Source organism: Halomicronema sp. CCY15110 (assembly GCF_016888165.1).
Lineage (GTDB): Bacteria > Cyanobacteriota > Cyanobacteriia > Phormidesmidales > Phormidesmidaceae > Halomicronema.
Genome location: NZ_JACSWC010000419.1, coordinates 1 through 57,671, shown reverse-complemented (window position 1 = coordinate 57,671; position 57,671 = coordinate 1). Strand labels below are relative to the sequence as shown.

Genomic DNA, 57,671 nt, shown 5'->3' with positions numbered 1-57,671 from the left:
ACCACCGCCATCGGGATTGAGGTGCGCTTGACGGTGGTGCCCACCCCCGCCGCCGAGCAAACCGTCGAACTGCTGTTGGATGAAGTGGGCGGCGACTATCGTCATCGCACCAGCACCGACTGGCGAGTCGATGGTGACACGGTCGTGTTCGCCCTCGCTCCGCTACCGGCGGGGCAGTGGCTCGTGCGGCTGCGGGTGGATGGCGTCCTGAGTCTGTTGCGGCGCGACAGTGCTACCGGACGCTACAACGACCCGATGTTGATCGTGCCATGATGGACGACCAAGCGGCTCTGGCCACGGTGCTCGATCAGCTACAAGCCCGGCTCAAAGCCTTGGCCCAACCGACCGCCCCCGATCCTGATGGCTTGCCCTGGCCGCTGACGGTGCCGCCAGAGTCGATGGTGGCGCGGGTGCAACAGGTGTTTCAGCTCTCTGACTTTGAGTTGGGGGTGCTGTTGCTGCCAACTCTGCTGGAACTCTATCCCGCTCTGGATGAGGTCTTTGCGACGTTAGGGAGCCATCCAGAGCAGCGATCGCCCACCTGGAGTCTGGCCCTCGCCACGCTGCCCAATCCCCACTGGGATGCGATCGCCCCCGACGCGCCCCTCCGCCGCTATCACCTGATTCAGCTTGGGGTCGGGGAAATTTTGAGCCGCCGCCCCATCGCGATCGAAGAACGAGTACTGCACGCGGTGATGGGTATCCCCTCGCTAGAGGCGCGACTGCAAAACCGCTTGCTGCCCCTGTCAGAACCGGGACCGTTACCCCCGACCTATGCCGCGATCTCCCAACGCCTCGCTGCGCAGTGGCGGGCGGCGCCCCCAACCCTGTGGCAGCTCGACGGCACAACCCCGCTCACTCGCCGCAGTGTAGCCGCTGCGCTCTGTCACCACTTGGGATTGCGGGGCTATTGTTTGAATGGCCAGGACCTCCCAACTGACCTGGCGGAGCAAGCATTGCTGCGACACCTCTGGGCGCGAGAAGCCGGGTTGAGTCCGGTAGCGTTGGTGGTGGAATTGTCAGGCCATCCCGCCCCAGAGGTGATCCAGGCGACCCACACCTTTCTCGAACGGGTGGAAGGGCCGGTGCTCTACAGCGGCGACCCCGGTTTGCTCCAGCTCAGCCGTCCGGTTCACCCGCAGCGGTTGCCCGCCCTGAGTTTTGAAGAACGGTTGGATTTATGGCAAACGGCCTTTGGGTCAGAGCCAGCGGTTGAACGAGCGACCTTAGCACCGATCGCGGCCCAGTTCAAACTCGATCGCAGCCACATTTTGGCGACCGCTCACATGCTGCAAACAGAAGTCGAGCGATCGCCCAAACCGGACCTCACCACTCGGCTCTGGCAGGAATGTCGGCAGCGAGCGCGGCCTCACTTGAGCGGCTTGATCCAACCCGTGAAGGTCCAGGCGACGCTGGCCCAACTCGTGTTGCCCGACGTGCCCACCCAGATGTTGCAGGCCATCATTCATCAGGTGCAAAACAAGGCGCAGGTGCATTATGAGTGGGGCTTTGCCGATCGCAGCGAACGGGGCGCAGGCACGTCGGTGATTTTTGCCGGACCGAGCGGCACGGGCAAAACCATGGCGGCGGAAGCGATCGCGGCGGCCCTGTCCCTCGACCTTTACCGCATCGACCTGAGTGCCGTCGTCAGCAAGTACATCGGTGAGACGGAAGAGAATTTGCGAGCGGTCTTTGACGCGGCGGAAATAGGCGGGGCCATTTTGCTGTTCGACGAAGCCGACGCCCTCTTTGGCAAACGAACAGAGGTGCGCGACTCCCACGATCGCCACGCCAACATTGAGGTCAGCTATCTACTCCAGCGCATGGAAGATTACGAAGGCTTAGCCATTCTCACCACCAATTTGCGCAAGTCCATCGACGATGCCTTTTTGCGGCGTATGCAGTTCATCGTCGATTTTCCCTTTCCTGACAAAGCGCTGCGGCAGCGCATCTGGGCAAGTATCTTTCCGGCGGCCATGCCCCGCCAAGCATTAGACTACGAAAAGCTGGCGCAACTCTCCGTCGCGGGGGGCAACATTGCCAGCATTGCCCGCAACGGCGCTTACCTCGCCGCCGCCGATGACGCACCAGTCACCATGGCCCATCTGCTGCAAGCGGCCCGTTTGGAGTACGCCAAACTCGGTCGCACCATTCCCGTGGGGGAAATTCGCGGCTGGGGCTGAGGCGTTACGTTATTCTGCGAGGCGCTGCCATCGCCAGTTCCGCCGACTTATGATAGGCAAACGCGTGAGGCCCGACTGTGAAGGTTGCCACTCCTCAATCCCAAGCTGCTGCTCGACAGACCGCTAGCGATCTGTCAGTGCCGCGAGCGGTGCCAAAAGCGCGACCAACTCCCCACACCGCCCCACTGCGAGAAGTCTCACCCGTTTTTGCGCGATCGCCCTCCCTCCTCCAGGCGCTAACGGGGGTAACTGCCCCCACGGCTCACCCGGCCACCGAGGCGGCGGCGGCTCTCACCGCTGACTCGACGCCTGGCCTGGATGCGTCCCAAGCGACCGAGCCTTCAGAACCGGCTACCGTGCCAGAGGCCCCAGGCGCAACCCGCGAGGAGCCGTCAGAACTCGCCACCGAATGGGCCGCCGCGATCGCTCAACCCGGTCATCCCCTCCCCGATCGCCCCTTTCTAGAACGGCAACTTGGGTGGCCCTTGGGACATATTCGCGTTCACTCTGGTCCAGCGGCGCAATCTCTCTTGCAGCGACTGGGGGCACAAGCCGCTACCCACCAGCACCACATTTTGGTTGGCAATACCAATATTGATGCTGAAACTCTAACCCACGAAGTCATCCACGTTTTGCAGGCAGAGGGCACTGCAGCGACGCCATCGACGCCGATGACCGTGCTGCCCGCCCACCATCCGAGCGAGCAAGAGGCCGATACCCTTTCGGCGCAACTGCTACAGGGCACTCGCCGCCCCGCCCGTCCCCTGCTCCAGCGCTTTCGCGGCAATCACATTGCGTTGCGGCGCACCGGGCACGTGCGAGAGCGATCGCCCCTATCCCTCACAGACCCCGAACGTCAGCCCGATGCTGAAACCGCCCCAACCCGCCGCCGCCCGCGCGAAACACCACTAGGGTTAGAAGAATTGCAGCAATCTCCCCAAGCTGAGGCAGCCGAGGAGGCGATCGCCGAAACGGAGACCGAAACGCCTGAAGAACCCCTTTCTGAAACGCCTGAAACGTCGCCGGAAGCTGAGGTGAGCCCGCCGCCGCCTGAGCCCGCCCCCGTTCCAACCACCACCGCTGAAGCGACCACCATGGAGTCCCCAGAGGAGACGGTCACTGAAGAAACGGCGATCGCCACCGCTGAGACCACCACCGCCCAAACCGAGGAAGCGCAACTCGCGGTGCGCTTGCCCGCCGCCATCGTCAACCGCCGCGCCCAAACCGAGACCTTACTCACCGAGACAGAAGCGCTGTGGGACGACGGCACCACCACCGCCGAGGAACACACCGTTTCCCCCTGCGAAGGCAGCGCCACGCCAGCCCATCACCACCCCTTTGCCCGCGGCCCACCTATAGACGTGCCTGCGACAGATGACCTCCCCGATCTGTCCGATCCAGAACCGATCCCGGTCGATCAGCAAGCGCTCGATCGCTCACGTTCGGCTGTGCAATCGCAGCTTGATCGGGTGTCACCCGACACTCGGGCTTCAGAGCCGGGAGACTTAGACCCAGAACTGGAGCGCGAACGGCGGCGACAATTGCGCGAGGTGAATGACGAGGTCGATGCGGCCTATCGAGCCGATGCACCGCGATCGCTCGCTACCCCCACCGTCGATCGCACGGGCACCGCTGACCCCAATCGCGCCACGACCGACCAGGCCGAGTTCACCAACCGCGCCACCGAACGACTGCAAGCGCAGCAAACCCAGACTCAAGAAGATTTTGGCGAAGGGCGACTCGCGCCAGAAACTGACCCCACCAACGGTCACGACGTTAATCTCGACCAGTTAGAGAAGCCTCAGGTCAGTCCCGCAGAGATGGGCGCTGAGGTCGATTTAAACCGCATCGCGACAGAAGACAATATCGGCGAGCTCGATCTCGACACCCTCGTCGCCGTGCGCAGCGAAGAATTTGAGGCCACCGAGCTGACCCTCACTGCCGAAGGGGAATCGCAGCGGCTGATTGACGAGACGATCGCCGAGAGCGATCGCGCCCTGAGTGAACGCTGCCGCACCGCCCATCAAGCCCAAACCCAACTTCTCTCGTCCGCCGAGTCGGGCGTTGGCGAACGGCGAGTCGCCTGGCAGCGCGATCTCGACCAGCACATCAGCCAGCGCACCGAAGAAGGACAACACCTCGCCCGCGACAAGCTCGCCCACATCGACGAAGTGCAGCGCACCGCCGACACAGAAGCCCGCACCACCGTCGAGAGCGCCCAGACCGAAGCCGACACCCAGTGGCAAGCCACCCGCGATCGCGCCGAGCAAAAAACCGAGCAAAGCGAAGACCGCAGTTGGTGGCAACAGGGAGCGGACTTTGTTGTAGAGCAAATCGGGGAATTGACCGATTGGCTGGTCAATTTTGTTGAAGATTGCAAAGCCGCCATCAACACGCTGCTTGATCGCGCCTCAGAAGTCGCCCACGGCATTGTGAATGCCGCGCATCACGCCATTTCCGGTTCCTTAGATCTACTGCGCGAGGGGCTGGATACGATCGCCGATAATCTCCCCGGTGAACTCGGCGAAATCGCCCAAGGCTATCGCGACGACGCCTTCGAATTTTTGGATGGGGTGCAGGCCGATGTCGATCAGTGGGCCGCCGACCTGCACACCGACATCGACGACACCGTCGAAGGGTTGCGCACCGAACTCAACCAAGCCCTCGACGGCCTCGCCGCGGGCATCCGAGTCGTCGGTGGCATGGTGCAAGACTTGTTTGAAAACGGCGTCATGGCCCTCTTGTCTCGCTACTTTCCCAATTTGGCGAACTTGATTGACCGGGGGCTGGATTGGGCGATCGACTGGGCCGCCGAATCGCTCGAAACCTGGCTCGATACCCTGCTCGAAATCACCGGTATCGAAAACTTGGAGCAAACCCTCGTCGCACTCTACGACGAGCGCTTTTGCCAGGAAGAAACCCCCGAAGAACAAGCCGAAGCCTGCGCCGATTTTGAGCAGAAACTGCAAGATTTGCTGGGCTGGTTTGAGCTGCTCCTGGAAAGTCCCTTTGCCCAGCGCATTCAAGCCTTTTTAGAAGAATCGCGGGATGAAACCGCCGAGCAACAGCTCGATGCCGCCGAAGGGTTCTTCTCCTTCATCCGCGAAGCCTCGACCACCGTGCAGGAATGGTGGACCTCAATTCGCGAGACCGTCGCCGAAATGGTGGATTTCTTTGGGGACATTGCCAACACCATCTGGCGCAACATCGCGATCGCCCTCGGCATTGATCCCAACCTCGATCCCATAGAAGCGCTGATGGCGGGGTTAGAGGCTCTGTGGGACGGCATTCTCTCGATTGTGCAGCCGATTATTGATGCCGTGCGCGAAGCCTGGCGCTGGATTCGCGAAGACAGCTTCCTCGCGCCAATCATCGACTTTTTCGCCCGCCTGCCCGAACTCTGGAATGCCCTGACGAGCTGGTTGAGTGCGGTCACCTCCGCGATCGGCACCTGGCTAGCCGAAGCCGCCGAGGCCCTGGTCAATACCATTTTGTCCGCCGTGCAAGAGGTGTTGGATTGGGCTAGTGGCGTCATGCACCGGGCGATCGATCGCCTTTCCACCTGGTTTGAGAACCTGTTCGCCCAAATCGAAGCCCTGCTGGCCTGGCAGTCATTGTGCGAATCGCTCAATCGCTTGCTGGCGGTGTTGCAGCGGGCCACTCTGCCCTTGCGCATCATCCTGCGGGCATTTAGCGACTGCTTGATTGCCGCCCTGCGCTGGGGAGCCGACGTGGTCGGCAATCTGCTGCACTATGCCCGCATCTTTATGGATATTTGCGTGGGCCTGTTGCAGGCGCTGGTGCTTTTCCCCGTGCTGGGACCGCTGGCTTTTGTGCCCTTCCTCGCGGGGTCCGCGTGGCTGTATCTGGTGCCCGAATGCTACAAAGGGCCAATTCTCAACTTCATTTTGGATTTGATTATCCGCTTCATCCGCTTCCTGCCGGAGCCCGCCGATTTCGTCTATGCCGCCATCTATCAGGGGGCGCTGTCTTTCTTTGAAACCTTGCGAGATGCCCCCGATCCTCAAAAAGTCGGGGCGATCAACCTGATTGCAAGCATCTTTGCGGGCAATGCGGAAGTCGCGGCGGGCTTTGCCGTGGGGCTGGTTGAGGGCGTTTGGGAAAGTACGGGGGGCACCATCATCTTTTTGCTGGAGGTGGTCGTCTGGCTACTGTCGTTGCCTTTCCGACTGGCAAATTGGGCGATCGGGCTGCTCAGTGGCGAGTCTGGCGAATCTTCAGAAGCGGGCGACGCTGAGGAACCCCGGAGTCGAGGGGATGATGCGGCAAGTGACGAATCCTTCGTTGACGAATCGCTTGAGGAGGACACTGACACTGAGGCAGATTCTGAGGCCGAAGCAGATTCTGAGGCTCCGTCAGTAGAAACGGCAGCGACAGAGGACGATACCGAGACCGATTTTGCGGATGCCGAAGGGGAAACGGTTGCTGAGGCTGGCAGTGGGGGAGAAACGGACAGCGATCGCCCCCCCGATGCCCCCGCCGAACTTTCCCAACTTAGCGAGACTTTCCAGCAGTTAATCAGCGAAGGCTTCAACCGTGAGGATTTGCGGCAGTTCATCGACAGTATGCGCCAGACCTTAGCGGGCATGGTCGGTCAACTGGCCGAAGAAGCCGCCACCAACTTGTTGAATGCGTTGAACAGCGACGGCACCGCCTTCCAGATTGGGCGCGTCATGGGCACCGTCGTCGGCATCATCGCGGTGGAAGTGCTGCTCGCGATCTTTACCGGCGGCGGCAGCACCGCCATCACCGCTGCTAAAACGGCAATTCAGGGGTCGCGGATTGCGGGTCGATTGGTCAGTGCCTTCCGTCGCATCCGGCGAGCGATCGAACCGCTGTTGGATATGGTGCAGCGACTGCGCGGTGCGCTCCGCAATCTGATCAACCGCATTCGCCGCTGGTTTGACGACATCCTGGAATGGATTCGCAATATCTTCCGGCGAGCAGGCAGAAGTGGCAGTCGCGGAGCGGGTCGAGGCGTTGGCCGGGGTGCCGGACGCGGTCGGGGGGCAGGTCGGGGACGCGGTGCCGGACGCGGTCGGGGTCGAGGACGCGGTGCCGGTCGAGGGCGAGGTCGGGGTCCCCGGAGCCCTGGTGAACGAGGGATTTTGGAAGGCATGGCGGAAGGATTAGCCAGAGTCGGTTGGGCGAGGGTCTGGCCGATCGCGCGATCGCGGGTCGTGCGTAAACGCGAGCTTGAGCGCGCCCTCGCCAGCGTGCCCAGACCCGCAGGCTATAGCGTTCGTCTGTCGGTAAAACATCGACTGCTCCGCAATGATTGGGCAGTTGAAGCCAAGGTGCGGCGACGCATTCGCCCAGTCGGGGTGGCTACCCACGGTCGCGGTTGGCGCTTGCGCCATCGCTTAATCCCCTGGTACACCACAGCGGGCGATCAAGATAGCAAGCATCGCCGTGTCGTGAGGGATGCCGATCGCCGCATCGAGCGAGAGGCCGCGACGCTATCACGACGCACGGGCGATATGGAAACCGTTGCTCGGCGGTTGCGACCCATCATTCAACGCATTGAGCGTCAACCCTCACCCCGTTTATTGACGGGGCTCACCTTTAACATTAAAGAGCGGCGACCCCGGTTTTTGTTGCAGGGCGATCGCCGGATTTTGCGATATCACTACTCCATCACACCGAATGATTCCGAGGGCGATATTGAGGTCGATCTGCCTGGCCTACGCAATACGCGCATCCAATATGGCAGCCTACGACATGGGTTTGGTAGCCGCATGATTGCGCGGCCCCTCACCTTCAATCCTGTTAGTTTGCGTGGGTCAGCCCCTCGCGTCACCAGCGACAACTGGGAAGAACTCTTACTCCGTCGTCAGGGGGGGCGTTCCTACTACGTGCGAGGGCATTTGCTCAACCACAACATTCATGGCCCCGGCAACACTTGGGATAATCTGACCCCCATTACCCAGGCCGCCAACCAGTCCCACGAGCGCGAGGTCGAAAGCCTGGTCAAAGATGCGGTCGATCGCCCCCATCTGCAAACCATGTTTTACCGAGTCGTCGTCGACTACCGCAGAGGTGGCCCCAATCGTCGCCTACTGCGGGCCATTGACAGCGATACCCAATCAACCTCAGAGACTAAAGAATTGCGGCGACGAGTGGTAGAGGCCGAACAATATCTGCCCAGAAGATTGGTCTGCACCGCATATCAGCTTGATCCAGGTGACCTAAGCCGCCAAAACACTCTGTTCAACAATCGCCAGATCCAAAATACGATCGCTGAGGGTCGCCCTTCCGAGATTCAGGTAGAGGCGCGCCCCATCCAACGGGAGCTACGCTTTCTCAACTTGCACGAACCGACGCCCCGAGCGCGGTCAAGCGATGTCGGGCTCGCCCTAGAGGCCTATGAAGCGTTGCCCTTGGTAGGTCCGGTCTTAGCGCTGCGGCTTTGGGAGCACAGCGAAAGCTTCCGAGATTGGGATACAGTGCGCCAAGTCGAAGGTATAGGGGAAACCATGACCTATCTTTGGCAAACGGCAGCGGGCTTTACTGTGCGACCCAATGAGGGCCGTACCCAGTGGGAGCCAGAGTATGAATAGGCTTTGGTTAGCTAATCGTGATTTGAAAGACTTCTTCGCGTTTGGCATTTTGGCGGATGTTGTTGCGCGAGGAATAGATTTGCTTACCGCTTTGATCAATCACGGTCACATACAAATCGGGGGTGCCTTTCTCCGAGTCGCGGGCAAAATCATGTTGCCGATAGCGAATTTCAAAACTGCCATCTTTCAGAGTCAGGGCCGCACCCAGCTTGTCGTCAAAACGTTCGTCGGCATCAAAAGCGCTCACCATCACGCCACCCAGCGGTCGCTCGTTGTCATTGACGATGCGCAAGACCCGACCGCTGACCACCCAATCACCCAAATCTTGGTCAGGCTGGTCGTCGGGTTGCTCATCTTGACCCTCGAACGGCGAAGGACAAGGGGGCTCGCCCACCACAATCTCGATGTAATCGACTTGCCCCGGCCCCGGCTCGATCGCTTGATCATCTCGATGCAGCAGAGCCCCTTGTTTGTCTAAGACCTGAGCAAAATAGGTCGACGGCTGCTTGGCGACCGTTGCCGTTCGCCGAAAGCGATCGCTAATTCCCGCAACCTCTGGACTGGCCGTGTCGTTACGGGTGATGACACCAACTTCGGTGACGTCACCCACGGGTTGGGCGGTGCCCGTCGCTTTTTTGCGAGAATATTCCAGCCGAAAGTAGCCTTGATCATTCGTGCAGGCATAGCCCGCTTCTTCCACAGGATTACCTTTTTGATCAGCAATCACGAGCGTTACCTCAGCCAGGGGCGATCGCCTTTGAGGCAAACGGCGAAAGACATAGCCGTGCAAAATCCAGGTATTTTCAGCCGCCATGGGGAAGTCTACTTCCGCCCTCTCTGTTTCGACCTTTAAGGTTTGCACGAGGGTCTGATTCGCGGTCATTTTTTGTTTAAGACCTTGCACTCGCGGGTGGTCACTGCCGTACTTCGCTTCCAACCGTTTGAGGTCACGCTGTTGGCCGCTGCTTTTGGCCTGTCGCACGCTGGTCAGGTTGCCCAGTCGATCGGCTCGCAGGGGGTCAGCACCCGCCACGCTTTGGTCTAACGTACGGTTAATCTCCTGTAGGGGAATTTCGCGGTTGGGTTGTTTTTGAGCCATGGGGGTGTCCTCGTGACTGATCTAGTAGGGGCGGCAACAAGTCGAGAGAATCCGCGCTATTCTGGCGCGGGCCAATTGGGGAGGAGGTTTTGCGTCATCGCTTCGCAGAAATAAACATTGTCTCGGACTTGTCCAAAGAAGACATCGACCAAAATAGTATTCTCGCTTTCTCGCCCAAAGAGGCCACTATTAGGTCTGACCAAAAGGCAGTGCGTTGATTGATTGTCAGTGGTGGTGTTCATCAAGCCTAGCGTGACGGCTGAAAACAGTGCATTCACCAACCCTTCCTTAAAGCGATTGTCATTAACCCGCAAGCTGATGCCAAACAAAAAGGCTTGGGTCAAGATAAAATCTGCCAGCAGACTGCTGTCGCACTGATTGTTCTGAAAGCTGATGTCGTCTAAACTCGCAATAAAAATGGACGATAGGGCAAAATCGACTTCGCGCAGTTCCAGCAAGTCGAGCACCACCTGATTGTGGCTAAAAAGCACGTTGCCATTCGCTAAACGTTGACCAATCCCTTGAGTGTCGAGGCCTGGCTGGGGCAGACTAACGACGCCATCGTCGCTGACGGTGAAGCCAGCTTTGGCGTTGAGCTGCTGCGATCGCACCGCCGCAAACGCGATGAACTGGCCGTAAAACTCGTTGGACAACCCCAAATTGAGAATCGCTACGGTCGCCGCGATAAAGGTCGCCGGGGAGGTCCGGATATTCGAAACGATGCCTTGGGTCGTGAGCTGATTGCCCAGCACCGCCACCGGACCCAAAGCAGCGAGGGCAAGGGCTTGACCGAGCGGCGTACTGACCACGTTGTGGGCGATGTTGGCGGCGGCCATGCCGTTTTGTCGGGCGAAGGTGAAATCCAGAAATTCGAGGGCGATCGCCGGAGCCACCGCAAAGATAATGTGGATGCCGCCCCGCGGGCCGATCGCTGCATCATCATCAGGCTCCCCCGTCTTGGCCCCGTTATTCAAAATGTGGTTGCCCGTAATATCAACGCCTTCGCCCTGCAGGATAAAAATGCCGCAGATCGGTTCCAAATGGTTGGGACCGTTATTTTCAATGCGGTTGTGGCGAATCACACAGGCTTCGACATCGGCCAGGGCAATGCCGCCGTAGCCCATCGCCTGCACCATCTTGCGGGGGATCGGGTCGAGCGATCGCTGCAGGCAATAGTCGATCTGGTTATCGACAATGGCTAGCTGCTCAACCGAAACTAACTCATCCGCTGCGGAGAGGTCAAAAAAGCCGATGACACCGATGCCGTTCAGTCCCATGCGAGTGATGCGATTGCGGCGAATCTGGATTTCGGACAGGCTGCCTGCCGACACTTGCCGCGTGCCGCCTTCGTCGGGGTTGCTCTGACCGGGGGGAATGTAGACCGAGCCGGGCTTACAGGGACTACACGGATCGTTGGCGTCGATTACCCAACCGATATACCTTGGGACAAACTCGCCCTGGTCATCAATCTCGGCAATGCTGCCCAGGGTGATGCCGTTGTTGATGCCTCGCTCAATGTGGTTGTCGAGCACCTGCACGCGATCGCAGGTGCCACAAATTTGTAGACCGCCCCGAGCGGCAGTCGCCCCAGCGGTAGCCCCCGCTTTAGCAGGCACTTGCACCTCTAAACGGTTATTTTGAATCAGCACATCATCCCCGACGAGATACATAATCGGCCACTCACTCGGCACGTCGCGCTGCACCAACCGACAATGCTGCACCGTGACCCACTGGGCTTGGTGGATGGTGATCGCACTTTGCCCCACTGCCAAAATCCTCAACGCCTCTAGGTGGATCTGAGCGCTCGGGGCGACAGCCGCACCGGGAACTGCGTCTTCTGAACTTTCGACCAGCAGACCAATCCCGTTCTCGGCGGAGCGGATGGCGAGGGCTTGCACCGTCACGTGCTGCGAGTTGCGAATCGTCAGCACGGGCGGCGGATTGGCGGGATCTGCGAGATCTGCGGGGTCGGGGGCCACCAGGCGGGTGCGATCGCCACAGCCGCTGATGGTGACATTGCGCAGATCTTCGATGACGACCGCTTCGGTATAGGTGCCGGGCAACACGCAAATCTGGCCGCCGCTGGGGGGCAGCGCCGCGATCGCCGCATTGATCGACGTGAAATTGCCGTGGCTATGGGTGCCGTCGCCCACGCGATAGGTGCAGCAGTGACTCAGCCGCGTCAGGGGCAAAAAGGTGGGACGACAGTCATGCAGGCGCGGGGGGAGCGCCTCATCGCCATCAAAGCGCCAGTGAATTAAAGCCAGCGGCGCCAAAAAGCGCTGAATGCCGTGGGGCGATCGCCCCGACTCTAGCTCCCAGGGCACCACTTGATTGGGCGTTTCGGGGCGGGCGGCAATCACCCAATGATCACCGGGTTGGCGATCGCTGCCCTCAATCAAAATGGTGAGGCCGGTTTGGCCCAGCGCGATTTGCCGATCGGCGGGAGGATCACTGTCGGGGGGAATGGCGATCGCCGCTGGCGAAGTCACGTCACTGCCGCGATTCCATACGCGCAGGTAGTAATACAGACCGGGCTGGTCGGGCGCACTGGGGGAAGGCGTTTCGAGGGTGTCGGCGTCGCTGCGGCTCTGCCAGGGGGTGAGGTCATCAGTGAGGGGCGTCGTCAACGTCAGGGTGTGACTGTCGGGGTCGTAGGAGCCATTCACGGTGGAAAGATGCCCCTGCACGTCCGCCAGCTTTTCGTCATTGGTCAATACCGCCGCCCAGGGCAAAATTTCGACGACCTGCCCGGCTAGAGGCCAGTGGGCTTGGTCGGTGGGTTCCGTTAGCAGGGTCACGGTTTCACCATCCGCCGATAGCTGCACCCGATAGAGCGGCGCGGCATTATCAAAGCCCCAAGTCAGTTGATTGCCTGCCCGCAGTTCGACGCGAATGGCCTGATTTTCGGCCCCCAAATAGCCGCCGCTGACAAAGGGGGTGCAGAGATCGGTGGGGTCGCCTGCTGCCACATAGTCCACGGTGAGGGTGGTGTCGGGCACTAGTTGATGATCGGCGGCCAACGTGCCAAAGCCCTGCTCAGCGGCAAAATCGAGCAGGGCTTGCCACGCCTCGGCACAGTCATCAGCGCCCACATTGGGGCGCACCCGCACCCGCTGCATCGTCCGCAGGCGCTGCGCCGTATCGGGACCGCCCAGGGCCACTTCGATTAGCTCACCATCCTCAACCGCACTCACCGGCTGCTGCCAGGTTTCGAGATAAACCAGGTCAAAACGCTCAGCGGTGGGGGCGGCATCCGCATCGGCGGTTAGTTGCAAAAAGTCCGTTTGCAGGCGATAGGTTTGTGCGGTCTCCAGCGCGAGGGCGAGGCCCCCGAGATAAAAGCGTCCGGCACTGATCTCAAAGTCAATCAGGTCCCCGGCAATTTGCGCATTGGTGATGCGAAAGCCCTCGTCGGGGCTGCCGTGGGCACCGATGACATCGACGCGCGTGCGGCGTTGCTCATCCCGGGCGATGCGATCGCCCTCATTCCAATCGTCGTCGAGGGTGATGCGCCCCTGCTGCATGATGACGCCCGCATAGTGCTTTTGCGCATCAAAGGCAGAACGGGAAATATCCGGCGTGGCCATGGCTCCCCCCTTTAGGTCTCGTAGATGAACATCGGTATGAGGCCAAAAGGCAAATATTCTGCCACTTTGGCTTTCAGGCTGTCGAGCTTGATCGGGTTCAACAGCCCGCTGTAGGCTCCCATTTCGGCCCCGTTTTCAGCGCCGCGTCGCACGGCCACCGGAGCGGTCTCGCTGAGCTGCGCAAAGGCCGGATGGCCGAACTGACGGGAGGTGAAATAGTGATTGGCATCGGTAATGACATAGGTGCGGTACGGCTGCGGCAGTCGACTGCCGGGCGGGGCGGCACTAAAGCGAAAACAGCCCGATTGAGTGTCAGTCACGGTGACTAGTCCCGTAATCAGCGAGTCCGTGGCCTGCAACTGCTGCCCGGAGACTGCGCCCAGCACCGTGACGCGCTCTAGGCAAGCACTGCCGTTAGCCAAATCCAGCGCGGGTTGGGTGCCGTCGCGAGATTGCACGATGCTGTCGCGCAGAATGAGCCGTTCTAACAACCCGTCATCGGCCACCTGCACCGGTCCTAAAATGGAGGACTCAATGACGAGGGTTTCGATCTGAGCGGCGATGATCAGGGTGATCGGTCCCAGGGTGGTGCCGTCGGCGGCATCGCCTCCCGGATCGAGAGTGCAGTGCCGCAGGGTGACCCGTTCGTAATCGCCCCGCAGGACGATCGCTTGGGGCGATCGCGCCCCGATCCACAAGCCATTGAGCAGGAGAGTGGAGTCTTCATGGGAGCCGGTGCTCAGAGTCCAATTGCTGGCAATTTCGACGTAGGGGCGCATTTGGTTCGCCGCTTGAAAGGTCATTGCCTGCACGCTGAGTTTGTTGGGCAGGGACGAGTAGGTGCGGTTGTCAGCAATTTGGGTGACGTCAGCGTTCAGCAAATTTGCCGCCGCGATCGCCCCACCACCAGCAATGGCAGAACCCGTGGTGGGCAAGGGCAGAACGGGGCGATCGTAGGTACCCGCGCCAATCTCTCCCACGGCTCCGACGTAGTACGAAACGGTGAGGGGCAACTCCGGGTCGTCATTCGGAAAGAGCCCCCGGCCCCGTTCTGGATCGACAGCCAGCAGGGTTTCGGGAGCGTTCACCGACCAGGCAGCCAGGTTGGCAGCAGTCATTTGTTCGCGCGCCACCGGATTGTCCGCCGTCTTGACCTCAATCGCTGTCGGCCAGAGCGCCATTTTGCCACAGTCGTCAATCAGGGCGATCGCCCGCAGAGTACGAAAGATGACCGGGTCTAGCAAGGTCGCACTGGTGTCGAGGCTCGCGAGGGTTTGTCGCAGCCGCGCCGCACTGGCAAACTGCCCACCTCGCAGCGTCCGCAGGTCACTGGCGGCGGCGGTACTCAACCCCGTGGCGGCAACCAGATCTTGCACGGTGGCCTCGGTGATGCGGTACTCGGCATGGCCCAACAGGCGACAGGCGATCGGTGCGGGCACTTGCCAGGGCTGAGCCGCCGTCCAGGTATCCCAGTCGTACTCGTCATCAACTTGGGGCGGCATAAATAGGGGGATGTCACGCCCCGAGGGGTCGAACAAAAAGCTGCGATCGCTCCTCGAAAACGGGTCCGCATCCTCAACGCGCAGCGCCCGTAAGCGATAAAGGTAATACGCCACTTTGGGAATGTTGTAGCGCCCGCGATCGCCCCGCTGACGGCGCACATCGGCGGTATGGGCAAAGCGATCGAAGGGACCGTCGGCCTGCTCGGTGAGTCGGGGAAGGCGCAAATCAGCCCAGCCCCCCGGCGGTGTCGGCGGGTAAGGCCGTTGCGGATCAAGCCCGTGGTGCTGACGACCCAGGCGACGAAACTGCTCGACCACCTGACCATTCCACCCCGTGATGTCGCGAATCAGTTCCGCTTGAATGCGCAGCGTGCCACTGCGGCGGCGGTAGTAGATGGTTTTCGCCACATCAATCCGCTGGCCACGCCGGTTCAGCGCCGAGATCAGCCGGGTGCCCACCAGTTCGCCAATGTAGGGAATGGCCCAGTCATCACACAGTTCGATAAAGGCGTCGTCCCACAGGCGATCTTGACTGCGCCGCAGCACCGCCGCTTGAGTCGCCAACACTTCCACCAGCCCCCGCAGCACATTCGGATTGTCCGCCAGACCATCTTCGTGGCGATAAATCGCGGGAATCAGCTCCCACAGCTTTTCGGCGTAGTACCGTTCGTAGCCGTCTTGAATCGGGTTAGCCACGCTTCACCTCCGCTGGATTGAGGCGCAACTCACCCGCCTCGAAGTCGAAGTATTGGCCTGCCTGGGGCTGCTTGGCAAACTGGGTGAAAGCCGCGCCCTGCCATTCCAGGCGACGCACAGCGACCGTGCCGGGGACCCCCTCGACGATCGCCAGCAGTTGACTCCGATACAGCGGCTGCCCGATGCCGATGCGCTCTGGTACCAACCGCCCAGTTTCAGGCGCGAGGAGTTGGGTTTCAATCGCTGCTAAGACATCGGCAGGCACGTAGCGATCGCTGATTTCCACATCGATCGCCAGCGTAACGGGAATGCCCACCGCTGCATCGACATCGAACAAGACACCGGGCGCACTCCGCTGGCGCAGGGTTTTGAGCAGGGTGGCTTCCAGACCCGTCGCGCCGATGTACCAAATCCTTGCCAGTCGTCGCTGCCGTCGCCCACTCCACTGCCAATCCACCGCCACTGATCGCACCCCCGGCACCCTGGCGGCAACGGCGGCCATATCGGGCAACGACACGATGCGGCCCAGGGTTAGGGTGGATTTTGGGGCGTACTGGCGCAATTCCGAAGTGGATTCGGCAGCCGCTCCGCCATAGGCCGCCACCGGATTCCGCACCGTCGAAATGCCCGGTACGGGTTTCGCGAGTTGGGTGATGCCCCCCGCTGGCGGACTGGCCGCCCCCGCCCCAAACCGATAGTTCGCGAGCACGTTGTCTTGGCCAGTGGGCAGCCGTAACCCCCGAATGCCGTCGCCAAAAATCACAGCGGTGCCGCCATCCTCCGTTGGGCGCAAAATGTACACCGGGTCATTCGGTTCCGCGCGGAAAAAGGTCGGCACTTCCCTCCATTGCACACCGTTGACATAGACGGTCAGGCTGCTGGCCACGCCCCGGTCATCGGTGGTCGTTGGGGCCGCGACATAGGTGAGGGGCTTTTTCTTCAGCTCGAAAGTTTGGTTGGCGATCGCCGCGTTGCCACTTCCCAAAATCTCCCCCGTCACGGTTTCGCCGCGCACCGCTGTCACCACATTGCCAAACACCTTGATCGGAGCCGTCAGCGGAGGCTGCCAGTCTTCGCCATCATCCGGAATCACCTGACCGCTGCTGGTGTCCAGCCGTCCCTGGACGGTGACGCCCCGCTGATTGGCATCCTCTAGCAAAAATCGCTGGGGCGGAGTCCAGGTGGGGGCGGTGGTGATGGAGGGCAACGTACGGGGGTTGGCGATCGCCAGCGGCTCGGCAGCACTCACGGTGAGCGACAGCGGGGCGGTGACCGTGCCCACCGAGGTCAGGCCATAGCGCACGGTGAACGCCGCCGCATCGCCAGACAGGCCGACGGTTTGGGTGAGGGTGAGTTGGGTGGTGAAAACCGAGAGTTCAGGAGGTTCAATGCCAAAAGCCAGGTCTTCTCCTTCTTCTGCCTCGCCCTCCAATGTGACGATGGTCGGGCCGGGAGCCGCTAACGAAATGGCGCGATCTCCCGCCCGCTGCACCTGTCGCCACCGTTGGCCGCTGTCGTTTTCGATCAGCACCCACTGGCGGGGGCGAATGGCGCGATAGAAGCTCTCCAGCAGGACGGTGTTACCCGCGATCGCGGACTCATCCGTCAGCGTCCACAGGGCAGCAGATAGGGTGGGGCGCGAAAGTTGCACGGCCTCAGGTTTCACCGCCGCTGGCAGATTGATCGGGTCGGTGAACTGCACTTCTCGATAGGCTTGCCCGTCTTCTCCGGTAACATCGTTGACCTGCTCGACCGTGACTCCGACGGCGGTATTGCCCGCCTGCACAAGCAACGATTCGCCCACCGCAATCCGGCTGGCCTGTTGCAGCAGCAGCGCCGTCACTTCCACCTCATCCGGGTCAGAGGCCGAGGTTGGCCCCAAGTTGGTGGGTCGCGATCGCACCAAATTCCACCGATTATTGAGGGGATGCACCGTCCGGGGCGTCAACAGCTCAAACACTTGGGGCGGCTCCGCGTCAAAGGCCGCTGAGCGAAAGGCGGTGCCGGCGGTTAACTGCACCGGCTGCCGCCCCGTTACCTGCACGGCGAGATCCACCATTGCGGCCACCGCGGGCCGGGGCACATAGCCTAAAATCTGGGTCAAGCGCTGCAAAGACGTGAACTGCTGCGCGGTGCGAAGGTAGGCTTCGTTGGCGATCGCCTGGTCATAAAAGCTCACCACATCGCCGATGTAGGCCCACATCTCTAGCAGCATCACGCCTAAGTCGTCGTCTTGGCGGGCGCGCCACTGGCTGAGGGCCGGTTGCTGAGCCAGCGCCGCCAACAGCGCCTGCCGATATTCCGGAAAGCCCGCGACTTGCCGGGGCAGACTGTCTAACCCCGCCGCGATGGATATCGGGGGCGGAAAGACGAATTGGTCACAAGGACACCCCTGCAACAGCGCTTCGGTATCTTGACAAAACGGTTGCGAATTTTGTGTCATGCGCCCCCCTCCGTAAAGATTTGCACCGAGCCGCGATCGGGAAAGCGTCGGTCATTTTCGACCCGGATCACTTCGTCAGCCGCCACCAGCAACACCCACTCTGAGAAGGGTCGCCAGTCAAACCAGCCGCGCCGCCGCATGTCGATCTGTTTCACCGCACGCACCCCCGGTACAGCTTGCAGAGCCGCTTCGAGCCGCGATCGCCGCAGCGGCGTGCCAAAGGTAAAGTTATCGGGGTTAAAGAATCCCTGGGGACCCGTCAGGGCCGCGATCACCGCCTGTTTCACCTCGGCGGGATACGCGTCGGGGGCCACACAAAGGGTGATCTGCAAATCTAAGTCAGCATAGCGGGGCGGCAAACCGTAGGCATCTTGACCCACCTGCCGGAAGCGATCGAGCTGCTCGTCGAGTTCACGCTGTTGAGTGGCCGTCAGAGTGACTGCCCCTTTCGGGTCAGGCGTGGTGAAGGCCGTGAGCCAGCTCCCCGTCCAGCGGAACGTGGTGCCCGCCCGCTGCACCCAATCCAGCCGTTCGACCGCTTCGCTGTAGTCGGCTGGCTGCACCGCTCGAAAGGTCACTTCCCGAAAGGCGTCGGGGGCCAACTGCCGCACCTGCTCGATGGATTCCGGCGCTTGGGCTTCGGTCACCGGCAACGGATTAGTCACGCTGGCAATCAACCCTTCAGGCCCCATAAAGTGGGTCAGGCTATCGGCTGAGACATTACCGTCCTGCCCATCGCCCAGCCGATAAGTGACTTGAAACACCGTACCTCGGGGCGGAATGCGGCCAAACTCGCCGTCGCCAAAGCGAATGGTGAAGCTGCGATCGTCCTGATAATCTTGATGCACAATTTCTTGACCGAGGCGCTGATAGCCGACGACGCGCCCCCAACGGCCATCCTCCAGGGTGAAATCAGGCGAGTCCGGCAGCGATGACTTCACCCCCAGCAGACTGCGCTGCCAGTGCCAGGTTTCGTCTTCATTCCACACCGCACCCGTCCACTCGGCTTCCGCAAGGTGAATTTCGGGCCGCGCCGTGACGGACTGCTCCCCCAGCCAGACGAGCGGTTCGGCATCGCTACCCGGCAGGGTGAACCGGGCCGCCAGACTGCCGTTGGGGCCAGCGCGCTCCACGGCCAGCGGCGGGGGCGGTGCTGGCAGCGTGCGGGGGTCACTGGCCCCGGTCGGCAACCCGATTTGAAACTGCTGACTGTAGGTTTTGCCCAACGTTGCGGGAATCAGGTTGCCGCGCACCGTCAGGTCGGTCAGATCCAGCTCAAAGGGCAGCGCTTGAGCAGCTTCCCAAGTAATTGTGGTAATGGGCTGCACTGTGACGGGATCATACTCATTTTGCACTTGCATCAGCCGCACAGGCCAACGGCGCGCAGGTTTCGAGGCATCGCTGGGGTCGGTGCGCAACAGCACCCATTTGCCATCCCGCACCTCCGGCGGATCGTCAAAATCCAGGACTGCAGTGTGATGGCCCGCCAGGGCGAGGGTGGTCGTCCCCACGGGCAGGCAAACATCGTCTTCATCCCAAATATGCGGCAGCAGGCGGTTAATGGCCGCATCAACCTCAAAGCTCAAACGATTGCCGTCTGCGTCGGGCAAGATGTCAGCGAGGCCGCGCCCGATTTCATACTCGATCTGGTCGCCCCGATCCGATCGCGCCCAAATATCCATCCCCGCTGGCAATGCGCCCGCCGCCCCCGTCTGCACCTGCACCTCAATCCAGATGGTCGCCCCCCGCCCCTCATGGACGGGATAATCGACCAGCCGCGCGTGTTGGCGCTGCGATCGCCGCTGGGTCGCCGTTTCCAGATGGGTTTCCCGACTGATGCGATCCTGTTTGTAGGAAAATTCATCCCCCAGGGCGCTCATCAGCTCCACTAGCATGATGCCGACATCCGCCGCCAGCCGGTCTTGCCAGCGGGGATAGCGCAGCGCCGCAAACTCCAGCAGTGCCCGCCGAAAGCTGTCGAAGTCGCGCGCCAGATAATCCACCGGAAAGTCGACGAACTCCTCAGGCGGGCAGTCGTGGGGCGGGAGCTTGCAGTCAAGATCCTGCTCGCAGTTGGCCTTAAAGCTAAAGTCCACATCGTTGAAGTAGGCATCAATGCGTGAGACGGGAATGGTCGCACCGCCGTCGGTTGGCAGTGCTCCCTGGTTGTCGGCGATCGCCAGCCGATAGCGGGCAAAGTCGCCCGGTTGCTCAACCTGCAACCGCCAAAAATGTCGAGTCACATTCGCCAGGCCAGCCGCCCACGGCTGCGGCGCGGTGGCCCCTTCCACCCAGACCCACCATTGCGCCCCCCCGGCTCGAAGGATGATTTCCGGCAGGGTTTGGGAGCCTGCAGGCGCGTAGATCCGTACCTGTTCGGCCTGCAAATCTAAGCTGGCATCGCTATTGCCCACCAGGGGAATCTCTAAGCTCGCCGGGGAGTGACTGGCCGACTCTAAAAAATACACGTCCAGCGTCAGCTGATCGTCCGCCACATAGATAAAGTCAATGCCGGTGACGATTTGCTGGTTGAGTAACCGTTGCACGCGATCGGGCAGGGGCATCAGATCCTCACCTCCACGTTTAGATAGCGATTTTCTTGCCGCGCCTTCAGCACGTAGACAATCTCAATATCGAGCCGTTCATCCTGGGGCGTCACTCGCACCTCCTGCACTTGCAGCACCGTGCCGAGCCACCGTTCCAACGCTTGAAAGATCGTCACCTGGGCCAAGGTGGCATTGACATCACTGTTCGGCGAAAACAGCAGTCGCCGCACCCCACAGCCAAAATCAGGCCGATTAACCCGCTCCCCCGGACTCGTGAGCAGCACCTGCCGCATCATTTGCTCAACGTGGGCCTCATAGTCGCGCTCGATCGCTAACCGTCCGAGGCCGCCATCCACCGCGAGGGGATATTGCAAACTGAAAATTGAGTTAGCCATAGCGATCGCAGCTCCTTACTGGCTCTGGGTGCGGGTTTGGGTATTGCCGACAAGCACGCTGCCCTGAGGCACTTGCGCCGCGCTCAAACACAGGCTTGTGCTAGAGCGACTGAGACTGAGGCTGCCATTCACCCGCACACGGGTATCGGGCACCAGCCACTGCACCCGCACACAAGGACTCGGAATCGGCGGCGTCGAGGGAATCTGAAAGGGACAACCGCTCACCGTGAAGGTATCCGCCAGGGTGACGGTGTAAGCCCCGTCCGCTTTGACCCGGCTATTGCTCGACACAATATTGACTGCGCCCCCGTGGGGACATTGCAGCGTCGAGGCCGTCGTGAGGGTGTGACCGGCCATTACATCACCTCCAACGCGCCATTGTTGACCTTAAAGGCGGTGGTCGTCACTTCCGCCTTGGTGGCCCCGGCCTCGCTGACGACGCCCTCACTGCCGACGGTGTGCGTGGCGGTGGCCGTGTCGCTGGTGATGGCGTCGGCCACGGTGAGGGTCGAACCGCCCGTGGTCTCTACCTTGAGTTCATCAGCGGTGTCGTCAATACGCACCTGAAGCTGCTCGGTTTTCCAGGTTTTGATGGCGGCGTCGGCCTCGTCGGGCAGCTCGTTGTCGGCCCAAAAGCCCCCCACCCAAATGGGAAAAGACGGATCCCCCCCTTCGAACTCGACCCAGACCCCGGCTCCCGGTTCGGGCAGGCTGTAGAAACCCACCCCATCCCCGGCATAGGGCACACAGGGCATGGCCCAGACCTCGTGGTCGGCCAGCACCGCTGGTACGCGCACCTTGAGCCGTCCCCGCTGGGTAGCATCGGCATTGTCGGTCACACACCCCCGGTATTTGCCGTAGTAGTGGCTGCGCACCCAGTCCAGCAATTCTTCGAGCAGGTTTGGTTCCATGATTCCTCCCTAAATCAAGCTCCCCAGCGGTGAGCCGGAGCTACTATTCCAGCCGTTGCGCAGCAGCTCTACCGTCATGTAGTGGGCCACGGCGTCGATTTGGTGATGCACGCTGGCGACCCAGTAGGTGCCGCTGTGGCGGCTGCCCGCCCCCGTCAAGTTGATCAGGGTGTGCGATCTCACCACCTGCCCCAATGCCCGCAAGCTCGTCTGGGTACTAGCCCGCACAAACCAGCCCGCCTCGATCAGCGCCCCCTCGCCCCGCGCTTGCAGGTCGCCAGCATCATCGGCGGGGGCTTGCAGATGCACCGATCGCGGCCCCCCGGCAATCTGCGCTAGCGACTGCTGTCCCAGTGCCGCTAGCGGACTCTCCGCCACCGCCCCATCCAAATTCTCTTTGCTGTTGAGGTCGAGCTGTTGCCCCACGACACTCGTGGGCCGCTCCACATCCCAAGACAGGTCAAGGGTTTGCAGCGTCGGCGAGTCGCGGTTGATCGTCAGTTCAGCAGCCGGACTGCCGTCCAAACTGGGGCGTTTGAAATGGGCCGTTTCGACGCCACGGCTGTCGCAGGTCAGCCAAAACAGATAGCCGTTGCGCCGTGCCAGTCGCCGCACAAACCGCAAATCACTGTCCCGCTGCACGAGGGTGTGCTTGGCCTCGGTGTGGGTCGCCGCGGTGGCTTGCACATCGGGGCTGTAGCCGTAGCTGCCCAAAATGCTCTGCACCACGTCGCTATCGCTGACCTCCGCCCACACGGCAGATTTGGTCTCGCGATCCATCGCGATCGAGGTGTCGGCTCCCAGCACCTCTAGCTCTGAACCTTCGCCCCCGTGACGCAGGTGAATGTGCTGCGCGTGAACGGGGCCTTTCACCAGACATTCTGAACGGTTGTTGACGGGCACTGAAATGGTCAGCTCTGACCCCGGACCCAGGCGATCGTCCGCCAGCAGCGGCAAATCACCCCCGGCGATATCGACGCTGTAAACCAGCCGATAGGTGGTCGTGCCCCCCATCGACTCGGTCACCTCAATGCGGCTGGCCTGGGCCAGATCCCCATCGACGGTGCCATTCACAGCAATCTCTACACTGAGTCCCATAACGCCTCACCTAACGGGGAATGGCAATTTCAGCCACTTCCGCGATCGCGTCTGGGGTCATGGCATCATTCAGCTCGCAGATGCGCCAAAACGCCGTGGCATCTTTGAGGTACTGCTGCGCCAGGTGGTCAAGCCGCTGGCCCTGACGCCGCTGATGCAGCCCCCGCAAAACCTGATCGGGAGCGGGGGGCACAGGCACGATCGCCACTGGCCGACCCCGGCGATCGGTCACCGTGCGCAGCGGCAAATTGGCGTAACGACTGTTGGGGGCAAACATGGGGATAACTCTCCTAAACGGCTTCAAAATGGGTAGATCAGCTTTCCTGATGAGCAAGGCTAAAACGGCAATAATCCCAGCAGCGACTCCACTGTGTTAGCCAGATTGGCCACCGCCAGCCCCTGGGTTTGTTTGCGGGTCCAGTCATAGGCTTTGAGGGCAAACTCGCGCCCCGCTTTTTGCTCGTCTTCGGGAAAGTCTTTGGGCTGCAGCACACTCAGTTCCAAATTGACCTTGGCCCGAATGGGATACAGCGTGGTGGAAAAGAGCTGTTCCTCGACCGAAAAGCGCGTGATGCGCACGGGCAGGGCGCGCCCCGGGCCATAAATGAACAGCACCACCTGCACGCTCAGGCGTTCGAGCGGCGCTTCGTCGCCCCCGTCCCCGTTCAGGGTATCGACCTCCGGTACATTCAGCGGCGGGGCCTCTAGCCGTTGAGGATACATCAGCATCTCTAACGCCGCGATGCGATCGGCCACCCCCGTCAGCGTCGTCACCGGATTTTGCTCCGGCGCTTCCAGATCATCAGCGGCATCCAAAAACAGCGACAGGGTAAAGCTCTCCGCCGGGTCAAAGGGCTGGGCAGTGCTGGGCGTCACGGGGGACGGCTCGGCATCGGCATCCGGGGGGGCCCAGGGGGTGAGGTTGCGGGTCAGCGTGTCGGGGTTGTACTGAAACAGGATGATGTTGGGAATCGGCACTAAAAAGCGATCGGTGAACCCAATCAGGGCACCTTTGAGCAATTTGGGACGAATGGGCGAGGCAGTAACCATAGCGGGAAAAATTCATCCAGAATCAGGGCAGACGGGCGGCGATCGCGGCGGCAATTTCATGGGCGAGGCGATCGCGGGGCAGCCCTGTAGGAATTTCAATGCGCACATTCAGAGCGCCGATTTGCTGGGGGTACGGGCGGGGGCGGGCATCCTCGGCGAGGATTTGGGCGACTTGTTGGGCCAGCTGTCGGGATTCGTCGGCGGTGACACCCGGTAGTTGGAGCAGGAGGGATTCGATGTGGATAGGGGGTGGCATGGGGAGTTAGGGAGTGGGGAAGTTTTGAATTTTGAATTTACAGTTGGCCGAGGCCAAAGCGGGTCACGGAATGCGGCGTTGATCGCTGGGTGCGATCGCGGCGCGATGTGGTGCGCTGGGCGGGCGATCGTGATCGTTTGGGTGGGGGGGGCGTCGGCACCACTTCTACCTTGAGCTGACCAATGACGAGTTGAGGGGCAGCGGCGGGGGCGGGCTTGCGTTTGGGCGGCGGCGGCAGAGCGGCAAACCGCTGGGCGATCGCGTGATCAATCTGCTGCAGCCAGGGCGACTCAGTCGCGGGCGGCGGCGGCGGCGGCGGCGGCATCGGGGCTAGCGCTGGAGGCTCTGGTCTTACCTCGGCAACTGGGTCAGTGGCCGCCGCTAACGGCTCGGCGGGGGGGGGCGGGGGGGGGGCGGGAGCCGATTCAGCCAGGGACCAAGGTGGCCTCGGCGGTTCCATCGGGGCTAGCGGGGGTGGCTCCGTGGGCAACGACCGTTCAATCGGCTGAACGAGGGGCGGCGGCGAAGCTGCTGGAGAGGGCGGCGGCGAAGGCCATTCGGGAAAAGTTGGTGGTGCCGATGAGCGGGCGGCGGCTGGCTCTGGGGGCGGTGGCGTGGTCCGCCGGGGATGACGCACGGGTTCGCCAAGGGGCATGTCGGCGGTGGGGGCGGGTGACGGTGGCTGCATTGGGGGCGGCGCGATCGCGGGCGGCGGGGCCTGATGTTGCACCACAGGTAGCGTCGTTATCGGGGGTGGGGACGGGTGCGGGGCGATCGCGGGCGACGGACTCGCGGCTGGTTCCGCAGCGGTGTGAATGGTCTCTTCCATCACCAAGGGCGCAGCCAAAAAGGGCTGAACGGGCTCAAACCGCGATGGCGTCCGGGGCCGCACTGTTGCCGTTTGGGGCTGTAAGGTTTTGGTCACGAGATTGCGTAAAAAATCAACCATGACTCGCCATCTCCACATACAAATGCCGCCGTTGGGGCGTCATGCCCACAATCTCCGCTTCTGACCAGCCATAAGCCCGCGCCAGACAATGCACATCCTGTAGCAGGCGGTAGGCCCACGTTTGAATTTCGCGCTGCAGAAAGAAGGCAATGTCAAAACTGAGCTGCCAGCCGTGTTGGCAATGGGGACAGGTGAGGTCGAGGCGAATATCGGCTTGAGGATCCATATCGGCAATGGTGGCAATGAGTCGGTCAAGAACTGTGGATGGCAAAGGAGCGTCGGTGACGGCTTCACCCTGGTAGCGCACCGAGAGCAAGCAGCGGTTGAGCACAGTTTGCTGGGCTTGATCGGGGTTGGCGGCTCCCGCGATCGCCACCAAATCGCCGCCCGTCGGTAACCGAAACTGCACCTCATAGTCCTCAACTTTGAGCATGAACGGCGGCGTCACGGGCTGAGTCGGCAGTTGCAGATCGGCCACCCTGAGGGTGATCTCGACCCGGTCGGAGCAGTTGGGGCAATCGGCTACGCAAGCGAGTTGTGGCCCAAAAAGCTGTTGCCGCAGGGTCAGTAGCAACCCATCGCGCTGCCCCACACTGAGTTGAGACAGGGTTTCCCAAGCCTGATCGGGGTGGGCCGCCGCCAGCAACTGCAACGCCTGATGAGCGCTGGACTGATGCTGACTAGTTTCCCAAATCCGTAACAGCTCCATCGCCGAAGGCACTCCCATGGCTTAACCTGGTTCGACAAAGCTGGGTTCTTCGGGTTCGGTGACGGCGTAATCACGCTCCCAGCCTTCGTTTTGCAGGGTCAGCATCTGGATGGCGACGGCGTTGGCGCTAGCATCCAGTTCGGGCAGGGCTTGAAATTCCGAAACCCAACATCGGTAGATGCGGTAGGCGATCGCCACCTGCCCCGCTTCGTTCATCAACTCCAAAATGATGTCCTTACGAAAGTCCTTGAGCGACACCTCTAGTCCCAGCCCCGACCCCAGATTCCAGACTTTGTTGGCCCACCGTTCAAACTCCAGATCATGGGTCACGCCCCGTTCCAGTGCGATGGGCTCATATTTACTTTGCCCCGGCGATTTCAACATCGTGCTGGGGTCGCCCCCTTCGCGATGCTCCACCACTTCGGTGGTGCGTTTGAGGGCACCCACTTTGCTGATGCCAGCCACATAGCGGCCATCCCATTTCACCCGAAACTTAAAGTTTTTGTAGGGATCCAGCCGTTGGGCGTTAACGCTGAATTGAACCATACCTCACCTCCCTAGGTTTGAATTTCGCCCGCTATCTGCTGCAGCGACAGAATGACAAACTCTGCCGGTTTCAGGGGCGCAAAGCCCACCAAAATGTTGACGATGCCGAGATTAATGTCGTTTTGCGTCGTCGTTTCGCGATCGCACTTCACAAAATACGCCTCGTTGGGCGATCTCCCCTGAAAGGCCCCCTGCCGAAACAGATTGTTCATAAACGCTCCGACATTCAGACGAATCTGCGCCCACAGCGGTTCGTCATTGGGTTCAAAGACCACCCACTGCAACCCTCGGTAGAGACTTTCTTCAATAAAAAGGGCCAACCGTCGTACCGGAATGTATTTGTACTCGCTGGCCTGCTCGTCCGAACCGGCCAGGGTGCGAGCGCCAAAATTCACAATGCCCTGAGGAAAGATGCGCAAAGTATTGATCGCCTGGGGATTCAGCACACCGTGTTCGCGATCCGAAAATCGATGTTCTAATCCCACGACTCCGCGAATGTCCGCCTCCGTTCCCGCCGGTGCCTTCCAGACCCCTCGCTCAGCATCAATGCGGGCTATCAGTCCGGCGATCGCCCCACTGGGGTTGACGTATATTTGGAGTCCGTTTTCGCGCATCGCCAGCCGCGGATAAAACACGGCGCTGTAGTCCTTCACCAAGCCAATGCGCAAACTGTTGACGCCGCTGGTGGGGTTCGTCGCTTGCTGCACCGTGCCCCAACTTTCCGGCGGATCGATCAGCAAAAACGCCCGACGCTCCTGACATCTGACGCTCGCTGGCCCCCACAGCGAAGCGGTCGTGGCGGCATCGTGATCCTCATCCTTCGGCAAAATCATCAAATTGTAGAGGTCGACCTCGCGATCCAAAATGTCGAAGGCATTGCGATAGTCAGATAGTTGCGGTGCGCCCCCATCGCTGGGCGGCGGCCCCGACACTTGAAAGGCCCCAGTCCCTGCACTTCCCAAGCTGTAGTACCGCACATTGTCGATGAAATTGCCACCGATATTGGTGCCGCCGCCAGCCTCTAAACCCGTGGTGAGAGATCGCTGGCTATTGTCGCCCCCATCGCCAGGAATCAACGCCAACCGCGATCCCCAAACCTCAGCTGTCCACTTAAAGGAATTGTCAGCCAGCTTTTGTTGATTGATCGCCGCCGCTAGAATGCCGAGCTTTTCTCTAACGCCGTCACTATGGCCGACGATGCCAGCGGTCGTAGTCGCGTCATAATCCGCCTGATAGTAAAACCGGGCATCCGTTGCAGCACTGGTGACCAGATCGGTGCCTAAATCAATCGGGTCGGCAGTGCCCACAGTGATTTCGTCAAAGGCCACTTGAGGCAGAGCGGCCAGATCAACCAGGTTATTGATATCAAACACGATGCCATTAGCGGCAGGACGAATGCTGCCGTAGCGCGATACCTCTAACCCGCCCTGGGCTGTGCCTAGCATGAGCGACACCGCCGCATCATTGTCGGGGGCGGGCTCAATGCGCACATCGACATTACTGGAAGTAATCCTTAACCACACCGAATCCTGGTTATCATCCCCCGTGGGGCCGCTGGGTCCCGTTTCAAAGGTGACGGTGACGCTCAGCCCTCCCGTCAGGGCATCGTTGACGATTTGTTGGATGGCGTCAGCTAAGTTGTCGCGAATATCACCATCCACATCTAAAGGAGCGACTGAAAAGTCGATCGCAGACAAATCGACATCAAAGGGGCCTCGGCCATCGACAAAGATCCGAAACCGATTGCCAAAAGCAGAGTTACTACCCATGAGGGTGAGGCAGCGATCGCGGAAAATCGTATCCGTCTGCCCCGGAATTGGCAATCCCGACTGGGAATACCCGGCCACCCCCAGTGTTGGCGGATTGTCTGGATCGGGTAATGCCAGTTCAAGCAGCTGGGAATTTTGGGTGACATAATTAACGGCATAGCGAGCGGTGCCCGGCTCCATCGTCAGGCCCACCCACTGCTCGACATCGGCCTTGACCTGCGCCCCCCGGCTATTGGTCACCCAGCGAAAGACCTCTAAATTGAAGGTCGACTCAGGTTGGGTCGTGCCGTAGCTCACCGCCAGGCGAATGGTGCTGCCCGACAGCCCGGCTGACTTGGCAGTGGCCACCAGCACATCCTCTGAATTAGCCTCGTTGCGCAAGGTCACGGCGGCGTAGGTCGCATCATTGGCGAGCCGCATGACATAGCAGCGGGTGCCTCCGTTGAGAAAAAATAACTGCACCGCGCGGGGCAATTCGCTACCAGCGCGATCGCCTGTAAAGGCCCGCTCAAAATCGGGATAGCCCAGACAGAGAACGGGTTCGTTTAAGGGGCCTTGTGGCGTTCGGCCTAAAAACACGGCGGTCGAAGTACCTACTCCGACAATGGTTCTCACCCCGCTAGGAATCTCTTGGATATAGACGCCCGGATAGGTCGGTGTAACGGCCATGTTTGCCTCCACAGATGGGATGTCTGAATCAATCGCACTCTGACACGGGCAACGGAATTACCTTGTCATCGAGAGCACCAGCCAAAAATAGTAAAGATCGAAAATTGGTCAGCTAAAGATGCTGTTAACGGTTTCAACTTATTCGTTATGCTGACATGATTTTCCAATTCAGATATTTCTAGTGAAGAAAAGAAATATCAATATACGTAAATAGAAAATTAATGTCAAGAAATCGCTATACTGCCGCAGGGTAATCGCATGTAATTTGGTATAAATTGTACTTGACAGAAGGCTAAGGATAGAGGATTGAATATTCGTTGCCCTTGAGACAGCGGGAAAGTGGTGAAGCCGCGTTAATGGGAAACCGTTCCCCCTGGTGTTTAGACTAGCAAACAGAAAAAAGGCGTTCCCAACGAGAGTCAGGAGCGCCTGAAGGCAGAAACTGAGAAGCGTCAACCATCTCATTTCTGCCTATGACCTACGATACGCTTCAAAACTTTCGTACAGAAGCCTACGAACATCTCAGTCGCGCCCGCGACGCGACCTTTGAGCTATTAGATGCAGTGATGACAACACGCCATGTCTATAGCTTTGCCGAATTATCACAATCCCCGCTGTTTCAGCGTCAGTGGCCCAGTCTGTATGAAACTGTCAAAGACAGTCGGCCCCGACGTCGGAAACTGATGCGTTTGTACATCCATCAGATTGATAAATCCACATCCAAGCAAATCGTGTTGGGAGGAGACCATACGAGGCCATATGCGAAACAATTACCCGAGCGAACCTATGAACACCAAGCGCATGGAGCCGGTTCCCAGAGTGCTGTCACCGTAGGGCAAGGATATAGCACCCTCGCCTGGATCCCAGAAGCCTCCGGCAGTTGGGCACTACCGCTCAGGCATGAGCGGATTACGAGTTGGGAAAGTCCGATTACCAAAGCCGTGTGGCAACTTAAGCAAGTTTGCCAAGAGTTACCCACTCGTCCCTTGAGCTTGTGGGATAGCGAATATGGATGCGCCAGCTTTGTGCTCAAAAGCGCTGAGATTGAGGCCGACAAGCTGATGCGCTTGAGGAGCAATCGTCATCTTTGGGGCGCTCCACCGCCCTATCAGGGGCACGGTCGTCCCCGTATTCATGGCGACAAGTTTAAGCTCAACGATGCCACTACTGGGTGGTCGGCGGATGAAGATATTGAGGTGCAGCGGCCCAGCCTTGGGCGGGTGCAGGTGCGCTGTTGGAGAACCTTACATTTTCGACAGGCGGCGGCTCATCCGCTCAACTTAATTCAGGTGCAGCGATTAGACGCAGCGGGTGAGCCTAAATCTACTCGACCGCTCTGGTTGGCTTGGGTGGGGCTAACCATGCCACCGTTGGACCCAGGGCAATCGCATCTTTATCTAGACAAGAAGAGACGTTACCGTGAGGTCATTGCAGCGTCTCTTTCAAAGTCTATGAAGCTCCAGTCTCAGACCAGCATTGCCGCTCATTTTGCAGCAATTCCAAATTCAAAAATTTAGGAGGAGTTAGGGATTATAACGGGGTCTGAATCGGCGAGCATAAAGTCAATCAGATGCTGCCAGTTCTCGAAAAGCAGATACTTCGTCAGGCTGAGAATGTCCTGAAAGAATCCTCTGCGCGGACCCCGTTGTTGACGGATCTGTTGGTAAGCCGGATCGGCTAACTGAAGGACGGTATGGAAGAGAAAGGCTAAGAGATTGAGGGTGAGTAAACAGGCAGCCAAGTGCTGTTGACCATGCCCAAAGTTGTGTTCGAGATGGTAGCCCTGGGTTTTGAGCACGTTGTGATTTTCGTTTTCGGTCTTCCAGCGACTGCGACCCGCCGCGACGACATGAGCGACGGTGTCATCATTCAAGCGATGGTGGGTGATAAAGGCATTGTGGTAAAGCACCTGTCCCGTGCGCTCATCGCTGACGGTAAGTTCGCACCAATTGACTAACAGTGCGGGTGGGGCATCACGAATCGGCACGAGGTTGGTATAGCGATAGCGATAGCGGGTGGACGTCCCCCGCTGGTCTTGCCGAATGTCTAGACTCTCAATGGCCCCCAAAACGTCAAGCACGTGCAATCGCTCGTAGAGGGCCGGATGCGAGTCCGGCAGCGCGGTGAAGATGAAGTTCATCCCCAACTCTAAAGACTGCTGACACAGCGGTTGATGACTGTAGAGGTCATCGCCCAGCAAGGTGACGGGTTGGTGCGCAAATTGCTTCGCATGCGCTTGCAGCCACCGTTTGGCGGCCTCCAGTTCACAATCTTGTTTGTCAGAGCCCGCTTGCGGTCGAATGAATTCGGGGGCTAACGCAATCACTTGAGTCTGCGTGGGAGCCACAATCACGGGCAAAATGGCGCTGTGAAAGTAGGTCACCCGACCATTTTTATGCGTTCGCGTCGAACACCTCTCGCAACCCAGCTTTTGAGAACTGAAATACTGCGTGCCATCTAAGGTCACTAACAGATGTCCTCCCAAGCATTGAAAGGGCTTCAAGTAGCCGCCCTGTTGCAAGGCGCGATAGACCCGCTCGAACACGCCGAATAACTGCGGTGCCGCAATCTGGTCGAGAAGGTTGCGAATTTGCGGCGCACTGGGCATTTGCTCCAGTCCAAACAGCGTTTGCGCATTGTCTTTACCGCGCCGACTTTGCATCTGCCGTTGGTGCTCTAGAAATGACTCGCACTGCATAAAAAACACCGAAAAGGCGGCTAAGATGGCATCGCCAAGACGGTAACGGGTGCCATTGCTGGGTTGTCGGGGATCCTGGATGCACTCGATGCGTTGCTGCAGATAGCCGAGTAACACGCCAAAACTCAAGACTAACGGCTCCATCATCCGGTCCTCAGGGGGGATTCTTCAGCTCATCCTAATTCAACCCACCGTCAAGTTTTGAATTTGGAATTGCTGCTCATTTTGCGGATATTGATGATCCTCGCATTGACCGCAGCAAGGATCACTTGCTCATCGATATCCTGACGATTGCGATCCTGGCCGTCATCTGTGGTGCGGATGGCTGGGTCGGCATTGAGACCTATGGCAAAGCTAAATATGACTGGCTGAAAACCTTTTTGGCGCTGCCGCAGGGCATCCCCAGCCACGACACCTTTGGCCGGGTGTTTGCGCGGCTCGACCCCGAGCAACTCCAGCAGTGCTTTCTGCGCTGGGTGCGTTCCATCAGTCGCCTCACCGCCGGAGAAGTGATTGCCATTGATGGCAAGACTGTCCGACGTTCTTATGATCAAGGGCAAGGCAAAGGAGCCATTCACATGGTCAGTGCCTGGGCGAGCCAAAATCGCTTGGTATTAGGCCAACGCAAAGTTGATGAGAAGTCGAATGAAATCACGGCAATTCCGGAGTTGCTCAAGGTGTTAGACCTGCATGGGTGCATCGTCACGATTGATGCCATGGGAACGCAGAAGACGATTGCCGAGCAAATCGTCCAGCAAGGAGGGGACTATGTTTTAGCCCTCAAGGGCAACCAGGGCAATCTATTTGAGGCGGTTCAGCAGCGGTTTGAGGCGGCGCCAGCCCAGGACTATCAAGCCCTTGAGCCTGATGTTGATGAAACGACTGAAACCGGTCACGGTCGCCTGGAAACTCGGCGTTGCTGGTGTCTTGGGGGCGTTGCCGACCTCATTGATGCGGAGCAGTGGACTCACCTCACCAGCATTGCCAAGGTCGAGTCGCAGCGCACCATTGATGGCCAAACCAGTGCCGAGGTGCGCTACTACATTAGTTCCTTAGCCCCCGATGCAGAACGGCTAGCGTCGTCGATTCGGACTCACTGGAGTGTTGAAAATCCTTTGCATTGGGTCTTAGATGTGGCTTTCCAGGAAGATGATTGTCGCATTCGCACTGACCATGCCCCTGAGAACTTTACCCTACTCCGGCATCTCGCTTTAAGTGCCTTGAATCAGGAGAAGACCGCTAAACTCGGCATCAAAAACAAACGACTCAGAGCCGGATGGGACGATGATTACCTGCTCAAAGTTCTTACTGGATAAAGATGCGATTGCCCTAACAGATCTCTTTCATCCACCATATCTTCGGTATCGCTGCATAGATATAGATAAGAAAGAGGGATTTCATACCCTCATTTTGTTTTTGCGACAGAACCTTTGACCTTTGACGGTCTATTACAACAAGCAGCAGCTCAAAAAACGAGATTTTCGTGGACCAGACGTGTTCGTAGTACTGGGCGCTGAAAAGAAAGAACGCCGCAGTTGGGCGATCTGGGAAGAAGGGGGCAAGTATCCCAACGTGGTGATCGAATTGCTCTCCAGTTCTACCGCTCAGGTTGATAAAGGGGCGAAGAAAGCTCTGTATCAGGATGTGTGGCGGGTGCCCGAGTACTACTGGTTCCACCCAGAGACGATGGAATTTGCCGGATTTCGCCTCTCCAATGGGTGCTATGAGCCCATCACACCCACGGATCAGGAACGCTTGACCAGCCAGCAGTTAGGGCTAGAGTTGGGAATTCACGAACGGCAGTTGCGTTGGTTTACGGCAGCAGGTGACTTGATTCCTTTACCTGAAGAAGCGGAACGGCAGCGAGCAGAACAGGAACGGCAGCGAGTCGAGCAGCTAGAGGGCTATCTGAGATCTCAGGGGATTGATCCCGATCAACTGCCCCTATCTTGAGCAATTCGCTACATCCATCCGTGATAAGACCTTGTCGTCAAGGTCGTTGCCACACCCCAGTAACGTTAGGGATTATTTTTCCGCTGGAATAATGGGCAGAATCAGCCGAGAGACAGCAGCAGCATGGTGGTAAATCGTCTGAGTTGCAGTGACGGGTCGGCGCTCGGTGGGAATATGGCGGCCCGTGTTGGGGTTGCGGTCAAAGCGGGGGTAGCTGCTGCTGGAGACCTCTAGGCGAAGGCGATGGCCGGGGAAGAAGATCTGGCTGGTGGGCCACAGGTCGATCGCGATTTCGGTAGGTGCTTGGGTTTCCGCTTGGGTATTGTTGCCGATCGCCTTGCCGTAGCCCCGCCGCAGAATCCCTTCGGAAACGTTGTAAGCCGTCCCGTCGGGATAGACATCCACCAGTTTGGCCGTGAAATCGGTGTGGGGAGCGGTGGTGGAGACTTGGAGCCGCAACTGCACTGGCCCGGTCACTTCGATCGCCTCGCTCAGGGGCGGGGTGGTATAAACCAGCACGTCATCCCGCTGTTCCACTACGTTTTGGGGCTGAATGCCTGCGTTTGGCCCGAGCATAGTGCCCCCGGCGCTGGGTACCGGGTTTTGCGGGTCGTAAAGAAAGCGATCGCTCCCTTCATCCCCCGGCGGCTCCAGACTGAGAACGCCGTCGCCGTTGAGAGTATTGGCCTGACCGTTGCTGTGCAGGTAGTAGGGCGTATAGCGGGTGCGGGACAGGGGCCAGGTGGCTTCCTCACGCCAGGTGTTAGCGCCCATGACGTAGATCAGTACCGGGCTGGGATAGGCTGTTTCGGGAGCACCTTTGAACTGGTGATCAAACCAGGGCAAGCTAGGGCCAATGCTTTCGAAGCGGTAGTTGCGGGGGCGGCTGCCGTCGGGGAAAGTAACGGTGTTGGCGTGGGTCCAAGGCCCGATCACCAAGCGGGTAGCCTCGGCTACTTGGGGGGCAGCGGTGGCGCGAATCTGTTGAAAGTCGGCCAGTTGAGTCGGCAAGAACGGATCGTACCAACCCGCCATCAGCAGGGCCGGGGCCTGAAGCTGGCGGGCGCGGCCAGTGCCATCAACCGCTTGCCAGTAGCGATCGCGATCGGTGTGGCTGGCCCAGGTATCAAAAAACGGAATATTCTGCACCGCGCGGTCATCGGCCTCTAGCAGGGGCCACCCCGCAAAGCCCTGCTGGAGCTGCTCCTGGGGCAGGGGAATATCGCGGGGGCCGTAGCTGAGGGTCGCCCAGTAGAGAGCGCTTTCCAGAGAAAACGCGCCGCCGGGGTAGAACATGCCGTAGAAGTCGGTGCTGCAAATCTGTGGGATCAGGGCCGACAACCCTGGATCGATCTGGTCGGCCAGTACCCATTGGGTATAGCCAAAGTAGGAGCCCCCCCACATGCCGATCTGCCCGTCGTACCAGGGCTGCTGGGCGATCCATTGCAGCGTGGCCCGGCCATCCTGAGCCTCGTTCACAAAGGGCGGATCGTAGCTGCCGCCCGACTCGTAGCGTCCCCGAGTGCCCTGGATCACGGTGGTGTAGCCGTGGCTGGCCCAGAGATGGCCCACGGTGCGGGCAAACAGGATGTGTTTAATTTGTTTGGAGTAGGGAATGCGCACCAGAATGGTGGGGGTAGCGGCGGCGATGCGGGGGTGGTAGACATCGGCGACCAAGGCCGTGCCATCGGGGGCGGTCACGGTCAGGCCGCGCTCTAGACGGACACCATAGCTGGCGGGGGGATAGTCTAACTGGTAGCCCAACCAGGCAGCGGCGATCGCACTCCCCCGCCCAACCACCAACAGCAGCAGCGCAGTCACCCCCGCCAGCAGCCAGAGCCCGACCCGCTTATGCGAGAACAGCCGAGCGCAATGGCGAAAAATCCCTCCCTTCATGGCTATCCCTCTGAACGATGGCCGTGGCCCCAGAGCCAGAGATAGGCGGCCAACACCCAGTGAAACACAATGGGAATCGTGCCTTCCCCCAGCCAGCGACGCTCGGGGTAGAGGCTCATGGTGAGACCGTAGCGGATCACCATCACCAGGGCGTAGCCGTAGCTCGCGTACTGGAGGCCCTGACCCAGACGGGGGCGAGGCCGCTGAAACCAACCCCGTCCCTGGGCCAAGTCACGATTGATCTTGACCTGAAGCGCCAAAATCAGCAGCTGGCTGGGCAACAACAGTGGGTAGGGCAGCAGACCCGAATACCAGTGGGCCATGGGGGGCAAAAAGGGCACCTGGAAAAAGGCCACCAGCACCTGCCCCAGCACCCGCAGCCAAAACAGCAGGGTCAGCGCCCACAGCCAGGGCACCGGATGCCGACTCGGCCATAGACTATTCTGCCGCAGACCATCAGTAGGGGTGGGCATAGGGCAGTGTCAGCTCATAGGTTTGCGCGATCGCGTCGGTATCTAGCGGTAGGGGCTGCTGGGTGAGCACCGGCCATTTGTACTGTACCTCTCGCTGGCCTTGGGCAATGGCCCAGCGCTGGGTCGCCTCCGCCCAGCCCGGCTTCATGCGGTGGAGGCAGGGGGCGTTCAACCGCTGAGAGGCGCGTTTTTGACCATATTCAACGTTGTTTTCAGCCAGGGCCGTATCCAAGGCTGACAGCAAGGACTCAATCCAGTCTTGATTGGGAATATTCGCCATTTCCCAGTACAGTTCGTAGCGCATGGTCTGAGCATTAGCTACCAGGCGGTAGGGGCCGATCGGCTGGTGAAACTGGTGTTGCAGGGCGGCGATCGCAGCCAATACATGATTCACATGCAGCTTCTCCCCGGTCAGATTACTCATGTCGCGGCCCTTGCGCAAAAAGGCAATCAGGGGCGATCGGTTATAAAAACCCGTCACCTCCACCACATCGTTGATGTGATAGCGGTAGAGGCCGCCGGGGGTGGTGAGCAGAATCTGGTAGCGCTGCCCTCGCTCTAGGTCATGGCTAAGCAAAATTGGCGGGTCGGCCTGGTCGGCACCGTCTTCGGGAATAAATTCATAGACATTCAGGGTCAGATCGAGCAGGCCAGCGGGGGTGTTGTTCTCGTAGGGCAGGGTGACTCGGGCCTCACTGGCGAGATAGCCCAGATCGCGAATCGGCAGGGGGCCATAGTCAGCGGTGAGCTGCCGGGCCTGCGCTCCCACCGACCCGCCCGTCCAGCAGCCTAAAAGCTCCAGGTGAGGCCAGCAGTCTTGAGGCCGCAGTGCCCCGGTAGTGTGGAAAATTCGTTCTAGCTGTTTGGCTCGCTCCGGCTGAGGCCGCTGAGTCGGCAGTCCCTCGCCCCCGGTGCCGTCGTGAATTGCTCGGATTAAGGATTCTGCCTGGTGCGTCATTACCGTGGCCAGCCGCTTCAGGGTGCTGGGGTTAGGCGTACACAAAAAAGACACCTGCCGCGCCAGGGCGTAGCGGGCGATCGCCCAGTAGCGGAGATCGTAGTCAGCAATCTCAAACACGCCATAGGGGACGGCATAGGTGCGCCGAATCAGGGCCGGAATCTGCTGGTAGATGCGCCCCGATAGGCTGCCGTAGGGAATGCCGCCGGGGGTGTAGCCCTCGATCGCCGGGCTGACAATGCCCACCACCGCCCGGCTCAAAAACCGGGGGTGATCGTGCAGAATGCGGTAGAGCCACTGCCGCATCAGCCGCGACCCGCCCCGCTCTACCCCGGCGGTGACGGGAATATATTTGGGCTGCCCGGTGGTGCCGCTGGTCATCGTGAACATCCGCACCGACTCATTCACCAGAATCTTGTCCTGGCCTGCCATCATCCGCTGCACGTAGGGCCGAAAGCCTTCGTAGTCGCGAATGGGCACCGCCCGCCGATAGTCGAGCGGGGTGCGAATTTGATCAAAATGATGCTCGCGGCCAAACTGAGTGTCGCCATGGCGGCTGAGCAACTGGCGCAACAGCTGCGCTTGGGCCAGTTCGGGCTCCTGGGTAGCCGCCTCTAGCCGTTGTTTTAGGGCTCGCCCCTGCCAGCGCAGGCCCAGGGTATACAGACTAGCCATCGCCTCACACCGCCTTCGCTAAGAGTGAAATGGTCTGCTGGGCGTATTTCTCCAGCAGGGCATCCTGAATCTCGACCCCTAGCCCTGGCCCCTTCAGCGGTTTTGCCAGACCCCGATGGCCAAAGTGAATCGGGCGACGACTGAGATCTTCCCGCAGCAGCAGGCTGCCATAGGAGCCTTCGCAAAAGCTGATTTCGGGCAAATAGGCCGCCAGGTGCCGCCCGGCAGCGGAGAGAATCGCCGTCTCGCCCACTTGGCAGCCCACCTGCACCGCAATGCCAGCGGCCTGGGCCAGCTCGGCGATCGCCAGCGTTGGCCCCAGCCCCCCACATTTCGCCAGCCGCAGATTAAAGCCTCGACAGGCTTTGGCCGCAATCAGCGTCTGGGCATCCGCCAGGGTAATCAACGACTCATCGGCCATTTGGGAAATGGCAGTAGCCGCCTGCACCGTCGCCAAAGCTTGAGGATCGCCGCGCGGAATCATTTGCTCAGCGCTGTCGATGTGAAATTCTGCCAGGGCCTCACAGGTAGCGATCGCCCCCTCCACCGAGTAAGCCCCATTGCCATCCACCCGCAGCGACACCGCTGGCCCCACCGCCGCGCGAATCGCCGCCAGCCGTTCTTGATCGGCCTCTCCGGTGATCTTCACCTTCAGGTAGGGCAGACCAAATTGCTTAAACCGCTTGGCGTGTTTCACCGCGCCCTCCACGCTGCTGGCCGTGATCACGCCGCTGTAGGTGACCGGGTGCCGAGGCGGCAGCAGTTCCCCCAGGGAGACCCCGGCAGCTTTGAGCAAACAATCGACCAGGGCTAGTTCAAAGCCGCAGCGCGACCCGTGCCAGGCCACTACGCCAGAGGTTTCATTGGCTTCGGCGGGCAGGGTCAGCGACCCTAGCCAGGCGATCTCCTCCTGCCCGGCCCAAGGAACATAGTCGGTAGCTTGCACCGCAGGCCACAGGGTACGTTCCATGAACTGCAAACAACCCGCCACCGTCTCCCCGGTGACGTAGGGCCGGGCCACCGCCTCACCGTAGCCGACGGTGCCGTCCTCAGCCCGCAGCCGCACCACGATCGAGTCTGAGCTGCTACGCGATCGCACGCTGTGGGCAAAGGCTTCCACAAAGGGAATTTGCAGGGCAAACAGGGTGGCCTCAACGATTCTCATCGGCAGCTCCAGCGATCGCGGGCAGGTCGGCAAAGTAGCGCTTAACAAAAATGTTTTCGCGAAAGGTAATGTCGAGAATCGTCTCTAGATCCTCCGCCTCAATCTCGTAGTAAGCCAGGTACTGCTCAACGCTGTCTAACCCTTCCTCGGCGTGGCGAATATCGACCTCAGAATGGTGATGAAACCAGGTCAGGCTCTCCGAAGGCAGGCCGCGATGGGCCGCCAGCGCCTTGCCGATCCGACTGGCGAGGCGAGAGAGCATCCACTCAAAGCAGGTCACCTCTAGCAGCACCGACAGCCCCAGTTCCTGGATGGTGCCAAACAGCAGCGGGTCAGTGCAGAGCTGCCGAATTTGGGCCTGGGCCGCCTCGGCCAGATGAGTCTGGCGATCGCCATCAAACCCCGCCGCTGTCGCTAGCTGATACAGCAGATCGGGGTGGCAGATGGCCACCTGATCCAGCCCCAGTTCTTCGAGCAGATTGTGTTTGATCTGGGGGGCGGCTGTCGGTGGGGCCACCGCGTAGAGAAAGGCCAGAATTTGCGGACTCTTCAGGTGGGTTTGACAGAGGTTGAAGATAAAAGCGTCGTACTCTTGCCGGGAGGCCTGGCCCTGCTCCAAATGCTGAAACCAGGGGGAGTCCGCAAAGACCTGCACCTGGTTGACATAGTGAGTCTCAATCAGGGGACGAATCGACAGTGTGATCATAAAATCTTCTGATATGGAGCGTCGAAACCATGCTGCTGTCAAGGTGCCCAGACCAACCGCCTTCCTCCCTGAAGAACCTGGCGTCTAGCCTGAGCAATACCCTTGAAAACAGCTGTCCCCCGATCTTTTCCGGGAAAGCGGGGGGCAGCGGCTGTAAAGTTTTTCATCCGCCTTAGTGGCCCTTGATTTGGCCGCGAATGCTGGGGTCTTTGATTTTGGTGTCGCAGGCCAGGAGCAAGGCTTTGCTCAAGACGATCGCCGTCATGCTGTCGCCCTCAAAGGGCAGCAACACTTGCCCCGTAGGGCGGCGTTGGTCGGGCACAATGCAGAGATATTGGTCGTTGGGCTCCATCAGAATGTTGCCGCTGCCGAGGTGAATTTTGTAGGTGCGCAGGTCGCCCCGCACCACCAAAAAGCGGTCTTGCAAGGTGCAGCGATCGGCGATCGCCAGCCTGGGCACCAGCGTCTCTAGCACCTGGCGGCGGGTCTTGGCCGTTTCTGAGAGCACCCCAAAGGAATAGGTGTGCCAGTAGTCGCGGTAGTGTTCGAGGCCGCCATCGACCCAGGCCGGGTCATTGCCGACGCTAGCCACACCGACAAACAAATCTACATCGCGCATCACTTCTGAGAAAGCCAGGGCCGGGATATCCTCTAGCGGCAGGGGGGTGGGCTCTGCCGAGTCGAACGGGTAAAACCGGATCTGGTCGGTACTGAGGTAGCGGTAGCCGCCTGCGTCGGTGGTGAGGTCGGGGGCGTAATCTTCGCCAATGCCCGTAACCCAAAACTCGGCTCGCAAATTCCACGACGGCAGGGGCTTCACCGAGGGCTCCGGATCCCAAGCATTCATCATGCGCAGGCGATCGCGCCAGCCCCGCTGGTTGCACAACGCGTGAAACTGCGGCTGTTTGATGATGTGGGCAGCAAAGCGGTTGGAGTAGGTGGCGGTCTGCTGCTCGGCGGCGGTGAGCAGATAAAGTTCGCGGTGAGCCTGCTTAAAAGGCTGCTGAATCTGATGCTCGATGAGCCAGGTACGCCACGCCAGGACGGTGTCGGGCGCAGCGGCAATGGGGTGCCAGAGGGAGACAATCGCATCCTTCGGCAGTTTTTCTAGCCAGTCTCCAGTCACAGTCACCAGGTGCCCGTCGTGCCAGATGCCGCTGGAGGTAGAACCGTCTGCCTCAAACTGCCAGATTAACCGTCGCGCCAGGGTGCCCACCAGGGGGTGGTCGAGGTAGCGCTCTTGCCAGTCGCTCAGAGGCCAGGTTTTGTGGGCCAGATATAACGCTTCGAGGCGATCGCGCTGGGCCGGTAGCAGGCCCTGAATATCCTTGAGAGTCTGCTTCAGGTCTTTGAGCGCTTCGCTGTAGTCGTCTTTAACCGCCTTGGGCACCGACTTCTGGGGCTTGCCCGCTGCAGTGCGCCAGTTTAGGGTCGCCTGGTTGCCCTGAACGACCATCTCCGCTATAAAGTCGCCCAATGGGTCACGCCGCTGACCTACAGCGGTGAAGCCAAAGTCGGGCACCGCCAATTCCGCCAGTTCCTCCAGGGAGACCCCGGCTTTCTTGGCGGTGGTAGAGAGGGCTTTGGTGATGCTCTTTTGGGCGCTGGGCAGTTTTACTTTGGCTTTGAGCCGAGCCAGTTGGAGGGTACTGTCGCGATCGGCAATGTCCCCTAAAGCCCAGAGGGCAGCATTGCCCAGGCGAATGCACACTGGCCCCACCCCCGGCACCTTGCGGAAGGCTCCCTGCACCACCACCGCCAGCCCCCGTACGACTGCTGGGCTGGGGTAGCGACTACTTACCCAGCACAGCCCTTTGAGAATGGCCACGTTGGTCAGGTACATGGCGTAGGGGCTGTCTGCCCCTTCTTTGTACGAGTAGCCCTCCATCACCCCTGGGGAATGAACCGGCTGGGTGCGGGGCTCGGCCACCCGATCAAACCACCGGGCCAAATGCTCTTGCAAGGTCTTCGCACCAATCTGTTGAAGGGTAGGTTCTAGGGCTTTGAGCCAGGCCCCTTTGGGTTTGCTGCCATCCGAATTTCGGCAACCTAGCAGCAGATCTACCCACAGCCGCCGCGCGGCGGGGGGCAGAGCGCTGAGGTCGGCAATCGCTTGATCGCACCAGGCCTCGCCCTCATCCAGAGGGATAGTTATGACCTCTGAGCCAATCCGGTTACGCAGCGCGATGGCTTCTTGGTTACGCTGAAACACATCGAGCACCTCACTAACCGCCTCAATGCGCGATCGCAACTCTGGTGAAGGTTCTGTGCTGTCTAAAAAGTGGTGAATGATTTGGGGCGTCGGCAAGCCGGTTGGGGATAGGAAGCTATCGTCGCTAAAGTGGTAGCCCAGCCGAAAGAGGGTCGCCAGCTCAAGCACTGCTGCTTCGCTCAAAGGTAGCGGTTGTCGCAGCAAACGCCTCAGGGCTAAAAACACCGCCCAACAGCCATGAATGCCGGATTGGTTATGGGAATAGGCCACTTGGTTGGTGCGATCGCCCAGCCAGTGCAGCATGGTCATGGCCAACTCCGCCTGTTCGTCAGGGTCGAGCGCTAGAACGGTCTTGCCAATGCTCAGATGATCCAGGGTGAAGGTAAAGACATTGCATTTTCCCTCCTCGTTCGCGATCGCCAAAATGATGTCCTGGCAGCGCTCTGCACTCAGTGCAGTCATGGTTAACCTCCTACCAGCGGCACCAGCCGCAAAAACGTCACGGTCTGCTCGGGAGATACAGCAATCTCTTCGTCCAACTCGGTAACTTGGCGATCGCCCACGAGAATGAGGAAACCGTTAGCGAGAAAGGCGGCGATCGCCAGCTCTGCCTGCTGCTCCCAGTCCAGTTGGCGGGGGGTGGCCAGGCGATAGCCGTTAAGGGTTTGCTCGGCCTCGGTAGGGCGCACCAGCCCGCAAAAATATTCGGGTTTATGGGTGTTGTAGTCCTGCACCTCTTGGTAGACGCGGCAGCAAATCAGCTCACGCACGGTAGTGTGCTCGGTCAAACCATCGAGCACCCAGAGCGGCTGCGCCGCCCCCAGCGTCGTCATGTCACAGATTTGCAGACTGGTTGGCACCTGGGTCATCTCCCCTTAAAACTTAGAACCCAAACCCATTTTCTGAATTTTCTAGCCGCCGCCGAAGCTTCAGGAACGTTACGCTACAGTGCCCACCAACGGAGCCCAGCGATCGCCCCCCTCTAAAAATCTCGTAATTGCTCAACCCAGTAGCCAGTCAGTCTGCTTTGAGGTAAGGGCACGGGCAATCGCTTCTAGGAGAGACCTCCCCTGCCGCGTGCCGTAAGAGTTTTGGATCCGAATTAGAGTATGGAATCGCCCCGACTCGGCAGCCTAAAGTAGCATCCCTGCCCAAGCCATCGCCTCCACTAAACTGTCACAGCGTGTGAGCGATCGCAAAGTCGCTCGCGTCAAATGGGGTTGAGGCCAAAGCGACTTTCATCTCCGACCCCGTAATACCAATTCTGCAAAATAGCGCTACCGATCCTGATGAATCAGCAGGGGAGCGGCGGAGAAAGGGGGCCGCATGGGTAGTCGAGATTCAGAGAATTGGTATAATTCAGATCTTGCACTAGAACAAAATAACTAGATATTTAACCGCAAACAAACCGTAGAATCGGCATTTCAGCTATTCAGAATCTGGGTTATTGAGAAAACGCCAGCTTATTGAGGAAGGTGCAAGATTTCACTATAACGCAGTTGCCAGTCGGGAGCGATGCGCACCGCTGAGCATAACTGCGAGGGCCGATTTGCCAAAAACGTCGCGACGGCATTGAAACGCGACTCAAGGCTATGCAAGAAACGCTCACTAAAATTGCTCAGAAGCTGGATTTGAGCTTTTATACCAAACCGCAGTTGGGTTCAGACAACGCCCATCATTGAATCTCTCATCCGGCCAACAGTCTCGGCTGATGTCTGCCTGTTGAGGCAAATCGGTAGGCTGGCGGCAGTGATAGCGCTGGATGACGAGTTGCTCTTTTTGATACGTTACTTTGTCGACTACTCCCCGGTCTAAAGACGTGGGGAGTAGTCAAGACACCCAACAAAAGAGGAGCACCAAGGAACAATTTCGAGAAACTAAGACGCATGGTAAAGGATCTCCATTTCATGCCAAATAGCTTGCAAATCCAAAATTCCGCCGTGATGATGAGCGGTGATTTGCTGAGGCTCCTGATAAGCCCAAACGGGCAACTGAAAGCCCAAAATCTCGCTCAAAACAACCACCAAACAAATGCCAAAGACTAGCCAAGATAGGAGTATAGTCACTGTTCGAGGCTTTTTACGAATAGGTGTTGATTGGTTTTCCATGACTCAGAAACCCTCAGTATTGGCAATCACGTTGTTCGCCAGCGCCACGACATCAGCGCGATCACCGCATTCGATACCCACGTAGTAGCGATAGGTTTCGTCGCCAAATGGCTGTTCCCAGTAGACTCGCGCTTCGGTGCATTGCGCTGTCGCTACCCACGGCACAACAATGCCCTCTCGACCACCACTTAGCTCAACGATGCCCATCGGCTCGGCAGACATGGGCAGGCTATCGGGGTTATTCAGGTAATCGTCAACGTAAGAGTGAATCGCCTCAATCGGTTGAGTACCAGCAGTAACCACTTCACCGCCGATAGAACCGCTTGAGCAAGCCCCAGAACCCCCACAGCCGTCTTGGGTATCAACTGAGAACTCATAATGCAGGCTTGAGTCTTCAGTCACGCCCTCATTAGCAGGGCCGTAACTATTGGCAAACATCAGGCCAGCCAACCAAAACTCTGTACCCAGACCTGGCACGCTAGTTGGGAGTAGAACCGGAAAGTCAACCTGTTCAGTCGCTTGCTCATAAGCCTCTTGAAGCTGGGGAAGAATTTCAGCGGGCTCAGCTCTCGCGATTTCGTCATTGTTGGCCGCGATCGCTGTCAGGAACAGCATCGCTGAGGCTGCGATCAACATCAGCACTAGGCCGAGCAGTAAGCGACCAGGGAAGTTTCTTGCTCTCATCAATTCAACTCCTTACGTCAATGGTTGCTGCACCCAGTAGATCAATTTGTCAATTCATCAATCAAGCCTTGCTCTAGCTGAGGAGCGATCGCTTCGGGGACGCCGCAATTTTCAACCATCCGAAAAGGAGGCATCAATCCCGCTTCTCGACAGGCGAACTGCCAAGCATCTCCCGACTTAGTGGCAATAGCGGTATTGCCAATATCATCAGCCGTCACAGCAATGAAGGCATATTCACCCCCCTGGTAAGCCATTGTGAAGACGCCATCTGCTGTCATGACTTCGGTGTTAGCCGCCGCCTGCATCGCAGCCAGTGGCGAATCGCCCGTGGCCGATGTTGGATTCTCGATCAGCTCAAACGGGCCTTCAGAGTAGCCCAATCCTTCCTCTGAACTGCTGCTTTGAGCGTTCACGATGGGGGCCATAATCGCTAAGAATGCGACACACAGCGAAACGAGGGCATAACCGAAAATAGGTCTTTTGAGTTTCATGGTTCTTATTCACCTCTAAGTGCAAAACAGTCGTATCTACTCGTTTATTAGGGGAACGAGCTGATTCCCCCGCCGCTCAACAATCCCGTTGGCCTCCAGAAATTCAACCGGGTCGTAGGTTCCACCAAAGCCAAACCCACCCTGATTTTGGGAATTAACAGAGTCGCGATATTCGATATGGATCACGCCTGTATTTGACTCTCCGGTGGACACAACTTGTCCAGGCGCAACGGTATCGCCAAGGCCAACCGTCAACTGAACACCTTCGGCAACACGCTCAACCACTCCCAACTCTGCGTTGTAGATATCGACGTAGTTGCCATACCCACCAGGGTCGTTCCCTACCCGCGTGACCACGCCGCCGATGTAGCTTTGAGCTTCGTCGTCAATGCCCTGCTTAATATCAAGATCTTGACCAGCATGGCGACGAGCACCGCCGTCCCTTGGAGCACCATACTCCTGAGCAGCCAGTGTCCCGGTACGAAAAGTCTTCAAGGGCTCAACGGGTGCGCCAACGCTTCCTCTGGAAGTTTCCAGTGTTCTGCATTGCTGAAGCGTCCGGTAGTATTGCTCAGCGTGACCCGCAATCTCCCCGGCTCGATCGAGCACGTTCACGGTGCGCCGAGCATTGAAGAAATCCTGTCGCTCATCAGAGACGTAGGAAGCAAGCCCGCGCCCGATGCCGTTAAACCATCCTTTCATCATCCCCTGAATCAAGATCTCAGCGGCAATGTCAGGTTGAAGGGCCAGCGACGGATCGCTGACCACATCAATGCCCAACTCATTACGGACACGGGCATAGTTGTAGTCATGGGTGAGTTGCACATAACCCCGACCATGCCAACCACAACCACCGCTGTAATCGCAAGGGCGACCAATTTCCTCAACAGGTGCCCAGCCAACGCCCCCCGTTTCTCGGCGCACAGTTGCCAAAACATAGGCAATCTGAGCCCTGTCCAAACCGTACTTATTGGCAGCCTCAACGATGATCGGAATGTTTTCAGCCGCGCCGCTTTGTTGCACAGAGGGCGTAACCGACAGCAGCCCGTCCAGACATTCCTCATCCATCTGAACCTGGCTATTGCGACCGCTGCCGTAGTATGAGCCACTAAGGTTTCTGGATTGATACTGCTGCAATTCGGGGGGCACTTCTAGCCCGCTCGATGCGCCCCCTTGTCCGTCTAGTGGGCCAGTAAGAACAAAGCCCTCCTCTTGGGTAGACCAGACCGGAATCGGGCCGATAAAGTACGGTGTGCAGCCTAGATCGACAAAGAAGGAGCGCTGACAAAATCGGGTGTAGAGGGCAAAGTTTCCTGTCCCATCAGATTCAGTCGTGTCGGTGAGAACAATTTTGAAGACATCACCAAAGGGATGCCTCCCAGTTGGCTCCATGCCGCTATTGATCATCTTCAAGAGGCCGCTGCCACCTTCAACCATCTGCTGCCCCGCGCCGCTGCCGCCCGCAATCCATCGGGCACCCGCCATCTCACCGGAACCTTGCAACTCCAGATAGGCACAGCCTCGCTCTTGAGCACATTCCACTCGGAAACCTGCCTGGTCAGACCCCGAAATCGAGAACCTAGTCGGCGTAACGCGGGACTCTTTTTCGCCATAGGTGACATCATGCGTCCCCCCAAATCCACCTGTGATGGCGGCGATCGGATTAGGGAAATCACCAAACGGAATCGCATCTAAGCCCGGAACTTCACTCAGTACCACATCTTGCCAGCCATCCAGTTCCTGTAATGGCAGGTTTTCCAGACCGGGCAGGTCTTCAACCCGATAACTCCCCAAGATGTCCAGCGAATCACCAATGCTGATGTCACCAAACCTCGCGCCTTCGAGCAGGTCAGGCGTCGCGATCAGCTCTCCGACTGTTTGCTGCCCATATTCCAGCAGTTCGCCCTCAATGAAGTTGGCCGGATCGAAGGCTTCCACGGGCACCGCGTCAGCGGGCACCCCTAAACTTTGAGCGATTTGATTGAGTTGCCCAGCCGCTTCCACCTCAAGCTGTGGTCGAACGGCCTCATTAAAAACGTCCTGAAGTGGAGCCACTTCGTCTAAGCGGAAATTTTCAATGCCGAGCAGGGATGAAAGTGAGCCAACCGATTGACCCTGAAGCAGTCCTTGATACTCGGAAATAGACAGCCCGGTTGTATCGATCCCGGTTCGGCGCTCCATATCAGAGATGGTGAGCTGCTGGGGGTAAAAGCTGCCGCTCAAGTCTCCCAGTTTGAGTACATCGGCTGCCCTTGCACCTGCTGTCCAGCTTCGGCCAGTGTCGTAGCCCATTTGCTCAGCAACATCATCAGGCACCCCATCAATGCTGCCCTCGCTATTAAAGCGAATGTCGCCAAACGTCTGAGTGCCAAACGAGTCGTAGTCCGGCAGTCCTTCAGCCAGGTTTTGCGCTTCAACTAAATTTTGTTCGCTGATGCTGGTCTGGGCGATCGCGGTTCTAACCTCACCCAGCAGACCTAAAAACGTAAAGACAATAGCGACAGCAAACGCGATCGTGAGTCGCAGCAATGTCGCCAAAAGGTTTTTTAATCTAATGCGATTAAGGGGCTTCACGAGAGGAGTTTTTAAAATCCACGCCCAAAATTTAATCGGCAGATGTCTCTGAATTGTTACCGCTAGCGATTTCGTGCAATTTTTCTGTCTTTCGGTAGATATTTATCAGCCCATTTCTATACCACCCCGCCGAGAGGGAGCCATCGAGGGACGCCCAGAGGGACGATTGCGAGTTGATGGCAGCGCTGGGGTTCTAGCCTGTTGCCGATCTAGAACCCCAGCGCCCTTAGCAAAGGTCTGAAGGTCTTGGGTGTTAGCGGCTGAGGTGATTTTGCCTGATGGGTCACGCTCAAAAATCACCCCCCGACCATCTTTAGCTGTCACCGTTAGCCCGCCATTACCATCTCTGGAGATGTTGTACCTGTTGCCGACGATAGTGGCGCTACCACCTTTCCCGTGGGTCACTTCTAAGCAGCGGTCAAACATCGCCGCCCATTCCCGCTGTGACTCCTTGCGCTTCACCAAATCAGCCGACGCATCCAGCCGTTCAAGAGACGGACTGCGGACAATGCGACCACGGCTATCTTTCGTGACAGTCGGCGTTGTCGGTTGAGCGGCCAAAATTGCAGGGTTATCCGTTGAAGCATCGCCTTCGTTTTGTCCGGCGATCGCTTCTGCTTCAGACAGAGAAACGGTCTCAGTCGTCAATGTCTCTTGGCTTGGCGGGGAAGAAGTTGAACCTACACCAGTTGGGCTTACACCATTAGGTGCCTGCTCGGAGACATTAGGGGTCGGTTCGGGGCCACCAATATCAATATCAATTACCTGATCCTGACTTACTCCGCTGCGCTGCTGATTGACAACGAGATCCCTGGCGGCGGCGAGGTCAAAATCAGGATGCACATATCGCCCTTCTGCCCCCTGATAAAAAACCCGCTCGCCCTCGACCTGGATTTCTACAGGCAGATCACCCGGAAACGGTTGACCATCGATCGCCCGTTGCACCGCATCAAGATTACTGAGCTGCTCGATATCGCTACCAATTCGCTCAGAGTCCGTCTGAATCTGCTCACTCCCAACGCTCAGCGTAATTGCCGCAGCAGTTGACTCAGGCCGATAGGCCGTGTGCAGGGTTTCGTCGGGGGGAGTGGTGCCCCCCGCTGGCGGCAGCTCATTGTCTTCATAAGGCGGCAGGTCTTCCGGGCCACCTGAAAGCGGCCTGGGATGCCCCAGGTCTTGAATATCTGGCTGAACTTCGACGTTGACTGGTTCTGCGGGCGGCACCAGATTTAAGCGTTGTCTTCGCTGCTGCTGATTTCTGAAATAAAGCAGCGCTGCGGCCCCCAGCAGCGAGCCCATCAAATTTTGAGTGGATCGCTCTGTCTGTTCCGCCTCTTGGCTGGTAACGCCTGTAGCATCATCAATGTCGGTTTTAGCCATAATCAGAACACCTCGCTAAATTCAAGCAGCGCATTGGGGTCAATCACCTCGGCGGCAGCTGGATCTGCATCCAAAACAGGAACCAAGGGACTGGCCTGAACATCCTCCGCTTCATCGTCGGTTGGTAGTGGCAGATAGTTCTCGACCATCGCCTGACAGATTGCCATTTGCTGATTGGCTCTGGCAGACTCCCGCAGACTTTGCGGCGACCGTTGGATGAGCTTGGCTCGCACTTTCTCCCAGGTCTCCTCACTCCATTTCCCCTCTTTCACATCTGCTTGAGGAACCTTGATTTTCGAGATGAGCGGAATCGAGGTTTCGTCTTTGCGGGCGAACCCAGGGGAGATTAATACGCATTTCCCTGTGGCTAGGCGGTTAAATTGTGCGGGCTCCACGATGCGTCGCTTCTGTACTTGTTTACTGACTGAGTGGGATGCTCCCCCTCTACCGCCAGAATTGCGTGATTTTTGCTTGATGATGACTTCCTCATCCCCTAAATAGTCGCTAAACATCCGGGCACTGTCGGCATCTTGAGGATTGAAGATAGCTTTGGTGGCACAACCGCCCAGAATGGAGCGGGCAATATCGCGCTTATAGGCATCCTCAAGCTGCGTGATGTTCTGAAAGCCAATCATCGTGCAGAGGCCATCGGAACGGTTTTCATTGAGCCATTGCGTTAGATACGGCAGATACAGCGTCGGTAATTCATCGATCGCCAGCAGCAGGGGATCTTTTCGTTTCCGGGTCACATTCATCGTCACCATCAGGTGCAGCACAGTCGCGACCAGAGGCGCAACAGCTTCCCGGCGACGGCGATCCATCCCCAAGATGACCAGTTGCCGCCCTTTCAGTTCGATGGGTAACGTCGTCTTGCCGCAAAACGTAGAAATGAGTTCTGGGGCCATGAAGCGGCTAAAAACCTTACCAGCCGTACCCAGGACACCTGCAACCGTTTTCTCTGAGTCCTTCAGCTGCATCAGTTGGCTAAAGGCGTAGTAAACCCAGTGGGAGATCTGCCACTGATCAGGCAATCGGCCCAAATCGCCCAGTCGCTTCGCCTCGATGATGCGGTCAGGTAGGCTATCTAGCCCTAGAATGGCGCTCCCGGTCATTAAGTCAGGAATGGGCATTCCTTTTGCCAGCATGAGAATCGCCTGCGTCAACTGGTCGCCTGCATCAGCAAAGAACTTATCTTCACTGCTGTTGGAGCTGCGGGCAAAGTTGCGATTCATGACCGTGGCAATCTGCCGCGCCATCAGCGCATCATTCGCATCAGCCATGAAATCCAGGGGATTACACACCTCTGATTCGGGATAGCCAGGGGCAAACACCCGCACGTCATAGCCCCGCTTAGCGGCATACGCAGCCAGGCACTCCGTCTGGGCTGGATATTTGAAGTCATAAACCAGTGCCGGGAAACCTTCATCGAGAGCACTGCGAATGACGGGATTGATCACCGAAAATGTCTTACCGGAACCTGGGCCACCCGCCACAGCAATGCCTCTCTGAGCATCGGACAGAAAGAGTGTTTTTCTCGAACCCGTGATTTTGCCTGTCTTGTTGCGCTTCAAGCTGCCGACATAGAGAGCGACTGAATCTGGCTCTCTGGCGTTGAGCTGCTGGAGGGCACGTTTCCGCGACTTGGCTTTCTCCTTGCCACCACTTAGAGACCCCCGCGCAATCTTCCCGGTTTTACCGCGATCGATTAACTGCACGACCATCAGCCCTACCGCTGCGGCCAGCAAAATTAATCCGCTGCGGCCCATCAGAGGTTGCAGCGCTGGCCCCAAGCTGTCGCTAATCGTCTGAAAGGCCGGTACGCTTTCAATCGTCTCAGTTACTTCAGCTTGAGCGAGTAGCCCAAACCTTTCATCGTTTTTCCGCATCTGATGGCTCCACAGTAGAAGACTCAGGTTTTTTGCTCAGTTGGCGCATCACGCGACGCGGATCAACCACCACCAACCAGCGGAATGTCAGCATAAAGAACTGAATGGGGTCGCCTTTCCACGCCCACCACAACACTCCACCCAGCAGCGTCAAAATCATCGCGACAGTCCCGATCGCCTCCTGATTCTGGGCCGTGGTATCAGCCAGGTCGCCAAAGAAATCAGCCTCCGGCTCCGCAGCGGAAACGTCACTAGAGTTAGAAGACTGAGGCTGCGGCGTTGAGGCGACGGGAAACGTGAACGCTCCCAAAAAGACCGTCTCACCAGGGCGATACGTCTGCAATGGGATGGGGCCAATGCCGTAGGCAGAGCAATCCAGACTGCCCGCAACCTGACGGCAAGTGCGAAAGTACATCGCAGTTTCAACGCCCCGTGGAGTCACGGCTGCGGGCACAACCTTGAAAGCTGGCCCAAACGGAAACACTCCCTCAAGCTCTCTGCCGTCGTTAATTTGCGATCGCCCCTGGGGGCTGACCATGTTGGCCGTCGCTGTAACTGATTCGCTCTCTTCTCCCACCGTCCACTCAGTTGATTCAAAGCCAGATTGGGGAACCAGCTCCACAGAATTGGTAGAAGGGTTAACTTCAATGGTGGCGATCGCACCATCGGTCTGCGGTTGCTGAGGAAACAGCCACCAGCTCATCGCGGGTAGCATGGGCACCTCACTAATTGCCGCCTCTGGCCATTGAGCAAACGACTGCATGGGGGCTAATTCAATCCCCGGCAGGTCGCCCACCCGATAATCTTCCAAGATCAAATCGCTGAGCTTAATTTGAGCAAATTCAGGATGGGCGGATAGTAAATCTTCTAGGGTTGCACCTTCAATCAGGAAGGTAGGATGAACGCTCTCGACCAAATCTTGAATGGGCGGCAACCTTTGAATAGGCACCTCCAGCAAGGACGGCACTGCGGCAACTAAGCTGGCAATTGTTTGGCGCTCCAGCAACCGAAACTCACCCAAGTTAATCAGATAAACCGGGTGGTTTCTATTCAGCTTGGCAGGCATTCCCATGCCTTCAGCGATGGCAGCGAGCGTCAACAGGTGTAAATCCAGGGACTCTTGAAAGTCACCAAGCGTCAGGACATCCGCGAGGCGATCACCCTGCGACCAGGCCACATCGCCCCATTGACCACTAGACGGAAACGGAGGGAATGTCTCGAAGGAGATGATTTGCCAGTCGGGGATCGCCGCAGACTGGCCCTCGATGTTCAATACGCCCATCGGCAGACGCCGACTCAAATCCGCTGAGGGCTCAGAAGGTTCAGGCACCACGTCCGACGTTGGCGATCTCTCATCTTGCAGCCGTTCATTTTGCGCCCAAGAGGAAACCGGAAACACACCCAACAGGCAGGCCGCTAAAACTGGCAGTAGATTTACTCGCAGCATTACCCCTCTCCACCAAGCTCATCTGGTATCTCGACATCTGGCACCTCAATAATCGGCACCTCAGCATCTGGCACCGCAAGCGGTTCAGCAGGCCCATCGAGCCGAGTCCTCGATTCTTCCGCCGCCGCACTTGAGCCGATTCGAGCAACTTCTTGGATCACGGCCAGGTCAACACCGGCAGACTGTGCGGCATCAGCAGGCATTGAGCCCGCTTGCACCAAGTCAATGAAGGTCTTTAGCCGCTCGTGCATGGGGCCATTGCCTTCGATCGTGCCATCGAGAATCAGTTGCGCGATACCATCCCGGAAAGTCTGTAGCCCAACACCGCCATAGGCCGAGCGAGCTGAAACTGTAGTCGCCTGGGGTGAGGCCCCCTGGGGAGACAGCACAATCGTTGAGTAGTCCGGGGTGCCGCCCCCATACAAAACCGTGAATTGATAGAGGTGGCGCTGCCCGGATGCGTCAACGGTTGCCACACTCAGCAAGGTGGTGCCGGTCGCTGGCAATCCTTCAACGTCAATTGCTTCAATCTTTCTCAGATGGATAATCTGGGCATTCGCATTCTCGATCGGAGTATCCGTATCAAACTGCACTCGACTCGGATCATCCAACCAAGCGCGATAGATGAACTCCCCGCTACGAGTAAAATCCAGGTTCGTGCCCGAACCAGGCCACACATGAATGCTGACCGCGCCGGATTCAGCCTGCTGCAAAGTGTAATGGTTTCTGAGCTGAGCTATCCCCGGCAGCGCAGAGACGGCGGCCACCAGCAGAGAGGTACTGCCTGCGATCGCCAACTGGGTAAGTTTTCTCATGGCTTTTTCCTCTAATCAGCTCGAAACGTAAACTCTTCAGAAACAAAGAGCATCACGGGCGCATTGCTGTCGTGATACCAGATGCGAGGCTGCCCCTCGATGTCATCAATACGTTGCTCAACCCGACTTTGTTCGGTGGAAATCACCGCGTCAGCCGCCCCTTCGAGCAAACCCGCCAAGATATTAACGGGGCCGTTCTCAGTAGTTGACACGCTGTTGGTCAGCCCGATGGAGGTCGTCTGAGAATCGGGTCGATTCAGCAGTTCGCCAACGTTGCCGAGTGCGCCCAATAGGCCTAACTGTGTTTGCGCTGCCCGAATCTCGCTCGTATTTTGAATCTCACGGGCAACTAAGGGCTGTCCTTCGTTTCCGGTAATTACCAGATTTTGATTCGGAATAGGCATCACCTGTTGCCGCCCATCTTCTTCAACCACGACATCGGTGACGTAGAGCTGTAATAAACCGCTACCCGCAACAACATTCACCTCAGCCACCAGCACTGTCCCGGCGTCTAGGGCGACTTCACCTCGGCTGCCGTATAACGACTCTGTTAACCGGAGGGCTGTGCGCTGCGATTGTTGCTCGTTCGCCAAATCTTGCGCCCAATAAATTGGGGTTTCTAATTGCGCCTGGGCCGACATCCCAGACTGCACCGTGACCAGCGTATGACCGAGAATTGCCGCCTCTTCCTCAGCAAAGGTGGTACCGACCTGACTGGGGGCCATGGCCACAGGTGAGGTACTTGCCACCACCTGCTCGTTGTCACCGTTGCTAAAGGAAGGAATCGCCTCAGCCGCTTCCACTTGGGGAGACGAAGGCCCCGACGCTGACGAAGGCCCCGACATCGCAATGTCGCTGGCTGGCAACGTGCTACCACTGCCATAACTGCCAAAGCCACTAAGTATCGCCAGTTGCTCTTGAGGCGACATTTCCGGCTCTGGTGGAGCCGCAGAAACAGGCGGTGACGCGGGAAGCCTACTAGGAGAAGCCGCCGCAGGCGCGGGTGAGGGCCGTGGCGACGGCGGCGGTGACGGAATAGACCGTGTGCTAGGGGTAGGGGCAGAAGAAGATGCCGACGCTTCCCCATCCCTGTCTGCTGCTGCTTGTGCCTGCCGTCTCTGCTCCAGCTGATTCCTGAGCGCTAACAACTCAGCCGGGCTCACCTCCGACTCTTCACCTTCTTGAATTTCCATTGCCAATCGTTGATTACCCAGAGCGTTGCGGGTCTTGAGTTCTCCGATTTCCTCATCCCGGCTTTGCAAGGCACTAGCAAGGGGGTCTTCCGTTTCCTCTTCTGCTTCAGGTCGCTCCGGGATGTCAACAGACGCCAAATCTCGCCGCCCCGCCGATTGGATGGTCGTTACCGTCAATCCCACGACGAGCAAGCAAAATCCCGCTACGGCTCCCACAAACCCTAGCTTCATGATTGGGTTCGACCACAGAGGCGTCACCGTCCTGCCAGTATCGTCAACCAGACCGCTGGCGTCGTCGTCAGCCGCATCCTCATCCGCCTCAGCGCCAGGCGTATCCGACCAACCTGTACTGGGCTCTGAAGCTGTAGCCTCCGAGGCAGGGGGATCTAGCCCCATCCAAGAGGCCATCGTTGCTTCGTCGGTCGCCTCAGCGGGCACGGCGTCGGCTTTGCCATGACCGTTTGTGCCGACATCTCCCCCTAGATCTTCGGGATCGAGCAGTTCGTAGTTTGGAGTGTCACCAGAGTGCGTCATTGCTGTTTATTCCTCGATGAGTTCATTCATTGCCGTGATTTCCAAGCCCGCACTGCGAACCTGATAAACCGCCTGTTGAATGGGGGTGGCATCTTCAGCCAACGGGTCAGAAGGGGGCTCAACAGCCCTGATCAGGATTTCTTTGTTAAAGGGCACCGCTCGCCCTCTAGGAGTTTCTTGGTCAAAAATAATCAGGTTGCCGACTAGCTCCACGACCCATTCCCCCTCGTCAACGGCCAGTGGATCAGATAGCGTCGTTACGTTAAAAACGCTTTGGGCATCGCCTGTGAAGACTTCGGGTGGGGTCATCTCCGCCACCCCATCGAGGAACGGGGCACGAAAATCCTCTGAAAAGGCAAAGCTGGCCTGCCAGCTTCGTGTTGTCACCATGCCGCCATCGACATCTACTCCCTGATCGGTCGTAGATTGAACTCCCCCATCGGCACCCGGCACCTGCGTAACGGCATTCCAGGTAAACATCATGGCCAGCGATTCGCGAGTAAAGCGGCGAATCGTCTCTGGCGATCGCTCTAAATGGTCAATCGGTTCCGTCAGCACCGAGCGCCCATCGACGAGTTGTACCAGGCGTGTCTCTGGGCGGCCTGCCACCCGGTAGGTCGCTATCATCAGCGACAACAAGAGCAGTAAGTTGATTGCTCCCAGAAACAGCGAGACCAACACAAATAGGGGCTGTAGGTTGTCGATGGCGAGCAAACCCGTTTTCTTTTCGCGAAGTATTGTCATTGGTTTCTAGCGATAAGTCTGGGTAGGAGATGAATTAACCGGGGGCGCAGGTGTACGCGAGACCGATGACACCAGCAATGTCACCGCCCCAGCACTGCTGGATAGCAAGATGCTAAAAATCGCCAGCCCCCCACCGCTGGCAAGGGCGATCGCCAGAGCCGGGGCCAACACCGAAATCAACACCAGATACCCGTTGGTATCGAAGGTGTTGGCATTCACAATGACCACCGCCGCAAAACCGACGATGATGTTGTACATAATCTGCACAAAGCCCAGGCTGAAAAAGCCGGTGAGCCAAGCAAATATCGGCTTGCCGCCAAAGGGCAGTAGCGACGCGGCCAGCGCGATCGGGGCAACCAAGCCCGTTAGCAGCATGGAAATCTGAATGAGATTCACAAAGCCCCACTGAAAGGCAGTCAGCAGGCTGAAAATGATCGCCCGCGTCTGGGAGCCGACAAACCCCCCAAAGAATCCGGGCAATACCTGTCCTACATCCCCGCCAGAGGTGTTGTAGGCTTCCACTGCCCCCTCAATCGCTGATCGCGTTTGTGCCAAAAAGGGAATGCTGCCAGCGATATTGCCAGCCGCATCAACAATCCAATTTTCTTCAAACGCACCAATTGTCGCCTCAATCTGTTGATAAGCAGACTCCAGGCATTCGATCTGGCTCTCACCAATCAGCGTTTGACACTGCTGGATTTGAGCACTGGTCTCGACCCCAATCACCCCCTTGGCTAGAGCACCCCGAACGGCCTGCTCCAGATTGATGTTGAGCGCCGTTACTTCTAAAACTCCCGACGCTACATCATTCAACTCTGCTCGCAGGGCACGGGTTCCCGCTGCCAACAACTGACCGTCATCGCTTAAAAAGAGGACCACTACCAGCGGCCAGATCAGCATCCGCACAGGCTCTTGATAATCTCCCTCATGCACGATGGCGTAAACAAACCGCATCATGAAGATGACCAGCGCACCCACCGCAAACACTCGGGCCAAATCGACCAGTAATCCATACAGGGAGAAGCCCCCTTCTGACGCCACAGTCGTAAAAATCTGCTGCCACTGGAGGTCGTAGATCGCGTTAATGTCCTCCGACATCGTGAGGCCCTGCTCCAGCATTGCGGCAGATCCCTCAATCGCCAGAGTAGGAAGCAAGGATAAGTCCATCACTCTGCTCCCTCACTGTTAAAGAGCATGAGCATCGAGGAGCTTTGCATAACCTCTGACGCTGCGGCCATCGGTGCAGTTTGCTCGCGCCGACTCATCGCCGCTAAATCCTCAGCCGCCTCAGCCTGGACGACAGCATCTGCCGCAAATTGCTGCCGGAGTTGAATCGTTTGCCCGTAGCTGGCAACATCAATACTCGACTGCTGAGCCAGCATTGCCGACAGTTTTTTCATCACATCCTGAGTCACGTCCATGTCTTGCGCCTCGGTTGCCAGGGTCGTGATTTCGCCTAGCGTTTCGTCGGTGGCCTCAACCTCTTCAACGATCGCCTCCTGCCCTGCCTCGCTCAGAAGGGTGTTGGAGAAACCGACTGATGCGGCCCTGGAGACTTCTTTACCAATCGTCTCGGAGAGCGCAACCGGGTTAACGTTGAACCGATCTACGCCTTGACTCGTCGCGCCTGGGGAGCCATTTTGCACCCCACCCATCACCGTTTCCATAACCGATGACTGAGACGCCAACACATCCGGGACACCCAATGCGCCAGTAACGATATTGGGAGCCGAGCCGAAACTTGCGACGACATTATCTAGCAGTGCGCCGGAAGCCTCGCCAGCCAAGGTATTCCAGTTTGTTAGAGTCTCTCCCAAAGTAGGCAGGCTGATGTTGACTTCAGCGCCACCACCGCTACTGCCCAAAACACCACCAACGCCACCAATCAAATCACCTAAGTCACCGCCGATGCCGCCGTTGAGGATGCCGCCCAAGTCGTTGCCCAAGATGTCCTCAGCGTCGCCATTGAAGATGCCGCCCAGGTCGCCATTCAAGATGCCATCTAAATCACCGTTGAGGATGCTTCCTAAATCACCATTCAAGATGCTTCCTAAATCGCCGTTGAGGATGCTTCCTAAATCACCATT

40 protein-coding genes and 2 pseudogenes (1 of these 42 running past the window's edge) are annotated in these 57,671 nt (G+C 58.6%); 6 read left to right on the top strand and 36 right to left on the bottom strand.

The window, feature by feature from the left end:
- From JUK32_RS22235 to JUK32_RS22225, 3 genes are all read left to right on the top strand, one after another.
- Positions 1-273: the end of a DUF4255 domain-containing protein gene (locus tag JUK32_RS22235; protein ID WP_204141061.1), read on the top strand. It extends 957 nt beyond the left edge of the window; only the last 273 of its 1,230 coding nucleotides appear in the window; its start codon lies off the left edge, out of view; the stop codon is at positions 271-273.
- Positions 270-2,183, top strand: a complete 1,914-nt coding sequence (locus JUK32_RS22230; RefSeq protein ID WP_204141060.1) for an ATP-binding protein — start codon at positions 270-272, stop codon at positions 2,181-2,183. The genes JUK32_RS22235 and JUK32_RS22230 overlap by 4 nt, the downstream gene beginning before the upstream one ends.
- 77 nt (positions 2,184-2,260) lie before the next feature.
- Positions 2,261-8,764: a DUF4157 domain-containing protein gene (locus tag JUK32_RS22225; protein ID WP_204141059.1), complete on the top strand. Its 6,504-nt coding sequence runs from the start codon at positions 2,261-2,263 to the stop codon at positions 8,762-8,764.
- A 7-nt stretch (positions 8,765-8,771) separates the two neighbouring features.
- Here JUK32_RS22225 and JUK32_RS22220 read toward each other — a convergent pair whose 3' ends face one another.
- From JUK32_RS22220 to JUK32_RS27745, 16 genes are read right to left on the bottom strand one after another with little or no spacing between them, the layout of a single operon-like run.
- Entirely contained in the window at positions 8,772-9,863 is a 1,092-nt protein-coding gene (locus JUK32_RS22220) for a hypothetical protein (protein WP_204141058.1), read from the bottom strand.
- 56 nt (positions 9,864-9,919) lie between these two features.
- Positions 9,920-13,453, bottom strand: a complete 3,534-nt coding sequence (locus tag JUK32_RS22215) for a DUF6519 domain-containing protein (RefSeq protein WP_204141057.1) — start codon at positions 13,451-13,453, stop codon at positions 9,920-9,922.
- An 11-nt stretch (positions 13,454-13,464) separates the two neighbouring features.
- Positions 13,465-15,651 carry a hypothetical protein gene (locus JUK32_RS22210; RefSeq protein WP_204141056.1) on the bottom strand — a complete coding sequence of 729 codons (2,187 nt, stop codon included), beginning with the start codon at positions 15,649-15,651 and terminating at the stop codon, positions 13,465-13,467.
- Entirely contained in the window at positions 15,644-18,094 is a 2,451-nt protein-coding gene (locus JUK32_RS22205) for a hypothetical protein (protein ID WP_204141055.1), read from the bottom strand. The genes JUK32_RS22210 and JUK32_RS22205 overlap by 8 nt, the downstream gene beginning before the upstream one ends.
- The gene (locus JUK32_RS22200; protein ID WP_204141054.1) at positions 18,091-20,658 is read right to left on the bottom strand and encodes a hypothetical protein; all 2,568 of its coding nucleotides are present in this window, start codon (positions 20,656-20,658) and stop codon (positions 18,091-18,093) included. Before JUK32_RS22200 ends, JUK32_RS22205 begins: the two co-directional genes overlap by 4 nt.
- A complete protein-coding gene (locus tag JUK32_RS22195; RefSeq protein WP_204141053.1) occupies positions 20,658-21,035 on the bottom strand; it encodes a GPW/gp25 family protein in 378 nt (125 codons plus the stop codon). Before JUK32_RS22195 ends, JUK32_RS22200 begins: the two co-directional genes overlap by 1 nt.
- A 15-nt stretch (positions 21,036-21,050) precedes the next feature.
- A complete protein-coding gene (locus JUK32_RS22190) occupies positions 21,051-21,392 on the bottom strand; it encodes a hypothetical protein (protein ID WP_204141052.1) in 342 nt (113 codons plus the stop codon).
- Positions 21,392-21,946: a phage baseplate assembly protein V gene (locus JUK32_RS22185; protein ID WP_204141051.1), complete on the bottom strand. Its 555-nt coding sequence runs from the start codon at positions 21,944-21,946 to the stop codon at positions 21,392-21,394. The genes JUK32_RS22190 and JUK32_RS22185 overlap by 1 nt, the downstream gene beginning before the upstream one ends.
- 9 nt (positions 21,947-21,955) lie before the next feature.
- Positions 21,956-23,044, bottom strand: coding sequence for a phage late control D family protein (locus JUK32_RS22180; protein WP_204141050.1), 1,089 nt, complete (start codon positions 23,042-23,044; stop codon positions 21,956-21,958).
- Positions 23,045-23,054: 10 nt separating this feature from the next.
- Complete coding sequence (locus JUK32_RS22175; RefSeq protein ID WP_204141049.1) at positions 23,055-23,321, bottom strand: LysM domain-containing protein; 267 nt, start codon at positions 23,319-23,321, stop codon at positions 23,055-23,057.
- Between the two features lie 59 nt (positions 23,322-23,380).
- The gene (locus JUK32_RS22170) at positions 23,381-24,094 is read right to left on the bottom strand and encodes a hypothetical protein (RefSeq protein ID WP_204141048.1); all 714 of its coding nucleotides are present in this window, start codon (positions 24,092-24,094) and stop codon (positions 23,381-23,383) included.
- 22 nt (positions 24,095-24,116) lie between these two features.
- Positions 24,117-24,350: a hypothetical protein gene (locus JUK32_RS22165; RefSeq protein WP_204141047.1), complete on the bottom strand. Its 234-nt coding sequence runs from the start codon at positions 24,348-24,350 to the stop codon at positions 24,117-24,119.
- Positions 24,351-24,387: 37 nt separating this feature from the next.
- On the bottom strand, positions 24,388-25,299 hold the full coding sequence (locus JUK32_RS22160; protein ID WP_204141046.1) for a hypothetical protein: 912 nt from the start codon (positions 25,297-25,299) through the stop codon (positions 24,388-24,390).
- Positions 25,292-26,026, bottom strand: coding sequence for a phage baseplate protein (locus JUK32_RS22155; protein ID WP_204141045.1), 735 nt, complete (start codon positions 26,024-26,026; stop codon positions 25,292-25,294). The genes JUK32_RS22160 and JUK32_RS22155 overlap by 8 nt, the downstream gene beginning before the upstream one ends.
- A 3-nt stretch (positions 26,027-26,029) precedes the next feature.
- Positions 26,030-26,554, bottom strand: a complete 525-nt coding sequence (locus JUK32_RS22150; protein ID WP_204141044.1) for a phage tail protein — start codon at positions 26,552-26,554, stop codon at positions 26,030-26,032.
- An 11-nt stretch (positions 26,555-26,565) separates the two neighbouring features.
- Entirely contained in the window at positions 26,566-28,992 is a 2,427-nt protein-coding gene (locus tag JUK32_RS27745) for a phage tail sheath subtilisin-like domain-containing protein (protein ID WP_239112950.1), read from the bottom strand.
- A gap of 473 nt (positions 28,993-29,465) precedes the next feature.
- Here JUK32_RS27745 and JUK32_RS22140 point away from each other — a divergent pair.
- A pseudogene (locus tag JUK32_RS22140) lies at positions 29,466-30,368 on the top strand (transposase); the annotation flags it as partial.
- A gap of 137 nt (positions 30,369-30,505) precedes the next feature.
- Here JUK32_RS22140 and JUK32_RS22135 read toward each other — a convergent pair.
- The gene (locus JUK32_RS22135; protein ID WP_204141064.1) at positions 30,506-31,834 is read right to left on the bottom strand and encodes an ISNCY family transposase; all 1,329 of its coding nucleotides are present in this window, start codon (positions 31,832-31,834) and stop codon (positions 30,506-30,508) included.
- Positions 31,835-31,902: 68 nt separating this feature from the next.
- On the opposite strand from JUK32_RS22135, the gene JUK32_RS22130 reads away from it, so the two are divergent.
- Together JUK32_RS22130 and JUK32_RS22125 are read left to right on the top strand one after the other, a co-directional pair.
- On the top strand, positions 31,903-33,006 hold the full coding sequence (locus JUK32_RS22130; protein WP_204141063.1) for an ISAs1 family transposase: 1,104 nt from the start codon (positions 31,903-31,905) through the stop codon (positions 33,004-33,006).
- A gap of 121 nt (positions 33,007-33,127) precedes the next feature.
- A complete protein-coding gene (locus tag JUK32_RS22125) occupies positions 33,128-33,643 on the top strand; it encodes a Uma2 family endonuclease (RefSeq protein ID WP_204141042.1) in 516 nt (171 codons plus the stop codon).
- Positions 33,644-33,715: 72 nt separating this feature from the next.
- Here JUK32_RS22125 and JUK32_RS22120 read toward each other — a convergent pair whose 3' ends face one another.
- From JUK32_RS22120 to JUK32_RS22030, 19 genes and pseudogenes are all read right to left on the bottom strand, one after another.
- Positions 33,716-35,539, bottom strand: coding sequence for a CocE/NonD family hydrolase (locus JUK32_RS22120; RefSeq protein WP_204141041.1), 1,824 nt, complete (start codon positions 35,537-35,539; stop codon positions 33,716-33,718).
- Positions 35,540-35,541: 2 nt separating this feature from the next.
- Entirely contained in the window at positions 35,542-36,012 is a 471-nt protein-coding gene (locus tag JUK32_RS22115; RefSeq protein ID WP_204141040.1) for a hypothetical protein, read from the bottom strand.
- A complete protein-coding gene (locus JUK32_RS22110) occupies positions 35,996-37,645 on the bottom strand; it encodes a GH3 auxin-responsive promoter family protein (protein WP_204141039.1) in 1,650 nt (549 codons plus the stop codon). The genes JUK32_RS22115 and JUK32_RS22110 overlap by 17 nt, the downstream gene beginning before the upstream one ends.
- A 4-nt stretch (positions 37,646-37,649) precedes the next feature.
- A complete protein-coding gene (locus JUK32_RS22105; RefSeq protein ID WP_204141038.1) occupies positions 37,650-38,810 on the bottom strand; it encodes a mandelate racemase/muconate lactonizing enzyme family protein in 1,161 nt (386 codons plus the stop codon).
- On the bottom strand, positions 38,797-39,516 hold the full coding sequence (locus JUK32_RS22100; RefSeq protein ID WP_204141037.1) for an iron-containing redox enzyme family protein: 720 nt from the start codon (positions 39,514-39,516) through the stop codon (positions 38,797-38,799). Before JUK32_RS22100 ends, JUK32_RS22105 begins: the two co-directional genes overlap by 14 nt.
- A gap of 172 nt (positions 39,517-39,688) precedes the next feature.
- On the bottom strand, positions 39,689-42,190 hold the full coding sequence (locus tag JUK32_RS22095; protein ID WP_204141036.1) for a DUF4132 domain-containing protein: 2,502 nt from the start codon (positions 42,188-42,190) through the stop codon (positions 39,689-39,691).
- Between the two features lie 2 nt (positions 42,191-42,192).
- On the bottom strand, positions 42,193-42,597 hold the full coding sequence (locus JUK32_RS22090; protein WP_239112948.1) for a hypothetical protein: 405 nt from the start codon (positions 42,595-42,597) through the stop codon (positions 42,193-42,195).
- A 1,008-nt stretch (positions 42,598-43,605) separates the two neighbouring features.
- Entirely contained in the window at positions 43,606-43,794 is a 189-nt protein-coding gene (locus JUK32_RS22085) for a hypothetical protein (protein ID WP_204141035.1), read from the bottom strand.
- 45 nt (positions 43,795-43,839) lie between these two features.
- On the bottom strand, positions 43,840-44,520 hold the full coding sequence (locus JUK32_RS22080; RefSeq protein ID WP_204141034.1) for a hypothetical protein: 681 nt from the start codon (positions 44,518-44,520) through the stop codon (positions 43,840-43,842).
- A gap of 41 nt (positions 44,521-44,561) precedes the next feature.
- Positions 44,562-45,011, bottom strand: coding sequence for a hypothetical protein (locus JUK32_RS22075; RefSeq protein ID WP_204141033.1), 450 nt, complete (start codon positions 45,009-45,011; stop codon positions 44,562-44,564).
- 36 nt (positions 45,012-45,047) lie between these two features.
- A complete protein-coding gene (locus JUK32_RS22070) occupies positions 45,048-47,549 on the bottom strand; it encodes a hypothetical protein (RefSeq protein ID WP_204141032.1) in 2,502 nt (833 codons plus the stop codon).
- A gap of 141 nt (positions 47,550-47,690) precedes the next feature.
- Entirely contained in the window at positions 47,691-48,965 is a 1,275-nt protein-coding gene (locus JUK32_RS22065) for a hypothetical protein (protein WP_204141031.1), read from the bottom strand.
- Positions 48,966-48,967: 2 nt separating this feature from the next.
- A complete protein-coding gene (locus JUK32_RS22060) occupies positions 48,968-50,851 on the bottom strand; it encodes a type IV secretory system conjugative DNA transfer family protein (RefSeq protein WP_204141030.1) in 1,884 nt (627 codons plus the stop codon).
- Positions 50,835-52,298, bottom strand: a complete 1,464-nt coding sequence (locus JUK32_RS22055) for a hypothetical protein (protein WP_204141029.1) — start codon at positions 52,296-52,298, stop codon at positions 50,835-50,837. The genes JUK32_RS22060 and JUK32_RS22055 overlap by 17 nt, the downstream gene beginning before the upstream one ends.
- A complete protein-coding gene (locus JUK32_RS22050; protein ID WP_204141028.1) occupies positions 52,298-53,113 on the bottom strand; it encodes a hypothetical protein in 816 nt (271 codons plus the stop codon). Before JUK32_RS22050 ends, JUK32_RS22055 begins: the two co-directional genes overlap by 1 nt.
- Before the next feature lie 11 nt (positions 53,114-53,124).
- Complete coding sequence (locus JUK32_RS22045) at positions 53,125-54,840, bottom strand: TrbI/VirB10 family protein (RefSeq protein WP_204141027.1); 1,716 nt, start codon at positions 54,838-54,840, stop codon at positions 53,125-53,127.
- A gap of 6 nt (positions 54,841-54,846) precedes the next feature.
- Complete coding sequence (locus JUK32_RS22040; protein ID WP_204141026.1) at positions 54,847-55,584, bottom strand: hypothetical protein; 738 nt, start codon at positions 55,582-55,584, stop codon at positions 54,847-54,849.
- Between the two features lie 6 nt (positions 55,585-55,590).
- Entirely contained in the window at positions 55,591-56,751 is a 1,161-nt protein-coding gene (locus JUK32_RS22035; RefSeq protein WP_204141025.1) for a hypothetical protein, read from the bottom strand.
- Positions 56,751-57,671: pseudogene (locus tag JUK32_RS22030) on the bottom strand (hypothetical protein); the annotation flags it as partial. The gene JUK32_RS22035 and the pseudogene JUK32_RS22030, both read right to left, overlap by 1 nt.

What these genes read in the sequence shown, in the direction of transcription:
- JUK32_RS22230 (WP_204141060.1), top strand. Translation starts at nt 270, where the DNA reads ATGATGGACGACCAAGCGGCTCTGGCCACGGTGCTCGATCAGCTACAA.
- JUK32_RS22220 (WP_204141058.1), bottom strand. Translation starts at nt 9,863, where the DNA reads ATGGCTCAAAAACAACCCAACCGCGAAATTCCCCTACAGGAGATTAAC.
- JUK32_RS22215 (WP_204141057.1), bottom strand. Translation starts at nt 13,453, where the DNA reads ATGGCCACGCCGGATATTTCCCGTTCTGCCTTTGATGCGCAAAAGCAC.
- JUK32_RS22205 (WP_204141055.1), bottom strand. Translation starts at nt 18,094, where the DNA reads ATGACACAAAATTCGCAACCGTTTTGTCAAGATACCGAAGCGCTGTTG.
- JUK32_RS22200 (WP_204141054.1), bottom strand. Translation starts at nt 20,658, where the DNA reads ATGCCCCTGCCCGATCGCGTGCAACGGTTACTCAACCAGCAAATCGTC.
- JUK32_RS22195 (WP_204141053.1), bottom strand. Translation starts at nt 21,035, where the DNA reads ATGGCTAACTCAATTTTCAGTTTGCAATATCCCCTCGCGGTGGATGGC.
- JUK32_RS22190 (WP_204141052.1), bottom strand. Translation starts at nt 21,392, where the DNA reads ATGGCCGGTCACACCCTCACGACGGCCTCGACGCTGCAATGTCCCCAC.
- JUK32_RS22185 (WP_204141051.1), bottom strand. Translation starts at nt 21,946, where the DNA reads ATGGAACCAAACCTGCTCGAAGAATTGCTGGACTGGGTGCGCAGCCAC.
- JUK32_RS22180 (WP_204141050.1), bottom strand. Translation starts at nt 23,044, where the DNA reads ATGGGACTCAGTGTAGAGATTGCTGTGAATGGCACCGTCGATGGGGAT.
- JUK32_RS22175 (WP_204141049.1), bottom strand. Translation starts at nt 23,321, where the DNA reads ATGTTTGCCCCCAACAGTCGTTACGCCAATTTGCCGCTGCGCACGGTG.
- JUK32_RS22170 (WP_204141048.1), bottom strand. Translation starts at nt 24,094, where the DNA reads ATGGTTACTGCCTCGCCCATTCGTCCCAAATTGCTCAAAGGTGCCCTG.
- JUK32_RS22165 (WP_204141047.1), bottom strand. Translation starts at nt 24,350, where the DNA reads ATGCCACCCCCTATCCACATCGAATCCCTCCTGCTCCAACTACCGGGT.
- JUK32_RS22160 (WP_204141046.1), bottom strand. Translation starts at nt 25,299, where the DNA reads ATGGTTGATTTTTTACGCAATCTCGTGACCAAAACCTTACAGCCCCAA.
- JUK32_RS22155 (WP_204141045.1), bottom strand. Translation starts at nt 26,026, where the DNA reads ATGGGAGTGCCTTCGGCGATGGAGCTGTTACGGATTTGGGAAACTAGT.
- JUK32_RS22150 (WP_204141044.1), bottom strand. Translation starts at nt 26,554, where the DNA reads ATGGTTCAATTCAGCGTTAACGCCCAACGGCTGGATCCCTACAAAAAC.
- JUK32_RS27745 (WP_239112950.1), bottom strand. Translation starts at nt 28,992, where the DNA reads ATGGCCGTTACACCGACCTATCCGGGCGTCTATATCCAAGAGATTCCT.
- JUK32_RS22135 (WP_204141064.1), bottom strand. Translation starts at nt 31,834, where the DNA reads ATGGAGCCGTTAGTCTTGAGTTTTGGCGTGTTACTCGGCTATCTGCAG.
- JUK32_RS22120 (WP_204141041.1), bottom strand. Translation starts at nt 35,539, where the DNA reads ATGAAGGGAGGGATTTTTCGCCATTGCGCTCGGCTGTTCTCGCATAAG.
- JUK32_RS22115 (WP_204141040.1), bottom strand. Translation starts at nt 36,012, where the DNA reads ATGCCCACCCCTACTGATGGTCTGCGGCAGAATAGTCTATGGCCGAGT.
- JUK32_RS22110 (WP_204141039.1), bottom strand. Translation starts at nt 37,645, where the DNA reads ATGGCTAGTCTGTATACCCTGGGCCTGCGCTGGCAGGGGCGAGCCCTA.
- JUK32_RS22105 (WP_204141038.1), bottom strand. Translation starts at nt 38,810, where the DNA reads ATGAGAATCGTTGAGGCCACCCTGTTTGCCCTGCAAATTCCCTTTGTG.
- JUK32_RS22100 (WP_204141037.1), bottom strand. Translation starts at nt 39,516, where the DNA reads ATGATCACACTGTCGATTCGTCCCCTGATTGAGACTCACTATGTCAAC.
- JUK32_RS22095 (WP_204141036.1), bottom strand. Translation starts at nt 42,190, where the DNA reads ATGACTGCACTGAGTGCAGAGCGCTGCCAGGACATCATTTTGGCGATC.
- JUK32_RS22090 (WP_239112948.1), bottom strand. Translation starts at nt 42,597, where the DNA reads ATGACCCAGGTGCCAACCAGTCTGCAAATCTGTGACATGACGACGCTG.
- JUK32_RS22080 (WP_204141034.1), bottom strand. Translation starts at nt 44,520, where the DNA reads ATGAGAGCAAGAAACTTCCCTGGTCGCTTACTGCTCGGCCTAGTGCTG.
- JUK32_RS22075 (WP_204141033.1), bottom strand. Translation starts at nt 45,011, where the DNA reads ATGAAACTCAAAAGACCTATTTTCGGTTATGCCCTCGTTTCGCTGTGT.
- JUK32_RS22065 (WP_204141031.1), bottom strand. Translation starts at nt 48,965, where the DNA reads ATGGCTAAAACCGACATTGATGATGCTACAGGCGTTACCAGCCAAGAG.
- JUK32_RS22060 (WP_204141030.1), bottom strand. Translation starts at nt 50,851, where the DNA reads ATGCGGAAAAACGATGAAAGGTTTGGGCTACTCGCTCAAGCTGAAGTA.
- JUK32_RS22055 (WP_204141029.1), bottom strand. Translation starts at nt 52,298, where the DNA reads ATGCTGCGAGTAAATCTACTGCCAGTTTTAGCGGCCTGCCTGTTGGGT.
- JUK32_RS22050 (WP_204141028.1), bottom strand. Translation starts at nt 53,113, where the DNA reads ATGAGAAAACTTACCCAGTTGGCGATCGCAGGCAGTACCTCTCTGCTG.
- JUK32_RS22045 (WP_204141027.1), bottom strand. Translation starts at nt 54,840, where the DNA reads ATGACGCACTCTGGTGACACTCCAAACTACGAACTGCTCGATCCCGAA.
- JUK32_RS22040 (WP_204141026.1), bottom strand. Translation starts at nt 55,584, where the DNA reads ATGACAATACTTCGCGAAAAGAAAACGGGTTTGCTCGCCATCGACAAC.
- JUK32_RS22035 (WP_204141025.1), bottom strand. Translation starts at nt 56,751, where the DNA reads ATGGACTTATCCTTGCTTCCTACTCTGGCGATTGAGGGATCTGCCGCA.